The 57,671-nt window shown below is 44.8% G+C and carries 52 protein-coding genes, 1 rRNA gene and 1 riboswitch (1 of these 54 running past the window's edge); of the genes, 24 read left to right on the top strand and 29 right to left on the bottom strand.

Going from position 1 to position 57,671, the window contains the following annotated elements:
- Positions 1 to 15 precede the first annotated feature (15 nt).
- Positions 16 to 127 (top strand): 5S ribosomal RNA (gene rrf, locus A37S_RS0115480).
- Positions 128 to 392: 265 nt separating this feature from the next.
- Here rrf and A37S_RS24915 read toward each other — a convergent pair.
- From A37S_RS24915 to A37S_RS0115505, 4 genes are all read right to left on the bottom strand, one after another.
- Positions 393 to 3,623: a glycoside hydrolase family 2 TIM barrel-domain containing protein gene (locus A37S_RS24915; RefSeq protein ID WP_051293224.1), complete on the bottom strand. Its 3,231-nt coding sequence runs from the start codon at positions 3,621 to 3,623 to the stop codon at positions 393 to 395.
- Positions 3,624 to 3,718: 95 nt separating this feature from the next.
- Positions 3,719 to 4,564 (bottom strand): aminotransferase class IV, encoded by an 846-nt coding sequence (locus A37S_RS0115495; protein WP_036602768.1) that lies wholly within the window; start codon positions 4,562 to 4,564, stop codon positions 3,719 to 3,721.
- A gap of 4 nt (positions 4,565 to 4,568) precedes the next feature.
- Positions 4,569 to 5,717 (bottom strand): DmpA family aminopeptidase, encoded by a 1,149-nt coding sequence (locus A37S_RS0115500; protein ID WP_036602793.1) that lies wholly within the window; start codon positions 5,715 to 5,717, stop codon positions 4,569 to 4,571.
- A gap of 74 nt (positions 5,718 to 5,791) precedes the next feature.
- The gene (locus tag A37S_RS0115505; RefSeq protein WP_245586405.1) at positions 5,792 to 6,493 is read right to left on the bottom strand and encodes a 3-keto-disaccharide hydrolase; all 702 of its coding nucleotides are present in this window, start codon (positions 6,491 to 6,493) and stop codon (positions 5,792 to 5,794) included.
- Between the two features lie 390 nt (positions 6,494 to 6,883).
- On the opposite strand from A37S_RS0115505, the gene A37S_RS27530 reads away from it, so the two are divergent.
- Both A37S_RS27530 and A37S_RS0115515 read left to right on the top strand, forming a co-directional pair.
- A complete protein-coding gene (locus A37S_RS27530; protein ID WP_028297780.1) occupies positions 6,884 to 7,252 on the top strand; it encodes a dihydroneopterin aldolase in 369 nt (122 codons plus the stop codon).
- A gap of 49 nt (positions 7,253 to 7,301) precedes the next feature.
- The gene (locus A37S_RS0115515) at positions 7,302 to 8,741 is read left to right on the top strand and encodes an FAD-binding oxidoreductase (protein WP_084163932.1); all 1,440 of its coding nucleotides are present in this window, start codon (positions 7,302 to 7,304) and stop codon (positions 8,739 to 8,741) included.
- Here the strand turns inward: A37S_RS0115515 and A37S_RS0115520 are convergent.
- Positions 8,738 to 9,172 (bottom strand): hypothetical protein, encoded by a 435-nt coding sequence (locus A37S_RS0115520; RefSeq protein WP_157278713.1) that lies wholly within the window; start codon positions 9,170 to 9,172, stop codon positions 8,738 to 8,740. The genes A37S_RS0115515 and A37S_RS0115520 overlap by 4 nt on opposite strands.
- A gap of 9 nt (positions 9,173 to 9,181) precedes the next feature.
- The gene (gene rfbA / locus A37S_RS0115525; protein ID WP_028297783.1) at positions 9,182 to 10,060 is read right to left on the bottom strand and encodes a glucose-1-phosphate thymidylyltransferase RfbA; all 879 of its coding nucleotides are present in this window, start codon (positions 10,058 to 10,060) and stop codon (positions 9,182 to 9,184) included.
- 310 nt (positions 10,061 to 10,370) lie between these two features.
- On the opposite strand from rfbA, the gene A37S_RS0115530 reads away from it, so the two are divergent.
- The 3 genes from A37S_RS0115530 to A37S_RS24925 are packed head-to-tail and all read left to right on the top strand — an operon-like array spanning position 10,371 to position 11,561.
- Positions 10,371 to 10,937: an RNA polymerase sigma factor gene (locus A37S_RS0115530; protein WP_028297784.1), complete on the top strand. Its 567-nt coding sequence runs from the start codon at positions 10,371 to 10,373 to the stop codon at positions 10,935 to 10,937.
- A 12-nt stretch (positions 10,938 to 10,949) separates the two neighbouring features.
- On the top strand, positions 10,950 to 11,303 hold the full coding sequence (locus A37S_RS24920) for a hypothetical protein (protein ID WP_051293226.1): 354 nt from the start codon (positions 10,950 to 10,952) through the stop codon (positions 11,301 to 11,303).
- A 30-nt stretch (positions 11,304 to 11,333) separates the two neighbouring features.
- Entirely contained in the window at positions 11,334 to 11,561 is a 228-nt protein-coding gene (locus tag A37S_RS24925) for a hypothetical protein (protein WP_036602772.1), read from the top strand.
- 66 nt (positions 11,562 to 11,627) lie between these two features.
- Here A37S_RS24925 and A37S_RS0115545 read toward each other — a convergent pair whose 3' ends face one another.
- Positions 11,628 to 12,209 carry a DJ-1/PfpI family protein gene (locus A37S_RS0115545; protein WP_028297785.1) on the bottom strand — a complete coding sequence of 194 codons (582 nt, stop codon included), beginning with the start codon at positions 12,207 to 12,209 and terminating at the stop codon, positions 11,628 to 11,630.
- 98 nt (positions 12,210 to 12,307) lie between these two features.
- Positions 12,308 to 13,186, bottom strand: a complete 879-nt coding sequence (gene lipA, locus A37S_RS0115550) for a lipoyl synthase (RefSeq protein ID WP_028297786.1) — start codon at positions 13,184 to 13,186, stop codon at positions 12,308 to 12,310.
- 107 nt (positions 13,187 to 13,293) lie between these two features.
- On the opposite strand from lipA, the gene A37S_RS0115555 reads away from it, so the two are divergent.
- Positions 13,294 to 13,701, top strand: coding sequence for an OsmC family protein (locus tag A37S_RS0115555; protein WP_028297787.1), 408 nt, complete (start codon positions 13,294 to 13,296; stop codon positions 13,699 to 13,701).
- Positions 13,702 to 13,740: 39 nt separating this feature from the next.
- Here the strand turns inward: A37S_RS0115555 and ytxJ are convergent, their stop codons facing one another.
- From ytxJ to A37S_RS0115575, 4 genes are all read right to left on the bottom strand, one after another.
- On the bottom strand, positions 13,741 to 14,070 hold the full coding sequence (ytxJ, locus tag A37S_RS0115560) for a bacillithiol system redox-active protein YtxJ (protein WP_028297788.1): 330 nt from the start codon (positions 14,068 to 14,070) through the stop codon (positions 13,741 to 13,743).
- Between the two features lie 75 nt (positions 14,071 to 14,145).
- Entirely contained in the window at positions 14,146 to 14,886 is a 741-nt protein-coding gene (locus A37S_RS0115565; protein ID WP_028297789.1) for a hypothetical protein, read from the bottom strand.
- Between the two features lie 200 nt (positions 14,887 to 15,086).
- Entirely contained in the window at positions 15,087 to 15,575 is a 489-nt protein-coding gene (gene ribH / locus A37S_RS0115570; RefSeq protein ID WP_028297790.1) for a 6,7-dimethyl-8-ribityllumazine synthase, read from the bottom strand.
- Between the two features lie 23 nt (positions 15,576 to 15,598).
- Positions 15,599 to 16,258 carry a tetratricopeptide repeat protein gene (locus A37S_RS0115575; protein ID WP_028297791.1) on the bottom strand — a complete coding sequence of 220 codons (660 nt, stop codon included), beginning with the start codon at positions 16,256 to 16,258 and terminating at the stop codon, positions 15,599 to 15,601.
- 230 nt (positions 16,259 to 16,488) lie between these two features.
- Here A37S_RS0115575 and recF point away from each other — a divergent pair, with 230 nt between their 5' ends.
- Both recF and A37S_RS0115585 read left to right on the top strand, forming a co-directional pair.
- A complete protein-coding gene (recF, locus tag A37S_RS0115580; protein ID WP_028297792.1) occupies positions 16,489 to 17,604 on the top strand; it encodes a DNA replication/repair protein RecF in 1,116 nt (371 codons plus the stop codon).
- Complete coding sequence (locus tag A37S_RS0115585) at positions 17,585 to 17,875, top strand: DciA family protein (protein WP_028297793.1); 291 nt, start codon at positions 17,585 to 17,587, stop codon at positions 17,873 to 17,875. The genes recF and A37S_RS0115585 overlap by 20 nt, the downstream gene beginning before the upstream one ends.
- Here the strand turns inward: A37S_RS0115585 and A37S_RS0115590 are convergent.
- From A37S_RS0115590 to A37S_RS0115600, 3 genes are read right to left on the bottom strand one after another with little or no spacing between them, the layout of a single operon-like run.
- Positions 17,865 to 18,398, bottom strand: coding sequence for a shikimate kinase (locus tag A37S_RS0115590; protein ID WP_028297794.1), 534 nt, complete (start codon positions 18,396 to 18,398; stop codon positions 17,865 to 17,867). The genes A37S_RS0115585 and A37S_RS0115590 overlap by 11 nt on opposite strands.
- Positions 18,399 to 18,404: 6 nt before the next feature.
- The gene (locus A37S_RS0115595; protein WP_036602775.1) at positions 18,405 to 19,595 is read right to left on the bottom strand and encodes a BT_3928 family protein; all 1,191 of its coding nucleotides are present in this window, start codon (positions 19,593 to 19,595) and stop codon (positions 18,405 to 18,407) included.
- Positions 19,596 to 19,621: 26 nt separating this feature from the next.
- Positions 19,622 to 20,197, bottom strand: a complete 576-nt coding sequence (locus A37S_RS0115600) for a DUF1599 domain-containing protein (protein ID WP_084163933.1) — start codon at positions 20,195 to 20,197, stop codon at positions 19,622 to 19,624.
- A gap of 483 nt (positions 20,198 to 20,680) precedes the next feature.
- On the opposite strand from A37S_RS0115600, the gene folP reads away from it, so the two are divergent.
- From folP to A37S_RS0115635, 7 genes are all read left to right on the top strand, one after another.
- Positions 20,681 to 21,550 carry a dihydropteroate synthase gene (gene folP, locus A37S_RS24930; protein WP_051293227.1) on the top strand — a complete coding sequence of 290 codons (870 nt, stop codon included), beginning with the start codon at positions 20,681 to 20,683 and terminating at the stop codon, positions 21,548 to 21,550.
- Positions 21,551 to 21,617: 67 nt separating this feature from the next.
- Entirely contained in the window at positions 21,618 to 22,643 is a 1,026-nt protein-coding gene (locus A37S_RS0115610; protein ID WP_028297797.1) for a YCF48-related protein, read from the top strand.
- Positions 22,644 to 22,730: 87 nt separating this feature from the next.
- Positions 22,731 to 24,218, top strand: coding sequence for a TPM domain-containing protein (locus A37S_RS0115615; RefSeq protein ID WP_169719513.1), 1,488 nt, complete (start codon positions 22,731 to 22,733; stop codon positions 24,216 to 24,218).
- A gap of 7 nt (positions 24,219 to 24,225) precedes the next feature.
- A complete protein-coding gene (locus A37S_RS0115620; RefSeq protein ID WP_028297799.1) occupies positions 24,226 to 26,409 on the top strand; it encodes a hypothetical protein in 2,184 nt (727 codons plus the stop codon).
- Between the two features lie 36 nt (positions 26,410 to 26,445).
- On the top strand, positions 26,446 to 27,150 hold the full coding sequence (locus tag A37S_RS0115625) for a hypothetical protein (protein ID WP_028297800.1): 705 nt from the start codon (positions 26,446 to 26,448) through the stop codon (positions 27,148 to 27,150).
- Positions 27,150 to 29,393 (top strand): ATP-binding protein, encoded by a 2,244-nt coding sequence (locus A37S_RS0115630; RefSeq protein WP_051293229.1) that lies wholly within the window; start codon positions 27,150 to 27,152, stop codon positions 29,391 to 29,393. Before A37S_RS0115625 ends, A37S_RS0115630 begins: the two co-directional genes overlap by 1 nt.
- Positions 29,390 to 30,016 carry a response regulator gene (locus A37S_RS0115635; protein ID WP_028297802.1) on the top strand — a complete coding sequence of 209 codons (627 nt, stop codon included), beginning with the start codon at positions 29,390 to 29,392 and terminating at the stop codon, positions 30,014 to 30,016. The genes A37S_RS0115630 and A37S_RS0115635 overlap by 4 nt, the downstream gene beginning before the upstream one ends.
- A 150-nt stretch (positions 30,017 to 30,166) precedes the next feature.
- On the opposite strand, the gene A37S_RS0115640 is transcribed toward A37S_RS0115635, so the two are convergent.
- On the bottom strand, positions 30,167 to 30,832 hold the full coding sequence (locus tag A37S_RS0115640) for an ABC transporter ATP-binding protein (RefSeq protein WP_028297803.1): 666 nt from the start codon (positions 30,830 to 30,832) through the stop codon (positions 30,167 to 30,169).
- A gap of 153 nt (positions 30,833 to 30,985) precedes the next feature.
- Positions 30,986 to 32,062: an aminotransferase class V-fold PLP-dependent enzyme gene (locus A37S_RS0115645; RefSeq protein WP_028297804.1), complete on the bottom strand. Its 1,077-nt coding sequence runs from the start codon at positions 32,060 to 32,062 to the stop codon at positions 30,986 to 30,988.
- A gap of 54 nt (positions 32,063 to 32,116) precedes the next feature.
- On the opposite strand from A37S_RS0115645, the gene A37S_RS0115650 reads away from it, so the two are divergent.
- Complete coding sequence (locus tag A37S_RS0115650) at positions 32,117 to 32,338, top strand: VF530 family protein (protein ID WP_028297805.1); 222 nt, start codon at positions 32,117 to 32,119, stop codon at positions 32,336 to 32,338.
- A 41-nt stretch (positions 32,339 to 32,379) separates the two neighbouring features.
- Here A37S_RS0115650 and A37S_RS0115655 read toward each other — a convergent pair whose 3' ends face one another.
- From A37S_RS0115655 to A37S_RS0115665, 3 genes are all read right to left on the bottom strand, one after another.
- Positions 32,380 to 33,651, bottom strand: a complete 1,272-nt coding sequence (locus A37S_RS0115655; protein WP_051293230.1) for a BamA/TamA family outer membrane protein — start codon at positions 33,649 to 33,651, stop codon at positions 32,380 to 32,382.
- A 139-nt stretch (positions 33,652 to 33,790) separates the two neighbouring features.
- The gene (locus tag A37S_RS0115660; RefSeq protein WP_036602780.1) at positions 33,791 to 35,371 is read right to left on the bottom strand and encodes a peptide chain release factor 3; all 1,581 of its coding nucleotides are present in this window, start codon (positions 35,369 to 35,371) and stop codon (positions 33,791 to 33,793) included.
- A 182-nt stretch (positions 35,372 to 35,553) separates the two neighbouring features.
- Positions 35,554 to 37,410, bottom strand: coding sequence for an SLC13 family permease (locus A37S_RS0115665; protein ID WP_028297808.1), 1,857 nt, complete (start codon positions 37,408 to 37,410; stop codon positions 35,554 to 35,556).
- A gap of 281 nt (positions 37,411 to 37,691) precedes the next feature.
- Between A37S_RS0115665 and A37S_RS0115670 the strand changes: the two genes are divergently transcribed.
- Together A37S_RS0115670 and A37S_RS24935 are read left to right on the top strand one after the other, a co-directional pair.
- Positions 37,692 to 38,096, top strand: coding sequence for a hypothetical protein (locus tag A37S_RS0115670; RefSeq protein WP_028297809.1), 405 nt, complete (start codon positions 37,692 to 37,694; stop codon positions 38,094 to 38,096).
- 280 nt (positions 38,097 to 38,376) lie between these two features.
- Positions 38,377 to 39,087 carry a carbohydrate-binding family 9-like protein gene (locus tag A37S_RS24935; RefSeq protein WP_036602784.1) on the top strand — a complete coding sequence of 237 codons (711 nt, stop codon included), beginning with the start codon at positions 38,377 to 38,379 and terminating at the stop codon, positions 39,085 to 39,087.
- 53 nt (positions 39,088 to 39,140) lie between these two features.
- Here A37S_RS24935 and A37S_RS0115680 read toward each other — a convergent pair whose 3' ends face one another.
- The 4 genes from A37S_RS0115680 to dnaB form a co-directional block, all read right to left on the bottom strand.
- A complete protein-coding gene (locus tag A37S_RS0115680) occupies positions 39,141 to 40,790 on the bottom strand; it encodes an AMP-binding protein (protein WP_028297810.1) in 1,650 nt (549 codons plus the stop codon).
- Positions 40,791 to 40,905: 115 nt separating this feature from the next.
- Positions 40,906 to 42,087 carry a homoserine dehydrogenase gene (locus tag A37S_RS0115685; RefSeq protein WP_028297811.1) on the bottom strand — a complete coding sequence of 394 codons (1,182 nt, stop codon included), beginning with the start codon at positions 42,085 to 42,087 and terminating at the stop codon, positions 40,906 to 40,908.
- 32 nt (positions 42,088 to 42,119) lie between these two features.
- Positions 42,120 to 43,178: a homoserine O-acetyltransferase family protein gene (locus A37S_RS0115690; protein ID WP_028297812.1), complete on the bottom strand. Its 1,059-nt coding sequence runs from the start codon at positions 43,176 to 43,178 to the stop codon at positions 42,120 to 42,122.
- A 139-nt stretch (positions 43,179 to 43,317) separates the two neighbouring features.
- Positions 43,318 to 43,428: riboswitch (SAM riboswitch) on the bottom strand.
- A 117-nt stretch (positions 43,429 to 43,545) separates the two neighbouring features.
- Positions 43,546 to 45,135: a replicative DNA helicase gene (gene dnaB, locus A37S_RS0115695; RefSeq protein WP_028297813.1), complete on the bottom strand. Its 1,590-nt coding sequence runs from the start codon at positions 45,133 to 45,135 to the stop codon at positions 43,546 to 43,548.
- A 379-nt stretch (positions 45,136 to 45,514) separates the two neighbouring features.
- On the opposite strand from dnaB, the gene rlmB reads away from it, so the two are divergent.
- A complete protein-coding gene (rlmB, locus tag A37S_RS0115705; protein WP_028297815.1) occupies positions 45,515 to 46,288 on the top strand; it encodes a 23S rRNA (guanosine(2251)-2'-O)-methyltransferase RlmB in 774 nt (257 codons plus the stop codon).
- Positions 46,289 to 46,297: 9 nt separating this feature from the next.
- Here rlmB and A37S_RS0115710 read toward each other — a convergent pair whose 3' ends face one another.
- The 4 genes from A37S_RS0115710 to A37S_RS0115725 all read right to left on the bottom strand — a co-directional run bounded on the left by A37S_RS0115710 (position 46,298) and on the right by A37S_RS0115725 (position 50,102).
- Positions 46,298 to 47,563, bottom strand: a complete 1,266-nt coding sequence (locus tag A37S_RS0115710; RefSeq protein ID WP_028297816.1) for a nucleoside permease — start codon at positions 47,561 to 47,563, stop codon at positions 46,298 to 46,300.
- 38 nt (positions 47,564 to 47,601) lie between these two features.
- Entirely contained in the window at positions 47,602 to 48,207 is a 606-nt protein-coding gene (locus A37S_RS0115715) for a bifunctional nuclease family protein (RefSeq protein WP_028297817.1), read from the bottom strand.
- 73 nt (positions 48,208 to 48,280) lie between these two features.
- The gene (locus A37S_RS0115720) at positions 48,281 to 49,252 is read right to left on the bottom strand and encodes an electron transfer flavoprotein subunit alpha/FixB family protein (RefSeq protein ID WP_028297818.1); all 972 of its coding nucleotides are present in this window, start codon (positions 49,250 to 49,252) and stop codon (positions 48,281 to 48,283) included.
- Between the two features lie 112 nt (positions 49,253 to 49,364).
- Complete coding sequence (locus tag A37S_RS0115725; protein ID WP_028297819.1) at positions 49,365 to 50,102, bottom strand: electron transfer flavoprotein subunit beta/FixA family protein; 738 nt, start codon at positions 50,100 to 50,102, stop codon at positions 49,365 to 49,367.
- Between the two features lie 252 nt (positions 50,103 to 50,354).
- On the opposite strand from A37S_RS0115725, the gene A37S_RS0115730 reads away from it, so the two are divergent.
- Complete coding sequence (locus A37S_RS0115730) at positions 50,355 to 50,702, top strand: tetratricopeptide repeat protein (protein WP_028297820.1); 348 nt, start codon at positions 50,355 to 50,357, stop codon at positions 50,700 to 50,702.
- Positions 50,703 to 50,733: 31 nt separating this feature from the next.
- Entirely contained in the window at positions 50,734 to 53,343 is a 2,610-nt protein-coding gene (mutS, locus tag A37S_RS0115735; protein WP_028297821.1) for a DNA mismatch repair protein MutS, read from the top strand.
- 135 nt (positions 53,344 to 53,478) lie between these two features.
- Here the strand turns inward: mutS and A37S_RS0115740 are convergent, their stop codons facing one another.
- Positions 53,479 to 55,515 (bottom strand): M13 family metallopeptidase, encoded by a 2,037-nt coding sequence (locus A37S_RS0115740; RefSeq protein ID WP_028297822.1) that lies wholly within the window; start codon positions 55,513 to 55,515, stop codon positions 53,479 to 53,481.
- Between the two features lie 244 nt (positions 55,516 to 55,759).
- Between A37S_RS0115740 and A37S_RS0115745 the strand changes: the two genes are divergently transcribed.
- Both A37S_RS0115745 and A37S_RS0115750 read left to right on the top strand, forming a co-directional pair.
- Complete coding sequence (locus A37S_RS0115745) at positions 55,760 to 56,410, top strand: TetR/AcrR family transcriptional regulator (RefSeq protein ID WP_028297823.1); 651 nt, start codon at positions 55,760 to 55,762, stop codon at positions 56,408 to 56,410.
- 33 nt (positions 56,411 to 56,443) lie between these two features.
- Positions 56,444 to 57,671, top strand: partial view of a TolC family protein gene (locus tag A37S_RS0115750; RefSeq protein ID WP_036602787.1) — the 5' portion only. 131 nt of this gene lie beyond the right edge of the window; the window shows 1,228 of its 1,359 coding nt (coding positions 1–1,228); it begins with the start codon at positions 56,444 to 56,446; its stop codon lies beyond the right edge, outside the window.

A 57,671-nucleotide genomic window follows, 5' to 3' on the forward strand; every position in this document is an offset into this window, starting at 1 on the left:
CCGTCAAACCCTATTTCAGGTGCCTATATCGGCGGGGTCCACCTCTTCCCATCCCGAACAGAGAAGTTAAGCCCGCCAGAGCCGATGGTACTGCAGTAACATGTGGGAGAGTAGGTCGGCGCCAAACCTTATTGTAATAAATTGGAGAAAGTCCAGATGCGATGCGTCTGGGCTTTCCTTGTTTTGGATCATTCCTATCCGATAAATCTGTAAGTAGTTTAGAATAAGGAATAGCTATTGCTTTTTGCTCGAATATGTGTGCTGCCTGTTTTAAAAATGAACGGACAATTGAGCTTTATTCCAATCCTCCTAGGAGAACTATGGGGAGCTACCTGCCAGAAATTGGGTGAAATAAACTTAGAGCAATATAGTATCTCTGTTTTCTCCGTGGGCTAGTCCAGCTCTTCCATATTTCTTATAGGCCTGATACTAAAGCTGAATACCGTGCTTTTTTTGTCCACGTTATATGAGGGTAATATAGTAGGACCACAGCTCGCATTTCCAACCCCTCTTTGCTCCACATCGATATATAAGTAATTGGCACCACTCTCTGATAGTTGGTGGTTGTGCTGTGCTTTATGGAGTGCTTCTTCGGAATATTTGCTCAATGTGAATGAAAAATAATCGTCTCCATCTATTAGTAAGCCAAGACTCTGGTCATAACCAATGTAAAGCCAACGGTTGTCTTCCCTATTTCCATTACTTTGTGGAAACAGATAAGTCTCCGAAAGATTTTTGATATCACTTTTATATCTTCCAATAAAAGCGCTTTCTTTTCTATCATTATAGTTCTCGTGAGGGCCTCTTCCAAACCACTCTACATCCTCCAGTTCGTCATTTAATACCCATTTAAGGCCCAATCGAGCTAGGGGGATGCCGGACGTATCTGGAACCCATTTATTTGAGATATGAATGGCACCGCTGCCATCTATGGTATAGATGGTATTGCATTTTACAACGTAATTGGATTTTGTCTTCGCCAAAATCTGTACGTCAACTTGACTGTGTTGGCCGTCAATGTTATTTACAGACATGTTCTCAACGGTATAAGTCAAAGAATCGTATCCTTCTTCATGCCAAGGAATTGGATTCCCCCAATCTTTTAGCCTGTCATTGTCCAATAGTGCTCTGTATATATTCACTCTGGGACCGTTTTCGGCGCCATCTATTATCGATTTATTGTCATAGGCAAGGGAGGAAATCGTTCCGGTATTTTTATTAAAACTTACATGGAACTGTTCTCCAATGAACGTGAGGTCTTGATCGTTCTCCATGTTGATCAACTGCGGGGCCGCGTTTTCGTCCAATGCTTGGACATGATAATGTTTTTTTGCGAGTTCAATTTGTTCTTTGGCTATCTCGAATCCTTGCGGCGACCATAGTGTTGCCTCTTTTAGTTGAAAAGAAGTGTTTAAGTGATAGTCCTTATCAGTGGCATAATCAAAGTCTTTCAATTCGGCTATTTGTATAACGGTGCTGTCATTTGCTTGCGCCAAAGGTGAACTGATATTCCCTTCTAATACCTTTTTCCCATCTTCAAGTAGCTGCCAATGCAAATCGAAATTACTCGTGGGTATGAAATTATAGCCATTGGTGATCTGGAAAGTCGCTTCGGCTATATTTAAAGCATTAAAGTCTATATACTGGTATACTTTTTTGACTTCTTGTAGTTTAGCCGTGGTAGAACGATTGGCCTTAATCAGGCCGTCCACTGAAAAATGGCCGTCATTTGGTTTATCTCCAAAATCGCCTCCATAGCCGTATATGATTGCTCCGTTTTTATCCTTTCCAATTGGGATAGCATGGTCCGCCCATTCCCAGATGCAACCACCTATCAATCTTTTGTGGGCCTTGATGATATTCCAATACTCACGCAGGTTACCTACTGCATTGCCCATCGCATGGGCATATTCGCACATAATAAAGGGTTTTGTCGACTGATTTTGCCCAGCTTTTCGTAACGATTCAGTAGATGGATACATAGTTGATTCGATATCTGCCACTTCGTTATAACTTTCAAAATGTATGGGACGAGTGTGATCTATATTCAGAATGGCTTGCCTACAGGCCTTGAAATTCTCCTCTCCCCAAGATTCGTTTCCAAGAGACCAGATGATGACCGAAGGGTGGTTCTTATCGCGCTGCACCATGCTTTCCTGCCGAGCCACATAGGCAGCTTGCCAATGCAGGCTGTTGCCAAGTTCTTTTTTAGCACCATGGGTTTCTAGATCGGCCTCATCAATAACATACAGCCCATATTGGTCGCACAGCTTATACCACCTAGGATCGTTGGGATAATGGGATGTTCTGACGGTATTGATGTTATTCTGCTTCATTAATTTAATATCCTCTATCATGCTTTCTAGAGGAACGGCTTTCCCATATTGGGGGTGCATTTCGTGCCTATTTACCCCTTTTAGGATCACTGGGATACCATTAATGAGTAATTGGCTGTCTTTTATTTCTACCTTTCTGAATCCAATTTGACTGCTTTGTGTCTCGATAATACGGCCATCTGCATCTTGCAGCTCGAGTACAAGTGTATAAAGATTTGGTGTTTCTGCTGTCCATAATTTCGGCAGGTTGACCGTAGTTTCAACCTGCACTGGTATTTCTTCTTCTTTGTCCGAGCGATTGGTTAACTTATTAAGAAATCTGCTAAACCAAGATGAGTTTTTATCCTTTTGAAAGGGCTTTAGGGAACTAATTCTAGCTGTAGCATTTTCGTCTAAGGTTATCTCTTCCTTCTTGTCATCAAATAGTCGTATATTGATGGAAGCATTGGTGATTTTATGTGAGTTGTAGTTGGAGAGATAGGTATTTACCTGTAATGTGCTTGATGATAGGTCTTTTGAGAGTACGGTTTCTACTTTGTAGTCGCGGATATGAAGCTGTGGCGTAGCATACAAGTATACAGAGCGATGGATGCCTCCTAATCTGAACATATCTTGATCCTCCAGGTAGCTTCCGTCACTCCATTTGTAAACTTCGACAGCAAGCGTGTTCTTGCCTTGTTGTAAATAAGGACTTATGCGAAAAGTGGCACCGCTCATGCTTCCTTCACTATATCCCACTTTCTCGCCATTGACCCAAAGATAAAAGGCACTTTGTACTCCTTCAAAACGAATGAAGACTTCCTTGGCTGTCCAGTCAAGTGGCAGGTCGATCTCTTTTTTGTAAGAACCTACCGGATTGGGCTCTTTCGCTTTTGTCCAACTTGAATCGACGGGTTTCATGATTTTTGGCGGATCGTAAGTAAAAGGATACCTGATATTGGTATACATGGGCGTTCCATAGCCATTTATCTCCCAATTGGAAGGCACGTTGAGCTCGTCCCAGCCAGCGTCGTTGAAATCCAATTTGTAAAAGTCCTTTGGCCTCTCGTTTGGTGACTTGGACCACTTGAATTTCCATGTTCCGTCCAAACTAAGGAAATAAGGAGATTGCTCATATTGATGCGTTAACGCTTGCTCGTTGGAGGCAAAGGGAACAGTATTGACTGCTGGAGTTTCTCGATTTATCTCGAATATCTTCTCGTTTTCCCAATCATGTATTATTTGTGCCGATACCTGGGTGGGTATAATAGCGATTATGAATAGTAAGTAACAGAAATTGATTTTCATTATTTTTAATAATCAATGGTGTCGATGCCATTGCATTAGTCCGATGGCTAATTATTTTCTAGAATAAGAACGAAATAATTATACAATACGTATCCCTATTCGGTGTGACTAGGTGTTTGATGTTTTATATGTTCTTGCAGTAGTGTAAAAAGCATATCCGTTACTGATCCACACTGCCCGTTGCCGATTACTTTATCATCAATGTGGCTGATAGGCATAATGTTCTTTGTGGTACTGCTTATAAAAGCTTCTTCGGCTTCATACACCTCCTGAATCGAAATAGGACCAATTTCTACAGGCATTAGCGGTTTGGCCAATTGGATGATATGCTTACGTGTGATTCCGGATAAAATTTGATCTTTGGCGGTTTTTAATACCTTGTCTTTTGTTACTATGAAAAAATTAGCCCTGGGACACTCGGTGATACTGTGTTCATTATAATAGAGGATATCATCCACATCTTTGTATTCACCTGAAGACAACGTCTTGATAGCCATGAGGTAATCAATCGTTTTGACCTGAGGTAATTGCCTCTGGTGGGCAAAAGTTTTTATTTTAAGACCCGTTTTATCAATCGTATCTTGAAGCTTCAATGCTTGCTGAATGATGATGAAGTTGGGTTCGCTAATCGTATAGGCGTCTTTTGAATAACCTCCTGTGAGTTCAAAACGCATACCGGAATAAGGCAGATCATTCTTTTCAATGATCCCATAAATAATGTGCTTTAATTCATCTCGCTCATATTTTACGGGAATGAATAGCTCTTTTGCTGAACGGTAGAAACGATCAAGATAGTCGTCCAAAAAGACCGGCTGATTTTCTATGATCTTAAAATAATCGAAAATACCGTATCCTCGCTGAATGGCAAGGTCCGAGACATGAATTTTCGCTTCATCACTGGGGATGAACTCGCCGTTTATCCAGCTATATTTGGTAGTCATGATGTTATTGTTGTATTTTTTGTTGATGTTGATTTGCTATTTTGATGACCTGGTCTATGGGTATGGCTTTTATTTCATGTCCATTGAAGCCAGTCATGTCCTGCGCCATAAAAAGCGAATTGATAATCGCCTCTTCCGTGGCTTCGATAGCCGCCATAAATAGGGGAGAGGTATAGTCATTATGCAATAGCTCTAGCGGCAGTGTTTTTTGTTCCGTGTTGTGTGGTATTCTGAGATTTGGAGCAGTGGAGAAGGCAATTACATAATCTCCGCTGCCATTGCTGGCGATGCCACCAGTCTTCGCCAGGCCCATAAAAGCTCGCTTTGCCAATCGCTCTAGGTTTCGGGCATCGAGCGGGGCATCGGTTGCCACAATAATCATGCATGAACCGTCTACATTGTTGAGTAAATTGTTGCTAAAAGAGAATTTCTCAAGCTCCTTCCCAACTGGATGTCCATCTACTTGAAGTACACCTCCGAAATTACTTTGCACCAGTACTCCTACCGTATATGCCCCTAGGCTTGTTGGTAATTTCCTGGATGAGGTACCTATTCCTCCTTTGAAGCCAAAGCATACCGTTCCAGTGCCTGCACCAACATTTCCTTCGGGAACAGGGCCGTCGTGCGCTTGGTCAATGGCATTGAGCACGTCATTAATGCCGACATGCTGACCTCTAATGTCATTGAGATAGCCATCGTTTGTTTCGCCTACTACGGCATTGACCGATTGAACGCTTTCATTGCCCTTTTGGGATAAGGTGTATTTTACTACGGCATCTATCGCAGTGCCAACATTAAGCGTATTGGTTAGTATGATAGGACTTTCTATATTGCCCAATTCCATTACCTGCGTGCTGCCAGCGAGCTTTCCAAATCCGTTTCCGATAAAAATAGCGGCAGGAATTTTCTGTTGGAACAGGTTGCCTTGATGTGGAAGTATAGCCGTGACGCCAGAACGTATAGATGTTCCATCCACGAGGGTGGTATGTCCAACCCTCACTCCAGTTATGTCTGTGATGGCATTGAGTGGACCAGGTTGCATGACCCCAAATGTGAAACCGTAAGCTCTGGCACGTTTTCTTTCTTGTGCGTTGGATATGACACTGAAATGCAGGAGCGTGATAGTTAAGCACAAGAAGTTTAAGTATTTCATGGCTTGAATGAGCATAGTGAACAGGTAAAAATAGAAAAAGCTATTCAAAAGGAATAGCTTTTTCTACATTACTTTTACTTATTCAGCTCTCGAACCCATATATTGCGGAAGCTGATGGGCTTGCTGGGATCACCATGTGACTGTAGTTTAATGGGAGAGGGGCCATGGGCCTTATATACCGGATGGCCAATGTAGAACGTTTCACCCTTCAATTCCACATTATTGTGTACTAAGACATTGTTTATAAAAGCGGTAATCTTTGCAGGAGAGATCAATGAGCCATCTGTGCCAAATTTCGGCGCCGTCCATACCAGATCAATGCTTTGCCACTCTCCAGGTTTTCTGGCTGGATTGGCAAGAGGGATGAATTGTTTGTAAATGGAACCCAATTGTCCATTGCTATAGGTCCTGTTCTCGTACGAATCTAGTATTTGGAACTCATAACCTTCGTCGTTTGGTCCTGTTGAAGCCAAAAATAAGCCGCTATTTCCCCTGCCTTGCTCTTCACCATCAATATCCTTCGGGATATAGTATTCCAAGTGCAGTTGGTAGTCTTCAAATCGCTGCTTTGTTTGTATGTTTCCAGCGGGTTTATTGACCGTAAATGTTCCCCCGCCTACAATCCACTCGGCTTTTTCGCCAGGTCTCTTGGCTGGTTCCCAAGCATCTAAGTTGGTGCCGTCAAACAAAACAATGGCATCCGAAGGTGCTTGATCTTTGGGTGTAGCAACTACTGGAGGAACAGGCTCCCATACTTCTGTGTCTTTTGGTGTCATCTTTTCGTTCTTTTGCTGTGAAAATACAGGGGCAATAGAAGCCATTAAAAATACAGGTAAAATGAAATGTTTATAAGTCATATGTGCATATTTATTCATTATGTTTGGTTTTTAAGGGCATTCATGAGATACCTCGTTTGACTATCTGTTTGTTTACCAATGGGGTCTAATATCCGACCTCACTCTCATTGGTACTTGCCCCTTCGGCACTCATGGATGTTTCCCGTCATTAATTGGTTTATAAAGCTATTAATATACATTAATAAAGGCAAACATATAAAAATAGCTGTAAATATCGAATCAAAAAATGCAGTTCATATGTCGGTCTATGGAAGAATGGTTATTAAGGGTGCCTTTTTTGTGGACAGGAAAATGTGTAGGTTTGCGATTATGGAATCTTACAAGCAAGTGATTGCTTTACAAAATCTTAGGTTTTATTCCTTTCACGGCTTTTATCCCGAAGAGCAGATTTTGGGCAATGAGTTTTTTGTTGATGTTTATTGTTATGTAAATAAGGTGCTTGGCGGTGGAGATGAGTTGAAAGAAACCGTAAATTACGAAACATTGTATGCCATTGTGCGTGAGGAGATGAACATGAGCAGAAAGCTATTGGAGACAGTAGTTGATGCTATAGTGAGAAGAGTGAAGGAGCGGTACTCGTTCTTGGAATATATAAAGGTTAGTATCAGGAAAATGAATCCTCCATTTGGTGCCGATACTGCCGAAGCTTTGGTTTCTCTTGAGTGGGTGAAAAATTGAGAAAAAGCTAATATATTTGAAATGACCAATTAGTATTAAACCAAATAGTATGATAGAAGATGAATTGATATCACCCGCTGAAGAGGGCCATTTGGGATATTCCAAAATAGATGTAGACCTATTAAATGAAATTCAAGAGATTATCCCGGCAGGCAGGTTATTATATAAACGGGAAGATATAGAGCGATATAGCCATGACGAGACGGAAGATCTGAGGTTTTATCCAGAATTGGTGGTGCTTCCCGAAAGCGTAGAGGAGATATCCAGGCTGCTCAGCTTCTGCACGCAATACCATATTCCTGTCACGGCTAGGGGCGCAGGTACTGGTTTGGCTGGCGGTGCCCTGCCTGTTTTTGGAGGAATAGTATTGTCTTTGGAGCGGCTAGATAGGGTGTTGGAAATAGATGAACGCAATTTGCAAGCCACCGTAGAATCGGGGATAATTACGCAAAAGCTAATGGATGCCGCTGCAGAAAAGGGCTTGCTTTATCCCATTGATCCTGCTAGCAAAGGTTCCTGTTTTATTGGGGGCAATATCGCCAATGGCAGTGGCGGGCCACGTGTTGTCAAATACGGCACTATTCGCGACTATGTACTCAACCTGGAAGTTGTATTGCCTTCTGGGGAAGTGATATGGACAGGTGCAAACACCTTAAAGAACTCGTCTGGCTATAGTCTTACGCAGCTTTTTATAGGCTCGGAAGGTATGCTGGGTATCGTGACGAAGGCGGTTTTGAAGCTAGTTCCCAAACCAAAACACGACATGCTCATGATGGCTTCCTTTCCATCCAATGAATTGGCATGCGAAGCTGTGGGGCATGTTTTTAGAAACGGAATAGTCCCATCTGCACTCGAATTTATGGAAAGAACGGGAATAGAATGGGTGATGCGCTATGATGATGTGCATTTTGATTTAAAGGAGGGGGCCCAGGCATTTCTACTTATCGAGTTGGACGGTAATAATACAGAGATATTGATGGAGGAGGCCGAGGCGATTTTTAAAGTATTGGACGCTCACCAGGCAATGGACGTACTTTTGGCAGATACCGTAGCCCAAAAAGAAGCGCTTTGGAATATGAGAAGAAGAATGGGCGTATCGGTCAAATCCAATTCGGTTTATAAAGAGGAAGATACGGTAGTGCCGAGAGCTGAACTGCCCAAGTTGATTTCCGGGGTAAAGGTATTGGGTAAAAAATATGGTTTTGGATCGATATGTTATGGGCATGCCGGTGATGGCAATTTGCATATCAATATCATTAAGGGAGCAATGAGTGATGCAGATTGGGCGACAAAATTGAAGGAAGGTATTAAGGAATTGTTCGAGCTTACGGTAGCTCTCGGAGGAACGATTTCCGGAGAGCATGGAATTGGCTTGGTGCAACGACAGTACATGCCCATAAAGTACAGTCATATACATCTGGCACTACTCAAAGGGATAAAGCAACTATTTGACCCCAAGAATATATTGAACCCGGGAAAAATATATTAACTTTTATTGATAGCCATCGCTATCAATCTGTCTATTAAAGTAGGCAAGTCCTTTGCGTCGATGTCCTTTAGCTCATTGGTTTTCCCGATGATTTGCTTTTGTAAGTTGTCGGTGCGAATGACAGTTTGACCAAATCTGATCGTATCTGAATCAAGCCCAAATTCGTTTATCCGACTTTCATCCATATCTATGACAACCCCCTTTTCGTTACTCCCCTTTCCGCTATAGGCTATTTCTATTCCTAGTTCGACAAAAATAGATCTTATAGCTTCCCTAGTGGTGGTTTGATCCATATTGATAGGCTGTATCTCTTTGTCGAGATCATCCACGATGAGGATTTGTTCATTTCCCCTGACTATTTTGACTACAGAGACAACAAGTCCATATAGTATGTGGATTGCCTCCTGATCATTTTCATCTAGTAGTTCCACCACTGCATGTTAGTCTTCCAGGTCCTCTTTCAGTACCGATTTGATGAGGTATTTGCCATATCCACTTTTTATGAGTGGTTCGGCTATCTTTCTCAGCTGATCGGCATTGATAAAGCCCATACGATACGCTACTTCTTCAATACATCCCACCTTGAGCCCTTGCCGTTCCTCGATGACCTGCACAAATTGGCCAGCTTGCATCAGCGATTTAATGGTCCCTGTGTCGAGCCACGCCGTTCCTCTGCTGAAGACACCTACTTTCAGTTTTCCTTGTTTCAGGTATTCTTTGTTGACATCGGTTATTTCATATTCGCCCCTGGCAGATGGCTTGATCGTTTTCGCTATTTCGACCACACTATTGTCATAGAAATAAATACCTGGAACAGCATAGTTTGATTTGGGTTTTGCAGGTTTTTCTTCTATGGAGAGCACGTTGTTGTTTTCGTCAAATTCTACTACACCATAACGCTCGGGGTCGGACACAGGATAGGCAAAGACCACACCGCCTTCGGGATCGGCACTCGATTGCAAGAGCTTCGATAATCCCTCGCTGTAGAATATATTATCTCCCAATATCAGGGCCACCTTGTCCTTCCCGATAAAGTCCTCTCCCAATACGAATGCCTGCGCCAGTCCATTTGGCTCTTCTTGTACCTTATAGCTGAAACGGCAACCGATGGCAGACCCATCTCCAAGCAGTTTCTCGAAATTGGGCAGGTCGTGTGGGGTAGATATGATGAGTATGTCCCTTATCCCTGCCAACATCAATGTGGACAAGGGATAGTAGACCATCGGTTTGTCGTATACGGGCATCAGTTGCTTGCTCACCGCCAGGGTAATGGGGTGTAAGCGTGTTCCAGAACCTCCAGCTAAGATTATTCCTTTCATCTGTTTATGATATGTTTTTTAGTGGTCAGATGGAGCCCTTGATGATTAATCCGCCAAAGGCGGAGCCCTGTGGGTAATTAATGATTATTTTAATCATGTCGGGTTCATAGTTTCAATTATTGAGGTAAAAATATAAAAAAAATGACGAAGTAGTTAGTTGTAATGGGATTTTAGTTGCCTTATTGGATAGTTGGACTGCTATTCAACTACATTAGTTCGACGAATAAGTAGTACATCAAAAAAGATAAAAAAAAATGAAATGTTTCGGTTGGTTGTTCGTCTACGTTATTAATAGGTAATAATAGGGGGCATGTCTGATTTGTACGTCATGGTAGAAGAGCAGCGAAGTAAAGTAACCAAGTCCATACAACATTATGGAAAAGAGTTGCTGGGCTTCATACGTAAGCGGGTAAGGAGCGATGCGGATGCAGAGGACATTTTACAGGATGTATGGTATCAATTGAGTGCGGTGGTCAATGCGCAACCAGTAGAACAAATGGGCGCATGGCTCTATAAAGTAGCTAGAAACAAGATTATTGATAAACACCGCAAAAAAACGGAGACTGTTTGGGAACCTAAAAAGATGGGGTCGGAGGAAGACTTGGAAATAGAAGATCTGTATTTAATATCCAATAATACGCCTGAGACAGCCTACGAGAGCAATGAAGTGTGGAAGCAGTTGTTCCTCGCTTTGGAAGAGTTGCCACCGAAACAGCGAGATGTTTTTGTCTGGCACGAGCTGGACCAAATACCCTTTGCGCAGATTGCAGACATTACGGGTGAGCCTGTGGGCAAGCTAATCTCTAGGAAGAGATACGCCGTCCTTCACCTGAGAAAGCGGCTGAAATTATTGTATAGTGAAATTGTAAGTAAATAAACATTAGAGCATATGAAAAGATTGTTTAAAAGTAGGGTGCGGTTTGTCGCTATCCCCTTGTTGGCACTGGCCTGTGTCGGTTTGGTAAGTTTTGTCGTAATGCAATTATGGAATTATGTGGTTCCGTCTATTTCTGGCCTTAGCAGCATTACATTTTGGCAGGCAATGGCTTTATTCCTCCTGTGCAAGCTATTATTCGGTTTTGGAGGTGGCAAGAAAGGTGGTGGACCTTGGACACGGAGAGCAGGGTGGAAGCGATTTGACCAAATGAACGAAAAAGAGCAGGAAGGCTTCAAAGCATCGATGCGCTATCGTATGTGTCACTGGGACAAAGAGACACCTATCCAAAATGAAGATAAGGCGTAACAAAGAACTCCTGATTTAATCTAAGATGTAATGGAACAAGTATTTATCTTTAAAACTAGTGTAGACACCAGAAGAAAGGTAAAGAAGGTGTCGACGTTGTTGGAGTCAATGAGGTCTGTTCAGCAATGGAATTTCAATTTGGATGACTGCGACAAGATAATGAGAGTGGTCACCGATGAAGATGTGAAACCGCAGATGATAGAAGAAATGTTGAGGATGGAGAATATTTTTTGTGAGAATTTGGAATATGAGTTATAAATAAAAACACGTCATGGTGGCTATCTTGGTGACACCATGACGTGTTGAGAAATACTTCATAAAACCTTAGGAAAACGAGATTTCCACTCCCAGCAATTTGTAAAATCCCTTTAATATCGCTGCGTTTCCAGGCCATGCAGGGGAAGTGGTCAAATTGCCATCGGTGATGGCCTGATCTGCCGGTATCTCCTTGAAATTGCCACCCGCGAGCGTCACTTCAGGACCCACGGCGACATAAGCAGTCAAGGTACGCCCTTTGACCACGCCTGCCGCAGTTAGTATTTGAATGCCGTGGCAGATAGCGGCAACGGGTTTATTCGTTTCAAAAAAATGGCGGGTATACTCCAATACTTTTTCGTTCAGGCGGATATATTCCGGTGCACGACCTCCTGTAACATATAGGCCATCATATTCTGCAGGATTTACTTTGTCAAAATCTTTATTGAGCACAAAATTGTGCCCCCTTAATTCCAGGTATGTCTGAAATTCGGTAAAATCATGTATGGCTGTGGCCACCTTATCACCTGCTTTTTTATCTGGACAAATGACATCTACGTCAAAACCCACGGACAATAAGGCCTGATAGGGAACCATAATTTCATAGTCTTCTACAAAATCGCCTGCAAGCATTAATATTTTCTTTCCCATAATAGCTAAATCAATTGTTCGGTTAAAGTTACAAATAGCTATGGGTTTTGCAAAATACCTACCTTAAATAGAATTGAAAAGATGCTTTGGGCTCCCGATTACATATCGAATAAATGCTTTTCTGCATGATAGGAAGAGCGGACAAGTGGGCCGCTTTCCACGTACTTGAACCCCATTTGGATACCTATTTCTCGGTATCTGTCAAATTGTTGGGGAGTAACCCATTCTATGACGGGGTGATGGGCTTTTGTGGGTTGTAAGTATTGGCCCAACGTGAGTATATGTACGCCAGCGTCATATAGATCCTGCATGGCCTCTATCACATCCTCTTCCGACTCTCCAAAGCCGAGCATAATGCCCGATTTGGTACGAAGTCCGGCAGCAGATATCCTGCGAAGACATTCCAAACTACGGTCGTATTTGGCTTGAATACGCACCTCTCTAGTAAGCCTTCGCACAGTTTCCAAATTGTGCGACACGACTTCAGGACGCACGGCCAGTACACGATCCAGGTTTTCCCAATTACCTTTGAAATCGGGAATAAGGGTTTCCAACGTGGTTTCGGGACTTTCCCTGCGAATAGCGAGAACAGTTTCTGCCCAAATGGTGGAACCGCCGTCCTTTAGATCGTCTCGATCTACTGAGGTTATAACACAATGCTTTACCTGCATTAATTTTACCGACGTAGCCACACGTTGTGGTTCATCCAGTTCAACCGCTTTTGGTCTGCCGGTGGCTACCGCGCAAAAGGAGCAAGAACGGGTACATATATTACCCAAAATCATGAAGGTGGCTGTACCTGCTCCCCAGCATTCCCCCATGTTCGGGCAATTGCCGCTTTCGCATATCGTGTGCAGCTTGTGTTCGTCCACCAGACCGCGCACATGCTTGTATTCTTTGCCCACAGGTAACTTTACGCGAAGCCAGTCGGGTTTACGTTGGGTTTGAGATACGGGGATAACAGGTAGTTCTATCATAGTACAAAAATAGAGATAATAATTGTATTTTTAGCGCTCAAAAATAGTGTATGCATATGTTCTTTCTATAGAACATGTGTGATTATTACATCTTTATTATATTTGGAATGGCAACTATAGAAACTGTTTATTTGGGTGAATTGCGGACCTCTGCCAAGCATGTTCAATCTGGAAAGGAACTTATTACCGATGCCCCGGTGGATAATCAAGGAAAAGGGGAGGCGTTTTCACCCACCGACCTTTTGTCTGCTGCATTGACCAGCTGTATGCTCACTATCATGGGAATTGCAGCTCGTACGCATGGCATTGCGTTGGAAGGGACTCGGGTAGAAACAACCAAGATTATGCAGGCAAATCCTCGTAAGGTAGCGGAAATTGTCGTAGATTTTCACTTTCCGGCCAGTTTACAACTTGAGGAAAAACAGCGAAAACTATTGAGTAAGGCGGCAGAGACATGCCCTGTTTATTTGAGTTTGGACCCTGCCATAAAGAAGACTATCCATTACAACTGGTAATCTATATTAGGCTGCCAGTTTCGGCAGCCTATCCTATGTTTATTGAAGTTGCTTGCGCGTTTCTTGCGCGTCTATTCCGCTGTGTGATTCATTGTACACACATTTGTTGCCATAAATAAGTAGCAACTGTGGAGATTCATGCTGGACATCCCATTTTTGGGCAACGGCATTAGAAATATCTCTGTGTGCAATCAAATCCAAAAAGTAGCAGGGAAGATCTGCGGGCAGTAGGTCTCTTTCCATTTCAAACTGCCTTTTGGCCATGCTGCTGACAGGACACCGGGTACTATGCTTGAAAATCAAGCTATATCCCTCTTGTTGTCCGATTTCTTCCAATTGTTTTAAATCATTGAGCTTTATCCATTCCATGGTATTATTTACGATTTACGATTTTTAGATTGGCACAATTCCATATGCCAAATGTCTTATGTCTGATGTCCAACATTATGGACTGGAGAATTTTTGTGGTTCTACGTTGACGAGCGCCGATACTATTGGATAGCTGATGCTTTGGTTTCTTTCAGGATCGTTCAGAAAGGTGGCCAATTGGATGCCCCCGCCAATATCCTTGTAGCGCATGCATAGAAACCTGTTTTCCAGTACGCCGCTGCTATTATACGATTCCCATTGGAATATCTGCCCATTGTTTACGTCGATATATAGCTTGCTTGTGACGGTCGTTTGTATCTCTAGGGTGAAATATTTTTTGTTGCCTATCAATTCTTGATCACTTACCTCAATATGTTGGCTGCCTTCCAAAAGTAATGGAGGGAAGAGCCAATATGCGTCATTTTGGAAAGAATTAAGTGCATAACTGAGCCACTCGCGTGCTTCTTTTTTCTCTGTCAGCCTTTTGTTGTTGACGTAGACCTGCCCGCTTTTGTTTTTACTGTTGAATAAAACTACAAGTTTTTCGTTTTTTTCGGGCAATATCCCTTCAAAACGGCAACGACCACTTTTGCTGTCCCAGATATAAGTGTGGCTACCCTTGGTGAGGTTTTTGGTCGATGGATTGCAGGTAAACATAAAAAAGTGCGCTTCATCCCATGCTTCTTTTCCTCCAAGTCCAGTCCATATTAGGTTGAGTACGGTTTCCTTAGTTTGAGAAATGGCCTTGTTAAAACATAAGAACAACAAAAAGCATATGCTCGTCAACTGCTTTATATTATATGAATTAATCTTCATTTCTATATTTTTAAAAGCAAGTAGGTAACAATATACTACCCTTATAGTTTGATATTTTTTAATCTAAAGCCGTTATCACAAGTCGATATTCGGGGTTGATAATATAGAAGTCTAACTAAAGGGAGAGCAATCAATATTCTAACCCTTTAGTTAGTATTAAACTGCTTTTATCTGAAAATATTGCTTAAAGACGTATATATTTAGAAACTACGGCTCAATTGGGCCATCTGTATAGCTGTGACGGCCGCTTCCTCCCCTTTATTTCCGTGCTTGCCGCCTGCTCGTTCCAAAGCTTGTTCTAAGGTATTGGTAGTGAGCACTCCGAAAATGACTGGTTTTCCATGCTTGATAGATACATCGGCAAGTCCGTTGGCCACTGCATTACATATAAAGGTGAAGTGTGGGGTGTCTCCTTGTATAACGCAACCTAAGCAAATTACCGCGTTGATATCCGCATTGCGCAACAATATATCAGCACCACTTATTAATTCGTAGCTTCCCGGAACTTGCACCACGGTAATGTCTTGCCCTTTAGCTCCTTGTTTTATCAAGAGTTGGTACGCACCGTCAAAAAGCGCTCCAGTGACCTGTGCATTCCATTGAGCAACAACGATAGCAATCTTGAGATCACTAGCGCTCGCTACATCTATATGGGAGAAATCAGAGAGGTTTTTGAGTGTGGTAGCCATATCTTGAATTAATTACAGCATAACTACTGTTGCTTTGCCTCACTTCTTGCTATATAGCTGTCAACGATAGAGGCCTCATAGCTTTCAGGATAGTCGGACTTTATCTTCTTATATGCAGCAAGAGCGTTTTTGTAATCGTTTTGAGCTTCATTCACCAATCCCAGTTTCTTTAGAAATAGAGGTGTGGTAAAGTTGTTGTCGCTTTTCTCAGCCGCTTCTTTATAATTCTGAGCTGCTTTTTTATAGTCTTTTAACTCCGAGTAGGCATCACCCAATAAACCGACTACTAGTGGGTCTATAATGGGGCTTCCGCTATCGCTATATTTTTCGAGTGCGTTTGCTGCTTCTTGATACTTTCCTTGACGTAAGTATAGACCTCCCAGATAAGCATTGGCAATATTGGCCGACTTGGTATTGGAATATTCATCCGCTATTTCCTTAAATCCTAGATAGGAGCCATCACCATCTATTGCTTTATTATGCAAAGAATCAATCAAAGCATACTGTTCAGCACGAAACATTTCATTGGAAGCTTTTTCGGCTCTAGGTGCTAAATAGAAATATTGGTAACCAAAAAATAATATAACCAATACGACGACACCTATTGCAATGAAAGCAAGGCTTTTTTGGTTGTCACGGACAAAACTACCCGTTCCGTTGTTTTTAGTGTTATTGACGCTCACTGTTATTTGTTAATGTTTGCTTCTATTAATGAATTTTAAAGATTGCAAAAATACATTTTTAGTAGGTACTTACAAGTTTATTTGTGCTTAAAATTTTTGTCAATTGAAGGGATGCGAATTGTCCTTTGCCGTGCCTGTGCCTATCTTTTATTTCACGTTCGGCGTTTTGCATCCCATATCTCATTTCTCCGCTTATTGCGTCTTGTCTCTATTTGCCTATCTTTGTGCCCATGTGGTTGCAAACTTTGTCCCTCCTTCACTTCAAAAATTATGACGAGGCCAACCTGAGTTTTTTACCTGGCGTAAATGCCTTTACAGGAGCAAATGGAGCTGGGAAGACCAATCTTTTGGATGCCATACATTATCTTTCTCTTTGTAAGAGCTATTTCAATCCCGTCGATTCTCAGCAGATTAAGAAGGGAGCGGATTTCTTTATGGTGCAGGGTACTTTTGAGAAAGACGGATTGCAGGATGTCATCGCCTGCAGCCTCAAAAAAAATCAAAAGAAGCAATTCAAGCGCAATAAAAAGGATTACCAACGTTTGGCAGATCACATAGGTTTGTATCCTTTGGTGATGGTCACGCCAAACGATTCGGTCATCATCACCGAGGGGAGTGAGGAGAGACGCAGGTTTGTGGACAACGTTATTTCCCAAACCGACTCCCGTTACCTCGACGACTTGATTACATATAACAAGTATTTGCAAAATAGGAATAGCCTACTAAAGCAACAAGTACGCGATGAACGCTTGGTGAGAGTATATGACGAGCTGCTGGCGGGCGTGGGAAATAAGATATTTGCCAAGAGGCGTGCCTTTATGGAAGTGTTCGTGCCAATGTTCGACAAGCATTATCATTTCATTTCCGATGGGATCGAAAATGTACAGCTCAGCTATGAGTCGCAGTTATTGGATTTGCCTTTTGATCAACTGCTGCAGGAAGCCTGGCCAAAAGATGTAGCCATGGAGCGCACTACGGTGGGTGTTCACAAAGACGACTTGTCGTTTTTGATAGAAGGGATGTCCATGAAGAAATTCGGCTCGCAGGGGCAGCAAAAATCTTTTCTCATCGCGCTGAAGCTGGCACAATATAGCTTTCTTCAGCAGAGCAAAGGCTACAAGCCACTCTTACTATTGGATGATATATTTGACAAGTTAGATGATATGCGCACGAGAAAGTTGATGCAGATGGTTTCGAACGATGATTTTGGCCAAATATTCCTTACTGATACCAGCGCAAAACGTGTGGAAAACACGTTTGACGGAATTGATACCGAAGTACGTATCTTTGACGTGAACAAAGGACAGGTAACACAGCTATCGCAACATGAAAAGAACGAACGATAAGACATTGAAGGAAGCGATCATGCAGTACCTGGACGTACGGAAGATGCGCCGCAAATTTGACGAGACGGCACTCATAGCCGCTTGGCCCGAGCTGATGGGGCAAGCCATCGCCAACAGGACTACTAAGCTTTATATTCGCGACAAGCGCTTGTACATAGGGGTAGAATCGGCCGTCATCAAGCAGGAATTGATGATGATGCGCCAGCAGATCATCGGCAAGCTCAACGAGCACGTGGGAGCCGTGGTGGTAGAAGCCTTGGTTATTCTTTAAGACCTAAATTTTTCGCCAATTCTTCCAAATCCAGATCTAACGCTGGGATGTGATGCTGCGCCTGGCTGTAGAATGGTTCGCGCTGTTGCATCCGTTCTTCTATGAGCTGGAGTATTTCCTCCTCGCTCAAATCCTTTATCAAGGGTCTTTTGTGGCGCTTGCTGTTGGCCAGCCGATTGGCCAGCGCCGTATGAGGCATGGTGAGGTAGATAGTAGTACCTTGTTGGTTCATCCAATCCATATTGTCAAAATAGCAAGGTGCTCCGCCGCCCGTGGAGATTACGCTGGTAGGTCTATTAACAACTGCTCGCAGGATTTCCCTTTCTTTTTCCCTGAATGCGGCCTCGCCGTGCAGGGCGAAGAAATCGCTGATGGGCATCCCTTCCTGCTCCACAAAGACCTCATCGAGATCCACAAACGGATAGTTCAACAGGGCTGCCAGCTTTTTGCCATTCGTTGTTTTGCCCACTCCCATAAAGCCTATGAGAAAAAGGTGCCGTGTATTGCCTAAGCTTGCGTTCATGACGGATTAATTTTCCTTGGAAAAATAGTCTTTTGCCAAATTTTCAAATTGTGGGAAAGTGTGGTAGTGCCATTTTTTGACAACTGTTCCGTCTTTCATCAGCAGCACGCCGGGGTTGCTTCTTACCGTGCTCTTCAAAGGAATGGCGTCGGCATAGAAAGGCTCCATAAACAGCTTGAGGTGTTTGTCCAATTCATCTACCTGTGTGGCGGAACTGGCCGTTAATAAAACGGTACGTACATTATACTGCTCGGAAGCGTTGAGCGCAGTTGCATTGATCTTTGCGAGGGCATCGAGGTTTGTCTCGGTAAGGTCGTAAGCTACCACCAGCAGGTTATAGTAGGGGTTGGCCAATATTTCATCATTGAAATCAGTTTCGCCACCGGCATCGGTGATGCGTAGATCTTGGATGGGAGCACTGAATCCTTTTTTGATGAGCTTGCTTTCGGGTTCTCCAATGATTTCCCACTGGTCGTCTTCCCAGATCTTTTCGTCCATATAGACCTTGTCCGTTACTGTCTTCTCTTCACCGCTTTGCTTGTGCTTCAGGTCGTACTGTATTTGGTATTCGTCTGCAGGAGCCCCTTCGGGCACGTGCATTTGCTCGGGCAGGTTGTTTCCTTCTTTGTAAGGTAAGAAATCAATGACCGGAAGATAGTTGTAGGTATATATACCCGCGCCAAAAGAAACGATAACGATCAGGGAACCCAATACCATTTGGACAGCCAAACTGTTTGTGATGGGCTTTATCTGTTTCCTGTAAATAAAAATAACCAATATAAGGATGAATAGGAAAACATCTTTCCCAAACGACTGCCACGGGGTGAGGGGAATGGCATCGCCAAAGCATCCGCAGGATTTTACCACCTCAAAATAGGCCGAATAAAAGGTGAGGAAGGAGAAAAAGAATATGAGCAGCAATAGCCCCCAGGCAACCAATCTGCCGGCAAAGCCCAAGAGCAGGAATGCCCCAAGGATAATTTCCAAGGCGCATAGGAGGATAGCAATGGCCACGGCATAGTCGCTGAATACGGTCAAGTGAAACACCTCGAAATATTCTTCCAGCTTGTAGCCGAAACCGACGGGGTCATTGGCCTTGATGAGGCCGGAAAATATGAACAGTAGGCCTACCAGTAGTCGGCAAACAAGCAGTGGGTAATTGGGACGTCGAGCGGTAGCGTATGTATGTGCGTTCATAGTAAGAGCGAAAAGATAAAACTTTTTTATACCAAGGTGCCTGTGCTAGCCTCTTTGGCAAAGTCTAAGCGAATCAATGCAAAAACGGCATAGTTAAGCATATCCTGATAGTTGGCCTTGATGCCTTCGGAAGCCAGGGTTTGACCCTCGTTGTCCTCGATTTGCTTCACGCGGAATATCTTCATCAAGATGAGGTCGGTGAGCGAGCTGATGCGCATATCGCGCCAGGCTTCTCCATAGTCATGGTTCTTGGCAGACATCAGCTGCTTGGTCTCGGTGACGGCCTGTTGGTACAAGCGGCTTACTTCTTCCAAAGGTAGCTTTTCCGGTGCATCGGCATCCAGTTGCAACTGGATGATGCCAATGATGCAGTAATTGACAATGGCCACATACTCGTTGGGAATATCTTCACCCACCTTGGAGACCTTCTTTTCCTCCAAGGTGCGGATACGCTGTGCCTTGATGAAGATCTGATCGGTAATGGAAGGCAAGCGCATAATGCGCCAGGCGGTACCATAGTCTGCAGCCTTTTTCAGAAAAAGGTTTCTACAGTGACCTATAACGGCATCAAATTCGGTAGACGTGCTATTCGTAATCTCCATCTTGTTCGTTTCTCAGCGGTAAAATTTGAATAGTACAAACCTAAACAAAGCCTGTTTAAAAAGCCAATTTTAAGGGACTATTTTTTACAGATGCTAATGCGCATCGGAGTATGTTGCGGTGCAGTGGCAACCTAGACATTGCATTCGCATCGTTGTCTAAAAACGAGTAATTTTGGACTAAGGAAACAAAGCTTTGTCCGTTATCCCTAAGCTTGACAAAGGTTCACACTCGCAATACTTTAAAAATATTCATAAAAATTGTTAGAATCCGTCCAAGTCCCTTCAAATCCGTTGACTACTCGGTGTTCAGTCAGCTTTCCTTTAGCATTCATAGTACTGCTACCTTATTATTAGCGATAGGCAAGGGAGCCGGTAGGGATGGAATGTTAACTATGAGAAGCCAAATTTATTTGGCTTTGTTGTGACATTGTTACAACTTTGTGCTATGGAAAGCAAAAAGGTAGTACGTAACACATAGTACTTATGTTAGAAGAACAAACGCTGATACGTACGGGGAAGAACCTGATGGACCTATCGAGGCCCAGGGTAATGGGCATACTCAACCTCACGCCCGATTCCTTCTATGACGGTGGACAGTATCTGGATACCGGGCATGCCCTGGAGCATGCAGAACAGCTGTTGGCAGCAGGTGCAGACATACTGGATCTGGGTGGCTATTCCTCCAGGCCGGGTGCCGCCGATGTATCGGAGGGAGAGGAGATAGATCGTTTACTGCCTATGGTGGAGCTATTGGTTAAAAAGTACCCGCAAGCTGTCCTGTCCATTGATACCTTTCGGGCAAGCGTAGCTGAGGCCTGCCTTCGTGCCGGTGCGCATATGATTAACGACATTGGTGGCGGCAATCTGGACGATAACCTATTTGATACGGTAGCCAAGTACCGCGTGCCCTATGTCTTGATGCACAGCCGGGGAACGCCAAACACGATGCAACGACTCACCCAATACGATGATCTGGTCATCGACATGATCCGTGAACTGCTGCCCAAGATAGCGCGTCTACGCGAGCTGGGCTTGCGTGATATCATCGTCGATCCGGGCTTTGGCTTCGCCAAGACCTTGGATCAGAATTACGAGTTATTGGCCAGAATGGACGAATTAAAGGTGCTGGGGTTGCCTATTCTCGGGGCCTTGTCGAGAAAATCGATGGTTTATAAATTACTGAACAATACTGCGGCGGAGGCATTAACGGGGACTACGGTACTCCATACCTTGTTGTTGGAAAAAGGGGTCAACATAATCCGTGTACATGACGTGAAGGAGGCCGTGGAGGCGATTAAGGTATGGGAGAAATATAAGTCTAAAGCTCAAAGACTAGAGACTAAAGCATCCTAGCAAACTGACAATCAGCCTTGATACTTATGTCTTGATACTTGATACTTAAATCTTGATACTATTAAAAATGAAAAGAACACATAATTTATTCACGGCCCTGCTCATGCAGGTGATTTGCGTTGCTGGTCTCCATGCACAGCAACTGGAAAAGCTGCACGAAGGAAACCAGGTCAGCATCAGGGGTATGGCGCTGCCAAATGATTCGGTCGCCTGGGTGAGCGGAAGCAAAGGCAGCGTAGCCTTGAGCGTCGACAGTGGCAAGACATGGCAATGGCAGACGATTGAGGGGGACGAAAAATTGGATTTCAGGTCTATAGCTGCCTTCTCTGACAGCGTGGCCGTGGTAGTGAGTGCGGGAAGTCCGGCGGTGATACTCCGCACTGTTGACAGGGGAGCGAGCTGGACAAAGGTGTACGAAGACGATCGTGATTCCATTTTCTTTGACGGCATATCTTTCTGGGATGATAGCACGGGCTTGGCATTTGGCGATCCCATTGGTGGTTTGATGCAGCTGCTGACCACATCGGATGGCGGCCAAACTTGGAGCAACATCAGTGAAGAGGCGGCCGTGAAACTGCTGAAAGGAGAGGCTGGATTTGCCGCTAGCGGCACGGGTATCAGAACACTGGGAGATGGTTCGGTATGGATCGGTACGGGTGGGAGCAAGGCGCGGCTTTGGTACAGCTATAATTACGGACGATCTTGGACACCTTATAATGTACCTATTGAGCAGGGGGGCAATAGTCAGGGGATTTTTTCCATAGCCGTTACTACCGATAAAAAAGTCATTGCGGTAGGCGGAGATTATGTCAACGACAGAAACAATAACAATGTAATTCAGCTTTCTGCCAATGGTTCTGTTTGGAAAGCCCCACGAAGCAGGCTTTCTGGCTACAAATCTGGCGTGGAAGTGATTGGCGAGACGCAACAAGTAATTGCTACTGGCACTTCAGGTACAGATTTTTCGACAGATGATGGCGAGACCTGGAAAAATATTTCCGATATCAGCCTTAATGTGGTGCGTTCTTCTCCCAGTGGAAATTTGGTGTTGCTCGCTGGAGGAGATGGAAAGGTATATCGTTTAATCTTTTAATTCCCTGTTTTCAGCTATAGGGGCTATTTCATATTTTTTTCAATTTTGCAAGGTTACATAGGGGAAGTGTCTATAAAATCGTTGCATGTGAGGAAATTTGCGTTCATTCTTTTGCTTTGTTGTTGCCGGTACGGCGCCGTATTTTCTCAATACAGTGTGCGTACCGTGCCCAATCCCAAGCAATATGGTCAATCGCAATATGTAAGCAATCCCGATAGGGTATTATCCAGTTGGGCTGTCGATTCGCTCAACCGCTTGGCCCGGGAAGTGGAGGAAAAGAGCGGGGTGGAAATCGCGGTGGTTGCCGTAGACGATTACGTGGGTTCGGACGACTTCGAGTTTGCCTTGGAGCTGTATAACTATTGGGGCATTGGCCGTATGGAAAACAATGCGGGCTTGCTGCTTTTCATTGCCAGGGATAAGCGGGCCTATCGCTTCATTACGGGCTATGGGCTGGAATCCGTTTTGCCAGATGCGTTGCTGAAACAACTGGGCGAGCAGGGCTTGGTACCCCATTTTCGGAAAGGCAAATATGATGAAGGCACAGTAGCGGTCATGAAGGCCGTTCAACACGCCTTGACCAGCGAGAGCGGACGGGCAGAACTGCATGGGGATTTGTCCAGAAAGGAAAGCCTATGGCACCGATATGGTGACCCGCTATTGAACAGCGCTTTTTGGTTGCTTTTGTACATCATGGCGTGGAGACGGGCCGACAGTGCCATAGACAAAGCGATGTACCGCAAGAAGAAGAGAAAGTCGAGAAAGCGAGGGATTGACTATTATCCGCTCATGGTAGCTGGCATGCTCTTGTTGGTTATGCTTTTCCTTTCTATGTTTGTCATGCTGCTGTTTTCCCAGCATCCATTGACGCTCTTTCGCCTAGATTATTTTCCATATTACATCATCGTATTGGGTACCATAGCCTTGAATGTCAAGTATGGGGACGGTGTGCGGGTCATCGAACAGCTGTATAAGGATGAGGAAAATAAAAAACGGGAATTATCGGCATTTAATAAAAGTATGCTATTCTCCATTGTGTTATCGCCATTGGTACTCATAAAGGTACTGAAGCAATGGAAGTATTGGAAAAAGCAAAGGGTCAGATTTATTGCTCCCGATGCGCAGGGAACGTGGAAACGCTTGAACAGGGACGAGCTAACCAAACTCTCGCTGTATCTGGACAAAGGGCAACAGGAGGAGGAACGACTGGGATCCAAGAGTTACGAACTATGGCGAGATACCGATTCGGAAAACACAAAAGCGGTGGCTTGGACAGGAAGCAAAGCCCACCTGTTCAGCACTTGTCCTGCATGCCATTACGAAACCTTAAGTGCGCCGCATGTCAAAACCCTGAAAGCAGCTACTTTCAAAAACACGGGAAAGGGGCAGGAGTTGCAAAAGTGCGCATTCTGCAAGCATGAAGTGCTATTGGGAATGGTTGTTTTGCCCGTGAAAGTACGGGATTCCGGTTCCGCATCTGGAGGCGGTTATTCTGGAAGTAGCAGTAGCGGTTCAAGCGGTGGCAGTTGGGGCGGTGGCAGCAGCGGTGGTGGCGGTGCGGGGGGAAACTGGTAATAGCACTATGGAAAGACGTCCTATTCAACTGGAATTGAAATCGCTGAAAGCGAGATTATGGGCCTTTTATTGGGCACTTACCCTTTTTATGGCCTTGCCTTGGCTGCTGATCTGCTGGTTGTTGTCATGGCCTTGGTCTATCTGTTTGTGGGCATGGGGCATTTTTGCGCTGAGGGCATTCGTAAGGCATAGATGGGCCCTGTACAGGTTGCGGAAAGATTTTCGGTATGGCGTTTCCATGCGGCAACGGGCACGCATAGTGCGCGCAGATCTCGTACAGCAACGACGGTGGTGGGGCAGGCGAGTGAAACAGGTAGCGGTCTTTTTGGAGAAAACTTTGGACGGTTCCAAGGACGAGAGAGACCACTTTGTCTTATGGGAAAACAGGGATAAGCCTTTTCCAAAGCAGGATAAGTCGCTGCGATACCGTTACCGCGAGCTGGTCAGTACCGTTTTGGAGATAGACTACCTGCCGCATAGCGGTATCATCATATCGTATCGCATCTTGGATGAAAAAGACAATGAACTGGAGTACATGGGAGACCTGAAGCTATATGTGAGGCAAAGGGACATTACGCTTTTTAAGGCAGAGGCAAGGAGCATGATCTTACCGACGGAAAAGATAGACTTTATTACCTTTGAAAGAAAGCGCAAGGGTGCCCATTATACATTGACCTTAAGCTCGGAAAGTGTGCCGGATATCTTGCCCGTTCCGTCCCTGATACCTCGATTTCATGAGCTGGAGCAATGGATGAAAGACTTGTCCGCCTTTGACTGGCATGCCTATGAACTGGCCAAGGAGGATGAAGACATCCGTGAGCCCTTTATCCTTTGGGAGCGCGAGTTTAAGGTGGGAATACCGATTGGGTCGCCTTTTTCGGGTATGCGCGTCACGCATTCGGGTGGACGGTTTGTGGTGACCTGTTCCAATGGATATAGCGAGTCCATTGATGAAAGCGCCATAGAGATGGTTACCATAAAGAGTTATTCGACAGTGAAACCCAATACGGACTTCGATATTAATCTGGCTGGATTTGCTCGCTCCAGCGTAAACGTAAAATCGCATGCCGAAGGTTTTTCCGATGTACTGAACTGGCTCTGTGCATTGCCCCGTTTTGATAGGATAGGATTTGAGCGCCTGACCCGTGAGGTAGGGGAGCAGCCAGCGATTGTCTGGAAAAAAGAACCCACAGCAGAGGCTGCCATAATCCCCCAGACCGAAGAGAACGGCATGGACATGGGGCAACTGGAAAAGGGGATCTTACTGGAGGATAGCAATCTGTTTATCGCCTGGTCAAACTTTTCTTACCTGGAAAAGATAAAACAAGTGAGGCGTGAGCAGGTAAACCTACCCAATACCAACTACAGGCAGTACAGGTACACCATCAAAGCTCCAGTGGTGTTGAATGGCATTCAATTAAAGGAACTGACTTTTCTCTCCCCCGCTTGGCAGATAGGCAAAGGGTTTAATAGGGCCTGGCCCATGGTCAATGCCAGTGCGAACATTTCTTTGGGCAATGGCGGCGAGCGGGATTATCGGCTATTGAAACAGCACTTGACAGCGGGCCTTGGTGCTCCGAAGACAAATGAAAGCCAAGACTTTTTGGAATCCCAATGGAGTGGCAGGACAAGCTTGTCCATACGTGCCTGGAAACCTAATAATATCGCTCAATTTTATGACTATTGTGGCCTTTACCTGGACTATGATCCGGATGTTTCTGCTTTTTTCAGGGATAGCTATGTGGATTCGTTCATTCTGGACGACGCCATCAGCTATCAGGTTTTCTCGGGCTCATTGCAAGTGAAAGCCGATTACCTGACCAATATCGCCACTAGGCTGATGCCGGAAGCTTTGTCCGCCCTGTTGTCGGATGATGGACAGTTCCTCGTCTGGTTGGACAGTGAGCATAGCTTAATAGGTATCGGCAATCGTCACTTTGCGCATATCATGCCCCTGTCGCGCATTGGCGAGTGGGTTTTTGTGGGATATTATTGGCGGGATGCACCAAGAGACCTGAGCCTGTATTTTCAAAAAGGAAGTGACACACAGCCGACGATCTCTACCGGACAGGACAATTTTATTGGAGATTTTAAAATGGCGGATGAAGGGAGATGGGCCAGTTTGTTGGAAGAAATAGAGAACTTTGTTTCTTTTCCCTGCCGATTTATAGAAGATAGGCAGTATTATTAAAACAGGTTTGCAACAACAAATAGAAATTAAGCTAAAATGAAAATAGGGGGTCAAAGGAAACTTTTCAGTGTTTTGATGCTCATCAGTGGGTGTCTATTTATCAAAGGACCCGCCATGGCGCAAGATTCCTTGGAAGTTTGGAAAGTGGATTTTAAATATATCGAAAAGGACAGCGTTTCGGGTTCCGATTTCGCTTATGCTGTATTTGCGGATTATGGACTAGTAAGCTTATACTACCGCGACGGAGCCTTTAAATGGGTATATACGGATTCGCTCTATGAGCTAGGCAATGCAAAGGGAAAAATACATTACATGGTTAATGGTACGCGTGCAGAAGAGCTTTTATGGCCTAGCGGCGTGATGCCGGACAACTGGATGATGCAGGATAGCTTTTTCTATCTGTGGCCCAAGGACTATAAAGGCCAGTGGCTGAACAAATCGGGCGAGGTAGCCGGACTGACCATTTATCCCAAGATTTTCTCTTCCAGCCATTTGGTGGATGAGCAGGTTTTGGTTTATTTTACGGATGATTTGCCGGAAGCGGCATGGAAACCCTATTCTTTTTTACATCACGAAGGACACGGTATACTGGGTATATTTCTTACCGATGGGCAAGGGGAAATACGGAAGGGTATTGAGGCCACTGGGGTTTCCAAGGTAAAAGTTGGTGCCGATTTTTTTCTATTGCCAGAGTCGCTCCATATAGTGGAAATAATAAAGCCGCCCAAATTGAATGAATAATGATAGAAAGATATAGGAATTTATTGTTAGTATGCGTATTATACAGCCTGTTTGTGCTGTTGCCATTCTTGGCGTCGGCACAGGGAAGTTTAGACTCCTTGGCTCATCTATATGCATCAAAGAACATAACAAAGGAAGAGAAATGGTTGTTGGCTGGAAAGTATAGCACAGCACTGTTCTTCAACCAGCAGGAAGGTGAGGGGATGCAGCTGCTGGCACAAAATATAGCCCTGTGCAGGAAGGCCAAAGACGGCCGCTATGCCGCATACCTATATGCTATTCAAGCGATGAACTACAAGATTCTGGATGAGGATGACTTGTCACAAAACGCGCTTGATAGTGCCTTATACTACAAGCAATACACGACAGACAACCGAATACGCGGTTATGTGAGTTATTGTGAAGGTTGGCTTAAGTATAGGGATAATAAGCCTGTGGAGGCCGTTAATAGTTTTGTGGAAGCACTGAAAACGCTGGACCTGGCAAAAACTAACGACTATAAATCGGCCATATACAAAGAACTCTATAGCATATATGCCGAATGGGGCGACTATGGCCTACAGAAAAAATATGCGGAGCTTACCTTGGATCTGGCTCAATCCATCAAGGATATTTCCCTCGCTTTTGATGCCAACCGGATGTTGGGAGGGGTATATGAAAACCTATATCGGGAAAAAGAGGGAGAAGTAGCTCTTCGCGACTCGGCACATTACTACTACCAAAGGGCTATATCCATTTATGAGGCTAACGAGGGGAGAATGCTCGTGCCATCCAATTTGCCACATGTGGCACTCAATCTCGCCAATTTATTCATGGAATTTTATCCGGAAAGCTCCAAGCCAGAGGCCATAAAATATGCCCATATGGCTATAGAATTGGGAAAAAAGACACATCAGTATACTTTTGTGGCTTCCGCATATGGCATCCTCTCCGAATATGAAATGCAAGATGGCAATATTGAAGGGACAAAACGCTATTTATTGCAAGCTATGAACGAGATTATGCAGGACTCTATGGCAGATAGGATTATCCTTTCACGTATTTATCAAGGTTTGGCCAATGTCTATGAACAGGAAGGCGACACTGAACAGTCCCTGCATTACTACAAGCAGTACCAGCAAATATACAAAGACATATATGATGCTGATAAGATGGAGATTGGCCGGAGGTTGGAAGCCCAGTTTGAGAAAGAGAAGCAAATGCAGCAGCTAGCTTACCTGAAATTGGAGGACGAGAAAAAAGAGCAACAATTGGCTTTGATGCGTTCGGTAGCAAAGCAGAGCGAACAGCAATTGGCAAATATGGCCTTGAAAGAAGAAAACCAACGACAAGAGATTGTTATGTTCAAGCTTCAGTCCGAAAAAAATGAGCAGGCACTTTCGCTCGCACGACTGCGATCGGAACAACACGGACAGGAAAAGGCCTTGATGCGGCAAGAGATTGAAAGCAATAAAAAGCTCAATCGCGTCTATTTTTTGTTGATGCTGGTGTTTTTGCTCATTCTCGTGTTGGTATATTATGTGTACAAGCAGCGATCGACCAGCCTTAAACAGCAGGCCGAAGTACACTTGCTGGCCCTGCAAAAAGTGAAACAGGAGCAGGAGATTTCCAATTTGACGGCTATGCTGGAAGGTCAGGAGAAGGAGCGTGCGCGCTTGGCAAGGGATCTGCATGACGGGTTGGGAGGGCTTCTATCCGGAACTAAAATAGAGCTTTCGGAACTAGGATTGGCAAAAGAAGTTGCACCTTTTAAGTCCTTGCTGAATAGGTCGCTGGGGCATATCGACGCTGCGGTGGATGAGCTGAGAAGAGTAGCCCATAATCTCATGCCAGAATTGGTGCTGAAATATGGCTTGAAGGAGGCTATCAAGGAGTTTTGCTCTAGGGTGAGCAAGAAAGTGAGGGTAGAAGCTCAAATCATCAATTATAAACAGCAGCTGAATGCGCATGATGAGGTCATGGTGTACCGAATTATTCAGGAACTGGTGAATAATGGATTGAAACATGGCCGTGCAACCCATATTTTGGTACAGTACCAAGTGAGTGGCGACCGCGCTTTCCTTACGGTGGAGGACGATGGGATTGGATTTGACCAGAATGGGCAGCAGCAAAAAGGAATGGGAGCCGGATTGCTCAATATACATTCAAGATTACAGTATTTGCAAGGCGAGATGCATGTCGATTCACGCTTAGGTCAAGGTACAACGATAGAAATTGAATTTCCAATAAGTAAGAATATATGATTAATATTGCCATAGCTGACGACCATCCTATCGTACTGGATGGATTGAAGAATCTGTTGGATAAGCAGGAAGGGTTTTACGTACAGGACGTATTTTCGAATGGTGAAACGCTGCTTGATAGCTTGAAGGGAAATCGTCCTGACGTCTTATTGCTGGACATCAATCTGCCAGACATGAGCGGTTTGGACCTAGCGCCTAAAATCAAGACGCGGTATACGGATATGAAGGTTATCATCCTCAGCGTTCATAATGAATTTGCGGTTATAAACAGCATGCTCATCAAGGGGGCGGACGGCTACATTCAAAAAAATGTGGTTAGTACGGAGATTGTAGATGGCATTCGCACGGTGATGGCAGGCAAGAGGTTTTTGTGCTCGCAGACGAAGCAGATCGTAACAAAAAAAGAGAACGAAGGCTTGCAAGTGGTGCCCAAGATCACGCGTAGGGAGAGGGAGATATTGCAATGCGTAGCCGAAGGACTCACGACCGTTCAAATAGGAGATAAGCTTTTCATCAGCCCACATACCGTGGAGAGTCATAGAAAGAACCTCATGGAGAAATTCGATGTAAAGAACCTTTCATCGGTCATTAAGTTGGCTACCGAGTATGGGCTGTTGCATTAGAGTGAGATTATGCGCTTCTACTTGCGTAAGCGCACCTTGGCTGTTATGGCGTAGATATAAATTACTGCCAAAGGGGAGAATTAAAGCCAAAAAGCCATTTCTAATGCTAGAAATGGCTTTTTGGCTTTAATGATTTGTGGCTTGGAGAAACTACTTAACCACCTGTCCATCCAGAAGTTCAATAATCCTAGAGCCATATTCGGCATTTTTTTCCGAGTGTGTTACCTGAATAATGGTGACGCCGTCTTCGTCGTTCAATTGCTTGAACAATTGCATAATCTCATCCCCTTGCTTGGAGTTGAGGTTCCCCGTAGGCTCATCGGCCAAAAGCAACTTGGGTTTGGTAGCCAATGCCCTGGCAATACCTACGAGTTGCTGCTGTCCACCGGAAAGCTGGGTAGGGAAAAGGTCTTTTTTGCCCACGATGCCAAACCTGTCCAGGAGATCGGCCACAATGGCTTTACGTTCGCTTCCTTTTAAGTTTTTGTAGATCAAGGGGGTTTCGATGTTTTCATAAACTGTCAGCTCGTCTATGAGGTGGTATGCTTGGAATACAAAACCTACATGTTCCTTATATATAGTTGATCGTTGCTTTTCTTTCAGTCGCAGTACATCTTCTCCAAGGAAGTGGTAGCTGCCTTCATCCGGCTCGTCCAAGAGGCCCAAAATATGCAGAAGGGTAGATTTGCCAGAGCCCGAAGGCCCCATGATGGAGACAAATTCACCTTCATTGATGGTGAGGTTAATGTCTTTCAATACAAAATTGCGAATGCCCCCCGTATTGTACCATTTAAAGATATGCTCTAGTTCTATCATTTTTATATTTGTATAATTGACGTTCTCTTTCCAAGACCACAAACCCGACCAAAAAAATAACTACTTGATAGTTATTTGGTTAATGGGATATGTGTCATGATCCGTTGTTCGTTATCGGACACCTCTTGCCCATTTGCGTACAGTAGGTTCGAGCTAAGTGTCCAACACTTCCAAGAGATGATCAAGATCATCTGCTGTATTATATATGTGAAAGGCTACCCGTATACCCTCTCCACGAGGTAGGCAGACTATTTTTGCCATTTGTAGCTGCTGGTACTTTTCCGTTGAAATATGTAAGCTAAATATATTGGAGTGTGCATATCTCCGTTGCGCTACCTTTTCGCTGAGAAGGCCTCGCTGGATAAAACCCTCTTTGGCTTTCTCCGCCAACTGCTGCAATTGCTGGGTCAATAATGGGAAGTCAAATTGCTCGAAGAGCTGTAGGCTGTGCTGCAAAGTGCCATAGGACAACGTATCCTGATGTCCTGGTTCGAAGAAGAAGGACAGATGGTCCTTGTCTTGCAAAAATGGTTCTTGAGGTTTTCTCATTTCTTTGGTAACGGCAAATAGCTGCTCGGCAGCATCTTCCTTTAGGCAGACAAAGCCATTGCCATAGCCGGCCAATAGCCATTTGTAGCCACTGCAGATAAGTATATCTATTGCCGATTTTTCGAAATCAAATGGCCTCGCGCCACAATATTGGGTAGCGTCGGCAACTAGCAGCAAGTGTGAATAGCGTTGCTTTAGGTCTTTCAGAAAATCAAGGTCTATTTGTAGGCCATCCAAATATTGCGTCATGCTAAAGGCAAAAACCGTTGGCCCATGCTCTTGTACGGCCTGCAGGATATCCTCTTCCATGTTTTTCCCCAAGGGAATACTTATGGACTCTATGGCATGTTTTTGGACGGCGTAATTGATGGAAGGGTAGTCGTTCTCCAGTAGCAAGATACGCTGTTTGGGTGCCAAGCCGTTGAGTACGGTATTGAAACCGAAGGAAAAATTGGGTATTAGGTAAGTTCGGCTCGGATTTGCGTGGATAAAGCGAGCTATACTTGCCTTTACCTCGCACAAAAAATCAGCCTGATGGATGCGGAAATAACTTCCCTGTTCTAGATAGGCAGTGTCGTGCTGGCGACGCCACTGGTAGTGAGAAGAAGACAGCAATCCCGTACTTGCCGTATTGAGATAGGTACAGGAAGAAAGTATAGGGAAAAGCTCTCTGATATACATGGCAACGAATATAATGATATTTTTTATCTTCGTTGCGTTAGAAAAAACTGGAATATGGAAAACAATACACAGCCCAATAATCCTTTGCACGGGGTGAAGCTGGAAACGATAGTGACGAAATTGCAGGAGCATTACGGATGGGATGAGCTGGCCCGATTGGTGCGTATCAACTGTTTTGCGAATAATCCGACTGTTAAGTCCAGCCTTCATTTTCTAAGAAGAACGCCTTGGGCAAGGAAGAAAGTGGAAGATCTTTATTTAGATACCTTTCATTAGTGTTAAGTAAAAACTAAAAAGGCAAAAGTAAAAAAGGCAATTCAAAATACTTCATCCAGACCGATCTGAAATCCGCTGAAGTCTTTGCTTTTCCCAAAATCTATGGCGATGTTGGTTCCGGCTCCTTTGTTGAATTTTATTCTTAGGCCCGTGCCTATAGCCGCGTGCCAGTCTCGCATCAATCTACTTTTTGGTCCACTTACGGTATTGGTGTTGGCAAAAACTACAAAGCCCAACAATCCGTTTGCCGTGATATCCTTTCTGTATTCGGATTCGAAGTATAGGAGATGGCGCCCGCGATGCCGGTTTTGGTCAAAGCCCCTCCCTGAGCGGTTATATACGTCCCAGCCAATGCTGGGAAGATCCAGATAGGGTACGGCAGTATCCAATACCCCCCAATAGTACATCCATAAACCCAGCATATTTTGCTTGTTGACGTCTTGGGTGAACCGAAAGTACTTCCTTAGGTCCAAATAAGTAGAGCGCCACAAGTGATCGCTCCCCAATAATGTTGGATTGACCCGATATTGAAAATAGGCATAACAGCCATCCAAAGGGTTAATGGAGTTGGTTCGCGTATCATACAACAGATTGAGGCTTACTCCCGATGACAGGCTATTAGAGCCATCTCCCGTGCCATAGTCATAGTTTACGTATTCGGCAAAATTGCCGTTTTCGGCATCGGCCCTGATATTCATTCGGCTGTCCATGTTATAGCCTAGCCCGACATAGAAATGGTTGCTGAGCCGCCGCAGGGCATGTTGGTAAAATCTAATATAGGTGTAGTTGATCAAAAATTTGTCTTCTTCGCCATATTGATTGCCCAGGCCCCATGTGTATTGCGGATAACGCAAGAAACGTGTGTCGCCCATGATCACCCATTCGTTGTTTTTGAACCATACATAAGATCGAATGGGCAAACCGAAGCGTTTACCGAAATTCCAGTAAGGCGTGAACGTAATCCTGGACATGTTGGTGGTATTTCTGTCACCTTTATAAAAACCGGCAGTGGTACTGGTAATCAAGGCTGTTCCACCACCTGGCACCTCGGAAGAGAATGGAAGAAAGGAAAAATAAAATTGCTTGCCTTCTGTGCTGTCTGGGCCTTTAGGCGGTGAGATTTTCAATAGATTTTTAGCGATGTCGATAAGGTCCACTTGGCGTGTCGTATCGGCATGTGAGCGTGAGGGCTCCAGTTCGTTTCCTGGTCTTTGTGCGTAGGCTGTCGAAACCAAGGTCAACAATAAACCGATACATCGAGCGGCCGCTTTGAGATAAAAATGTTGAGCGTATTTTTTTAATAGCTTCGGCATATGTTCCATTCGTCCAAACATCAAACTCAACTTCATGTCAAATTTAGTTCTTTTCCTTTGTGAGGACAAATAATTTGAGCGGTAATTATTTAAAAAGGTCAAGCTGTTGTGGTATAGATCATTCCACGCTAGCTTTCTGCTACCACTCGGAGGTTTCATGGAAAACCACATCGGGAAAATTGCGCTTCTCCGTGTCGATATCCCATTGCGAATGCGAGAAATAGACAGGCTTCCCTTCCTTATCGGCGCCAACACGGCTGGCATTTGAACGCAAGAACTGCTGTAAACTCTGATCGTTATCGCTGCTTACCCAACTGGCTTTTTGGAAACCGATGGAACGGAAGTTACAGGAAGCACCGTATTCGTGCAGCATCCTGAATTTGATGACCTCAAATTGCAGTTCACCCACAGTGCCTACAAATTTTCGGCTTTTTTGGTTTTGATAGAAAAGCTGTGCCACTCCTTCATCGACCAGCTGGCTGATGCCTTTTTCAAATTGCTTGCTTTTCATTGGATCGGCATTCTCCACTTCCCGGAATATTTCGGGGGAGAAGCTGGGTATACCCATGAATTTCAGATCCTCGCCTTCCGTCAGGGTGTCGCCAATCTTGAAATTACCGGCATCATAAAGGCCCACTACGTCGCCCGGCCAGGCCTCTTCCACCAAGCTCTTGGCATCGGCCATGAAACTGGTGGGGGAGGCAAATTTCAGTTTTTTGCCCAGTCGCGTATGCGTATAGAACTTATTGCGTTCGAACTTGCCGGAGCATATGCGGCAGAATGCGATTCGGTCGCGGTGATTGGGGTCTAGATTGGCATGTATCTTAAAGATAAATCCCGTGAACTTGTTTTCGTTGGGACTTATAGTCCGCACATTGGTTTCCCTCGCTTGTGGCGGCGGGGCTATTTCAATGAACGTATCGAGCAATTCCTCCACGCCAAAGTTATTAATGGCACTCCCGAAAAATACCGGTGCCAAGTATCCAGCGCGATAGAGCGATAGGTCGAAAGGTTCGTAGACGCCCTCTACCAGCTCCACTTCCTCGCGCAGGGTTTGTGCAGGCTTTTCGCCTATCTGTTTGTCCAGCTCGGGGTCCTCCAGGTTGTCGAGCTGCACCACGTCTTCGGCTCTTTGTTTTTTGATAAGGCCACTAAAAAGTTTCAGCTTCTTTTGGTAAAGCTGATATACACCCTTGAAGGTGCTTCCTATACCTATGGGCCAGCTGAGGGGCCGAGTGGAAATATTGAGTTCCTTTTCCAGTTCTTCCAATAGGTCAAAAGGAACCTTTCCCTCGCGGTCCATCTTGTTGATGAAGATGATAACGGGAATGTGGCGCATACGGCATACCTTCATCAGCTTGCGAGTCTGCTCTTCCACGCCTTTCACGCAGTCTACGACGAGAATGACCGAATCCACCGCGGTTAAGGTTCTGTATGTGTCCTCTGCAAAATCCTTGTGCCCGGGGGTATCCAAGATATTGATCTTGCAGCCTTTGTATTCAAAGCCCATCACGGAGGTGGCTACCGAGATGCCCCGTTGCTTTTCTATCTCCATGAAATCGGAAGTGGCTGCACGGTCGGCCTTATTGCTCTTGACAGCTCCAGCCTTTTGTATAGCACCGCCAAATAAAAGTAACTTTTCCGTCAAGGTAGTTTTTCCGGCATCGGGGTGACTGATGATACCGAAGATTCTCCTTTTGGCAATTTCTTTCTCTAGCATGATGAAAATGGCTTTGAATATAAGTGCGCAAACTTAGCCAAAATGCTTTGATATGCCAAGTTTGGGCCGTTGAATTTATATGGCTCACACAAACTTACCCGCCCAAAGCTAAGAACGTAAGGACGCAAAGAAAAGTTAGCGTCTTTGAGAGTGCGATTTGGACAACAAAAAGCCATCGTGCTTCAAAATGGAAAGAGCAATGGCAGTACAAAAGCCATCACGATAGCAAAAAGAAGCTGTAATGGTAGCCCTACCTTCACGTAGTCCATGAAGGTGTATCGCCCGGCAGACATGACCAAGGCATTTGGGGGAGTGGAAAAAGGACTGGCAAAGCACATGCTTGCTGCTACCGCCACGGCAAATAGGAAGGGCAGGGGATGAACTCCCAATTCAGTGGCCGACTGTATGGCGATGGGAGCGAATAACACCGCGGAAGCCGTATTGTTGATAAATAGGGTCAGAAACGAGGTAGCTAGGTAAATGCCCACAAGCATAAATAGGGGGCCGATATTACCTAAGCTATTTACCAAAAAATTGGATATAGCGGCAGAAGCACCTGTTTTTTCCAATGCTAGAGACATCGGCAACATAGCACCGATGAGCAATATGCTTTCCCAGTTGATGGTCTGATAGGCAGCTTCTATATTGCGCAGGCAACCGGTAAATATCATGGCCACGGCAGCCAACATTACCGCCGTTACGGCAGGTAAGAGGTCAAAAGCCAAAACCAGTACCATGGATAGCATGATCAGTGCTGCCAATGGTGCCTTATAATCGAGCGTTATCTTGGAAGCTTCAGACATGGGCTGGCCTACCACCACCCATTCAGTCGTGTCCTCCTCAAGTCGGGAGATATCCTTCCATTCACCTTGTACCAAGAGTGCATCACCTGCCAATATCTTTTCATTTTTCAGGTCTTGCAGTATATAACGGCTATTTCTATGGATACCCAATATGTTGATGTTGTATTTTTCCCGGAACCCTGAGTTCCGTACTTGCTGATTGACCAGGCGCGAGTTGGAAAGGATTACGACTTCTGCCAGACCTATGTCGTCAAAGGCAATGTTTCCCGGAAAAGTCCTAGGCTTAGTATCGTCGGCGTTATTGTCTGCCCATGCCAAATGGTTTTTTTCCACAAAAGCCTTTACGTCCTCGAATTGGCCTGCAACGTACAATTTGTCTTTAGGGGCGATGACGGTTGACCGAGTAGGGAACTTGCGATTGAAAGCTTTTGTAAATGGCTTTGCTTTCTCGATCTTTTTTGAGATGCCCAAGATGGTGATATTGTACTGCTCGGCAATGTTCATCTCGTGTACTTTCTTGTTGCAGAGCGGCGAAATGGGCCTCACATGTAGGCGGTAGAGATTGTTGGAAAGTTGATATTCTTGGGCCAAGTTCTCGAGGGATTTGCCCCTCGCTTGTTTTCTTTCCGGACTTCCTTTTTCCGAAAGGAACTTACGGCTCAAAGGCCAAAGTGCGGCAATGCCTACCGCCACAACAACAAGCCCAATGGGGCTAAAGGAAAAAAATGCCAGGGCAGGGTAACCTGCCTTTACCAGTTCGTTGCTGATGACCAGGTTGGGCGGGGTACCGATAAGTGTCAACATGCCTCCCATGCTGCTGGCAAAGGCCATGGGCATCAGCAAGCGGCTGGAACTGATGTTGGTAGAAGCGGCTAGGCTCACTACGATGGGCAGCATCAAGGCAACTGTTCCGGTATTGCTCACGAAGGCACCAATGGCGGAAGTGGTCAACATGACTAATAGGTAAACGAGAAAAGGCCTGGAACCAGCCAAAAGCATGATGCGATTACTGATTTTCTTGGCCAATCCCGTTTGTATGACCGCACCCCCCACCACGAAGAGGCCGACCATCATCACAACGATGGGATGCGAAAAGCCAGACAAGGCCTCTTCAGGGCTAAGGATATTGAACAACATGAGGGATACCAGCGCACAGACGGCTACCATGTCTGACCGTACTTTCCCGATGGCGAAAAACACAACGGATACCCCAAGCACTATCAATGTGATTAACATGAATGGTTTTTCTGATTTATCTTCTCTATGCGCTTATGCCTTAGTGCCATTTTCGCGGTTTATAAAAAAGAATGGGTAAACTTAGCCAAAATGCCTCGATATGCCAAGTTTTTTGGTGTTTTTGAGTTCAGACTTATGTAGGCGCTTCGTCAATAATATAATTTCTGGCCTATATCCATCTTGGTATAATAACCACCGTCATTTTTAATCATAGCCGGCGGCAGTTTTCACAGAGAGTTATTTGTTATCTTTGACCATATAAACCATTAAACTTGACTGCTATGGAACGACCTCATTCACTGTGGGTGAAATTTTATGAAAACCTGGCCCATCTATTTTATAGCATAGCCTCGTGCGACGACCGTATCGACGACAAAGAAGTGGCTTCTGTGAAGTACTTATTAAACAATGTATGGCTCGACTTAGAACCCTCTTTCGATGAATATGGGTACGATGCTGCTTATCAGATAGAAGCGGTATTCGATTGGCTTGTGGATACAAAGCCCAGCTCGGAAAAGGCATTTCAACGGTTTTGCAAATTTGTGCAGGAGCATCCAGGCTTTGTGGACAAGAAGCTCACAACGTTAATTATCGATTCTGCTAACAAGATTGCCTATGCTTTTCGAGGTAGGAATAAATCTGAACTGGGACTGATCTTCCGTTTGGAGCAAGAACTGACCAAATAGTATATTGGATACTTATCCTTATAGATAAGCACTTGTAAATATCGGTTCCGCTTTCGCGTTGCGTGACTTTGGGAATGGCTAATGTCTGAAAATTTTGTATTAGAGTCTTTATTGCTGTTGTTTTTTTGAATATCTTCGCAATCAAATGCTTCACAAATCAATCTTCCGTCGGTCAAAAAAGAATTTTCGAGTTATTTTGATGGTCTTCTGCATTATGTATTGCCATCAATTTTACACTGTCGCTCAGTCAATTGTTCCAAAGAAATACAACTGCTATCGTGTGCGTGATAAGGTAAAAATAGATGGCAAATTGGATGAGAAATCTTGGGAAAAGGCAGAGTGGACAGATTATTTTGTGGATATAGAAGGTGATAAACAAGCTAAACCAATACAATCTACACGTGCCAAAATGCTGTGGGACGACGAATATCTCTACATAGCTGCCTTGCTGGAGGAGGAACATATTTGGGCATACCAATCGGTGAAAGATCAGATCGTATTTCATGAAAATGATTTTGAAGTATTCATTGATCCGGATGGAGATACAAACAATTACTTTGAGCTAGAGATCAACGCGATCAATAATACATTTGATTTATTTATACCTACGCCGTATAGGCATGGTGGCCAACCGGATCATGACTGGAACGTGGAGGGATTGAAATCGGCTATTTCCATAGATGGGACGCTTAATGATGCGAGCGATAAGGATAAGCATTGGATAGTGGAGCTCGCTATTCCCTTTAAGGCGCTGAAATATGATGATCTGTTAACTCCTGTACCCAGAGAGGGCACGGAATGGCGATTGAATTTCTCTAGGGTCAATTGGAAAACAGAGATAGTGGAGGGAAAGTATCAAAGGAAAAAAGATCCCGACACGGGTAAGTTGCTGCCCGAATACAATTGGGTATGGAGTCCTCAAGGGATCATCGACATGCACTGGCCGGAATATTGGGGGTACCTCATCTTTAAAGGATCAAAAGTAAAGTGATAGAGGGAAAATGTGTAATCTCATAGACACTTAGCGGATTTTTGCACCCCTCTTCATCTTTCGTCAACATTTACTATATTAAACAATTCTGTTGTAGATATTTCCCTCATCTCTTTCTTTCTGATTTTGCCAGTTATGGTGGTAGGGAAGCTATCTACAAATTTCCAATACTTGGGTATCTTATAGTGTGCTATCTGGTCAATGCATTTGTCTCTAAGCTGTTGTTCATTGGCTTGGTGACCGTTTCGCAATTTCACCCATGCCATGATCTCTTCGCCATACTTCTCACTGGGTACACCTATAACTTGTACATCTTCTATTTCTTCCAATCCGTAAAGGAATTCTTCAATCTCCTTTGGAGATATGTTTTCACCGCCGCGGATAATGACGTCTTTTATTCTACCAGTGATACTGATGAAGCCTTCTTCGTCCATTGAACCTTCGTCGCCGGTATGCAGCCATCCATTCTTATCAAGAACGGTCTCCGTAGCAATAGGGTCGTTCCAGTAGCCCAGCATCACTGAATAACCTCGAGTACAGACTTCTCCTTTTACACCTCGTTTAACGATTTTACCAGTTTGAGTATCGATGATTTTTATCTCCAGGTGGTCGTGTACTGTGCCTACGGTGCTTACTTGTTTGACAAGTGCTACGCCTACTTCTGTCTGTGTAGAAACCGGGGAGGTCTCCGTCATGCCGTAGCATACCCCCACTTCGTTCATATGCATCTTCGTTTTTACCTGTTTCATGATTTCAGTAGGGCAAGGCGATCCGGCCATAATGCCCGTTCGCAAAGAGCTAAGATCGTAGCTGTCAAAATCAACTAGGTTCAATTCGGTAATAAACATGGTAGGTACGCCATAAAGTGACGTACACCGTTCGTCCTGCACCGTTTTCAGTGTACTGGCAGGTGAGAATGAGGCAGCGGGTATTATCATCGTTGCACCATGTGAGGTGCAGCATAGGTTGCCAATGACCATGCCGAAGCAATGATAAAAGGGAACAGGTATGCACACCCTGTCGGCGGCGGTATATTTCAAGCGTTTACCGATGAAATAGCCATTGTTCAAGATGTTGTGATGGCTTAGGGTTACACCTTTTGGGAAGCCAGTCGTTCCGGAGGTATATTGAATGTTTATCGGGTCGTCAAATTGCAGACCTTCTTCTATCGTATCGATTTCGTTATCCGATATGGGGGATCCGCTTTTACAGAAGCTATCCCAGTCTTTGTCCAAGTATATTACTTCGCGAAGTGAAGGGCACTGATGCCATATTTGAGCTATTAGCGAAGCATAGTCGCTGGTTTTGAAATGGAGTGCGGAGATCAACAGGCTTACTTCCGCCTTTTGCAGTACAAAGGCCAATTCCGTGGCCCTGTAGGCAGGGTTGATGTTGACAAGGATGGCTCCTATACGTGCGGTGGCATATTGTACCAACACCCATTCAAACCTATTGGGTGCCCAAATGCCCACACGGTCGCCCTGTTTTACGCCTGCAGCCACAAAAGCTTTGGCTACTTCTGTTACCTGTTCCCAAAATGAACGGTAGGTGGCTCTATATCCTTGTTCGGTGCATACCAATGCTTCATTGTCCGGGTACTGCTCAACAGTCGCCCTTAAGTTTTCGCCAATGGTTTGTCCCAATAGCGGATTAGCGGACGCACCGCTTACATAGGAGTCTCTACGATTTTGGTTAGTATTCATAGTCGTGGCATCTTATTTCAGATGCAAGTATAAATACTATTTTGTTATTTGGTATAAAAATATTGAATAAATTGTTTAAAATGTGCTTTTTTTGAAATATTGATGTGAAGATTGATCAATCTATTTCAGCAATGAAGACACCGTCTTGCGCGATCTTTCCCCTATGAGTTATTAATTGTTTCAAATTGATCTCGCCGATTACATACTTGTATCCGTTAGCATAATAACGTTCGTCAATGCGATTAAAATGCAATAATTCTATAATGGATTCATCTTCGTAGCGCAAATAGATGCGAAGGTTGTAGTCTGTGCTATAGACTGAATTGTTTGAGGTGAGGTGCTTTTTGTACTCGTACCTGTAATCGTAACGCAGGGCGGTAATATCGGAGAGCACGGCCGAACCCGTAGGGTGTCCACCCGCTCCCTTGCCGTAAAAAAACTGCTGGTCGGCAAAGGCTGCCTGTACCACTACACCATTATATTCGTTTTCTACGGTGTAGAGTATACTCGTGCTATCAACTAGTTTTGGGAGGACGTAAAGAACCACCTGATTATTTGCTATTTCCTTGGCCGTAGGCACGAGCTTTATTTTGAAGTTTTTTTCACGGGCATATTGTATGTCTCTATGAGATAGTTTGTCTATGCCAATATTAAGGATATCATCGGGGTTTTCGTATAGCCCATACGCATGTGAGGCAACAATAGTAAGCTTGTATTTGGCATCATAGCCGCCTACGTCCAGTGTAGGGTCTGTCTCTGCATAGCCCAGGTCTTGAGCCTGTTTCAATGCTTCATTATAGTCCATGTCTTCGTTGAAAATCTTGGACAAGATATAGTTTGACGAGCCATTGAAGATGCCAGTCACAGCATGCAGCAGTTCGTTATCGTAATATTCTTCCAGGTTGCGAATGATGGGAATGGAGCCACAAACGGCACCTTCGTATAATAGGCTTGTTCCGTATTGCTGTTGTATCTCCGTGAGCTCCCTAATATGAGTGGCGATCATTTTCTTATTGGCAGATACTACATTCTTGCCATTTTTCAGTGCGGTAGTTACGATATGGTAAGCAGCTTCTGCATCATCGATTAGCTCTACTACGGTGTTTATTTCGGGATCGTCCAATATGATGGAAGCATCCGTGTGGAACAATTCTGCTGGTAAGCTTCTTTTTTTGTTTGGGTTCTTTATGACAAAGTGTTTGATAGACAGGTTGAGATTTTTGGTTTTGATAATATCATAAAGCCCTTGCCCCACTACACCAAAACCAAAAATACCTATAGTCAATTTTTTACTCATATGTTCTGATCGTCTTGCGAAATTTAAATGTGTTAATGTTGTGTCTGCAGCGGTTGATGAATATATGCCGGTCTGTTTTTTTTCAGGAAATCGGCAATCTCTTTGCTGATTAGCTTGGTCTCTATCAAGAAGCCATCATGTCCATAAAATGAATCTATGGGCACAAATTTTGCCAATGGGATATGCTGGGCAAGGTATTGCTGTTCTTCCAATGGAAACAACAGGTCGGTAGTGATGCCAATGACGAGGGTTTTTGCATTGATTTTTGACAAGGCAATGGCGGTACTTTTTCTGTTACGCCCTACATGGTGCGAGTCCATCGCCTTGCTGAGGTACCAATAGCTGTATGCGTTGTAACGATTTACCAGCTTATCTCCTTGGTAGTTTTGATAAGAGGAAGCTTTATAATGATCTAATTTGTCATCATCGACTTCCATCTGTGTGGTGCCGTAGGTTACGTAAGTCCGGTAGGATAGGAGGGCTATGCTCCTTGCTGCTTTCAATCCCTTTTTGCCGCCATCGGGATGGTTGGCGTAAAAGGTTCTGTCACTGCTAATGGCCAGACGCTGGCTTTCGTTGAAGGCTATACCCCATGGCGAATGCTGGGCATTGGTAGCCATCAAGATAAGGTGCTTGATCCTTTGAGGTTCGTCAATAGCCCATTCCACGGCCTGCTGACCACCTAAAGAGCCGCCTATGAGTACTTCGATGTCTTTTATTCCCAGGTGACTTGCCAGCAGCTGATGTGCACTTACCATGTCCCTTATGGTGATTTGCGGAAAAGATAAGTAGTAGGACAGACCCGTTTTGGGGTTTTCGCTCAGTGGACTGGTTGTGCCGTAATGTGAACCTAGAATATTCGCGCAAACGATAAAGTAATCTTCGGGATTGAAAAAGTCGTGGTTGCCAAATAGGCCAGGCCACCAGTCCATCACATTGGAATTGGCCGTTAGTGCATGACAAACCCACACCACATTGTTTCTATTGGCATTGAGCTTGCCAAAAGTATGATATGCTATTTTCAGTTTTTCCAGTTTTTCCCCGTTTTTTAGGGTAAACGCTGCGTTATGTTGATATATATGAAGTCCCATGTTTTTTAATTGTGTTGTATTAAGCATTGATGTATGTGGCCAAAATGATAGTCGATTGCCTGTAAATGGCATTAGGACTATTGCATACACATGCACATGGGAATTCGATGGAATGTTGTTTTGTTCATGTCTTCTTCACTATTTATATTCCCCAGTTTGTCTGGGACAGGATTTGGCACCTTATCCATGTCTGCTTTGGATGGTTGCCAGTGGGTCATAGAGCCGGTCTCTCGCCACTTCTTTATAAATCAAGACTCCACAATAGAGATGTTGATCAGCAGTGTATACATATATTGTATACGGCTGCAAATATACATTTATTTTTTATTTTAGGAAATCAGGAGCATTTCTTTGGCCTTAGCCTAAATTAAAACGGCGCATCCTCATCCATGTCGTTCATGCGAGATGGGCGCGTGATGCTTCCACTATCTCCCATCATGCCGCCAAATTCGGATGAAGGCATGATGCTACTTCCAAACGGATTGGCATCGTTGGCATCGGCAGACCCACCAAATGGTGCGCCATAGTCTTCATCCAGGTCTTGAAACTTGACGAACTTGCCCACAAATTTTAGGGGGACAATTCCAGTCTCACCGTTTCTGTGTTTAGCGATAATAACTTCGCCTACGCCAGCCGTTGGACGACCTTCTTCATCTTCTGTTAATCCGTAATATTCGGGACGATATAGGAATAAAACCATATCGGCATCTTGCTCGATGGAACCCGACTCACGAAGGTCGGAAAGCATCGGCCTTTTTGAGGCTCCTGGGCGACTTTCTACCGCACGGCTCAGTTGCGATAGCGCAAGTACGGGAATATTCAGCTCTTTTGCTACCGATTTCAAGGCCCTGGAAATGCTACCTATCTCTTGTTCACGGTTTCCACCGCCTTTGCCTTCTGGTTTTCCATGCATCAACTGCAGGTAATCGACTATGACCATTTGGATATCGTATTGGGCTTTGAGTCTCCTGCATTTGGCCCGAAACTCGAATACATTTAGCGCTGGCGTATCGTCTATTAAGAGAGGTGCATCCGTTAGCTTGCCAATTCTGGAGTGAAGTTGTGTCCACTCATGATCGGCCAGGGTTCCTTTGCGGAGTTTTTCCTGTTCTATTTCTGTTTCGCCGGAGATTAAGCGGTTTACGAGTTGTACGGACGACATTTCCAGCGAAAAAACAGCTACGGGTTTATCGTGCAATACCGCCGCATTTCGGGCGCAGGTGAGTACAAATGCCGTCTTACCCATAGCTGGACGTGCCGCTATGATGACAAGGTCGGAAGGTTGCCACCCCGAGGTTACGCGGTCTAGTGCCGTAAAGCCCGAAGGCACTCCCGTGAGCGAATCCGTACGGTTTCGTAACAGCTCCAAGTTGGTGACGGCCTCGCGCATAATATCATCCATTTTGCGCGTATCTCGCCGAAGGTTGTTTTGTGCAATATCGAAAAGGCTTTTTTCTGCCGTATCTAGCAGATCAAATATATCAGTTGTTTCTTCGTATGCGTTATTGATGATTTCCGTCGATATTTTTATCAGCTCCCTTTGTATATACTTTTGGGAGATGATACGGGCATGGTACTCGATATTTGCGGCAGATACCACGCGATCTGTCAGTTGCGTGATATAATACGCTCCGCCAACCATCTCCAAGCTTCCCATTTGCCGTAGCTCTGCGGTGACCGTAAGCAAATCGATGGGGGAGGATTTCTGAAATAAGCTATAGATGGCCTGAAAGATCTGTTGATGGGCATCCTTATAGAAACTTTCGGGCTTGAGAATATCGATCACGGTAGAAAGGGCGTCTTTTTCGAGCATGAGCGCCCCCAAAACAGCTTCCTCCAGGTCTACTGCTTGCGGAGGTAGTTTGCCCAAACCGCTAACGAGATTGTTCAGTTTCGTCCTTCTTTCAGCAAATGTACCTTTGTTTTTATTGGAAAAGTCTTGGTTATCCGAATTCATAAATGCAAAGGTAGTCAAAAAAGCCTATCCCGTTTTCACAACTTCTTCACAGACCAAAATAGGAAAAGGGCGGAGAAGGAAACTAGCCAAATCGGCCGGGGGAAAGAAAGCTGCACCTCCAGAAGTCAAGCTGCTCAAAATCAATAAATCTAAAATAATTATTAATGGTTTCGAGCGATGATTTAGAGACAAAAGAATATTTCACTTTTTCCACTCCCGTCTGTTGGCAATATGTTGGTATGTTTCAATTGATATTGCTTTTCAGCTAGTTATATTGGTGTGGATAAGTGTTGCCCCTGTTGATAAGCTGATGGGCCAATTTGCTTAATAGGAAAAATTGATGGCAGATTATACGTAACTTGCGCCCGAATTATTTGATATGGAACACTACACAAAACAAGCACCCAGGGATTATAACAAAATGGTATTTGGCATTCGCCCAGTGCTAGAGGCAATAGAGAATGGCAATGAGCTCGAATCCTTGTTTATACAACGTGGATTGAGTGGCGAATTGATTTCCGAGCTCAAAAACGTATTGCGTGAAAGAGCTATACCTTACAGCCAAGTTCCAGTTGAAAAGCTGAATCGGATTACGCGGAAGAATCACCAAGGGGTGATAGGGGTGATTTCGCCTATAAGCTATTACAAGATTGAAGACGTGATCCCCATGGTATACGAAAAGGGGGAGACGCCTTTTGTCCTTATTTTGGATGGAATTACCGATGTGCGCAATATGGGGGCTATAGCACGTACTGCGGCTTGTGCTGGGGTCCATGCTATCGTAGTTCCTACCAAAGGATCGGCAGAGATCAATCCAGATGCCATTAAGACCTCTGCCGGGGCATTGTATACCATTCCCGTCTGTAGACATGAGAGCTTAAATCAGGTCATGCATTTCTTACAGGCATCGGGCCTGCAAGTGGTGGCCTGTACGGAGAAAACGGACAAACTGATATACGAGCCAGATTATACTTTGCCTACGGCTATTGTAATGGGGGCAGAGGACAAGGGTATATCCAATGATATCATTCGTTCAGCAGACCATCTTGCCAAGATCCCTATGTATGGCGAGATAGCATCTTTGAATGTGTCGGTGAGCGCCGGGGTCATTATCTATGAAGCCATCAGGCAGAGAAACACATCTGCCAGTTAAGGGCAGGTACTAACCCTTTGCTGTCGCTGGTTCGTCCGAGGTTGCCGGCTCATGTCTATGCTTGAATAGAAAAGAAAACAAAAACGCTATCACCAAGGCGTAGGCCGCAAAGCTGATCCATATTTCCTGCCACATCATGCGTCCGCTATCTTCGGTGAAATATCGTTCGATGAGAAAGCCGCTCATGAAGCTACCCAGTATAGCTCCGAACCCATTGGTCATCATCATGAACAGTCCCTGTGCAGACGAGCGGATACTCGGATGGGTGCTGGTCTCCACAAATAACGAGCCCGATATGTTGAAAAAATCAAAGGCCATGCCATATACGATGCAGGACAAAATAATCATCCAAACGCCGTCTATTGGGTTGGCATAGGCCAGAAGACCAAATCGCAGTACCCAGGCCAACATGCTGATCAGCATGACCTGCTTAATGCCAAAGCGTCGTAAAAAGAACGGTATAGCGAGGATGAAAACGGTTTCCGATATTTGGGAAATAGAAAGGATGATAGTAGAATGCCTTACCACAAAGGAATCGGCATATGCCGGGATATTGCCAAAATCGGAAAGGTAGGCATCGCCGTACATGTTAGTTAATTGAAGCGCTCCCCCAAGGAACATGGAGAATATGAAAAATAAGGCCATCTTCGGGATTCGGAACAAGCGGAAGGCGTTCAATCCCAAACGGCCACTTAGCGAAGCGTTTTCCGTATTCGACCTCAACGGAGGGCAGGCGGGAAGGGTAAAAGCATAAATCCCCAGCCCGATGGCTGCGACGGCCGAAATATAGAATTGACCTGTCAATGCCTTGTTGCCGGTTAAGTCTGTCACCCACATAGCAACAACGAAACCTACCGTTCCCCAAACACGGATAGGGGGGAAGTCTTTAATGACGTCATATCCTTTCTTTTTCAATAAAGAATAGGCTATTGAATTGGACAGGGCAATGGTAGGCATATAAAAGATCATTGCCAACAGGATAACCCAAAAAAACGTTTGCGGATCATCTACATAAGGTAGGTAGAGGAAAGTACAACCGAAAAGGATGTGCAGTATACCGTAAAGAAATTCAACGTTGATCCATTTATCGGCAATGATACCGGTCAACGCGGGCATAAACAAGGAGGAAATGCCCAGGGTGGAAAAGATGGCACCAAATTCACTGCCCGACCATTGCTTGTTTTGAAACCAATATACGCCAATGGTAATCATCCAGGCTCCCCAGACAAAAAACTGCAGGAAGCTCATGAGCGTCAATCTAATTTTTATAGACATATATGCGAAGGTATATTTGTTACATACTTCAGTGAAGATTAAGATGACTTTCTTCTTGATATTTCATCCCTTATTTGGGCTGCCTTCTCGTAAGCTTCGTCTTCTAGTGCCTTTTGGAGCATTTCCATTAAGGCGTCATCGGAAAGATCGGAGAAATCACGTTTACTAGCGGTTTGTTTAGTCTCGCTGGTGCTTGTAGAAGTCTGGATGTTTTCCAAAAATGCATAGTCATTGCTATCTATAACAATGCCTGCGGAGGCCAGAATGAATTCATAGGTATAGATGGGGCAGCCAAAACGTATAGCAAGGGCGATGGCATCTGAAGAACGGGCATCTATCTCCACTTTGCGATTTCCGTTGGAACAAAGCAATTTAGCATAGAATACGCCGTCTACCAAGTTGTATATGATTACCTCAGTGATAGCAATTTGAAAGGTATTGGCAAATGTTTTGAACAGATCATGGGTGAGGGGTCGACTTAAAGGTACTTTCTCCATCTCCACGGCGATGGCTTGTGCTTCGCTGCCCCCTATAATGATGGGCAGCCTCCTTTGGCCACCTACTTCACCGAGTACCAAGGCATAAGCACCAGATTGAGTTTGGCTGAACGATAGGCCAACGATATCTAACTTGATCTTATTCATTAAGGCAAATATGCAAAAATGCTTTCAAAGCACTACAATCAATTTGAAGATAGTAGTGCTTTGAAAGCATAATCTAGCCTTTGTATGCCTTAATGGCTTGCGTGATTTTTGGTACTACTTCAAAGGCATCACCCACGATACCGTAGTCAGCCACTTTAAAAAACGGCGCTTCGGGGTCCTTGTTGATGACCACAATAGTCTTCGACGAGCTTACACCTGCCAAATGCTGTATAGCACCGGAAATGCCAATGGCAACGTATAAATTGGGGCTAATGACGATGCCCGTTTGCCCCACGTGCTCCGAATGGGGGCGCCATCCGGCGTCCGAAACGGGCTTGGAGCAAGCGGTGGCAGCACCTAGAACCTCTGCCAGATCCTCTATTATGCCCCAGTTTTCGGGACCTTTTAACCCCCTTCCTGCCGAAACTACGATTTCAGCATCAGGCAAGGTGATTTTGTCACTTGCACGCACAATTTCCTTAATTATTGTGTCGAAATCGTGTTCTTCGTTTTCTGGAGCGAAATCTTCTATCGAGCTATCTGTGGGATTTTCCTTTACGTCATAAGAGTTGGGCGTTAAGGCAATAACTTTGATGGCAGAGGTCAGCTCGGTAATGGCATAGGCCTTTCCTGAAAAGGCTGTTTTTCTTATGCTGAGGGTATTTCCATCGATGGTTGGCAGATCAATAGCCCCATCGGCCAAGCCTGCGCCCAGCTTTGCCGCAACTCGCGGAGCCAGCCCCTTGCCACTAAAGGAATTGGATATGACAACGGTATTGGCATTTGTGTGTTTTGCGGCCGAAGCAATGACGGAAGCATAGGCCTGATTGACAAAGGACTTAAATTGTTCTGAATCTACCCGGAGTATCTTGGAAACACCGTACCGGCCAAGACTTTTGAGCTCGTCATCAGCTACATGCCCTATGGAAAGAGCCGTTAGCTGGCTGCCATACAAATCAGCGATAGACTTGGCATAACTTATCAGCTCATAGACTGTTTTTTTGAACTTTCCTTCCGTATTTTCTACATATACTAACACTGACATCTCTTTTTGAATTTAAAACTTAGAACTTAAAACTTTATAACTCATCCCAAAACCAGTTCGGGACCTCCTGCGTGCGGCAGGCATTTCGTTCAGCAACTCATGATTTAGTAGCTTAGATTACTTTTGCCTTGCTGTGCAACAATTCCACCAGCTTTTCGGGCTCCGACGCATCGACGAACGTAATGGCTCCTCTGGGTGCTGGCGTTTCGTAGCGCACAATATGCGCCAGCTCTTCTACCGCTATCGGTTCCACTACGGTGAGAGGCTTCGTTCTGGCAGACATGATGCCTCGCATGTTTGGAATTCGTGGTTCGGCCACTCCTTCCGATGTGCCAAGTACCGCTGGAAGTGGGAGAGAAAGCAACTCTTTGCCACCTTCGATCTCGCGCTCTACAACGACGCGTTCGCCCTCAATATCGAGTTTCTTTACGGCAGAAACCGAAGGTATTCCCAGTAGTTCGCCAAGCATACCGGCTACTTGAGACCCGTTATAGTCGATGGATTCGCGGCCCAGTAAGATCAGGTCGTATGATTTGTCCTTTGCGTAGTGGGCTATCTGATTGGCTACAAACCAGGCACTGTGGGGCACAGCATTTATCCTCACAGCTTCATCGGCTCCCGTAGCCAGCGCCTTGCGAATAGTAGGGTCGGCACTTGGCTCGCCCACATGAATTACGGTTATACTTCCCTTGCCCGCTTCGGTGAGGGCAATGGCTTTCGATAGGGCTATTTCATCATAGGGATTGACGATAAACTGTACTCCACTTGCGTTGAACTCCGTGTTGTCGTTCGTGAAGGTTATCTTCGTGGTGGTGTCTGGCACATTACTGATACACACTAAAACTTTCATAAAGTAACAGATTGATATAAATTAATAGTTCAATAAATGGTCAAAAGCAAAGGGGGCAAGCAATACAACGCTCTTACCTCAATTCCATGCTCACACAAAGATAGGAAAATTATTATGCTTGCATAGTATTTTTTGTAAAAAATATTTTGTTTGTCCACCAGTTGAGATACCTGGTGGCAATATGCCTATTTCTTTGCACATGGTTTGCGTGGATGTCGTCATTATGCCAAAATATCTTTAAGTTTGCGCATCATGAGCAGGACGCGATTAGCACAATTATTGACATTTAAGCAACAGCAGCCCGACGACCCATTTATTCTATATGCGCTGGCATCCGAGTATTTGAAGCTCAATGAGGTGGAGCCTGCTTTGTTTTATTATAATGAATTGTTGATAGGCCATCCGGACTATGTGGGCACATATTATCATTTAGCCAAGCTTTATGAAGCGCTGGACAGGAAAGAGGAAGCCATAGCAGTTTATGAAAAAGGCTTAGCCGTGGCTCAACGTGCGGGTGACGGGCACGCTTATTCTGAGCTACTGGCGGCTTATAAAGGAGCCAAGGGGGAGTCTATAGTCGATGAAGACGAAGATGAATGATTTAAGGTAAAACCGAAACTAGAAGAATATTTTGGCAAAAGCGGCTAAAAAAGAAACGCCATTGATGCACCAATACAATGCTATCAAGGTTAAATATCCAGGGGCCTTACTGTTGTTCAGGGTGGGCGATTTCTATGAGACCTTTGGTTCTGATGCGGTAAAGGCAGCGGAGATATTAGGCATCGTACTGACAAAACGGGGCAGTGGCAGTGCCTCCGAAACGGAATTGGCAGGTTTTCCACACCATTCGCTGGAAACCTATTTGCCTAAGTTGGTGCGTGCTGGGCAAAGAGTGGCCATATGCGACCAGTTGGAAGACCCCAAAACGACGAAGACCATTGTGAAACGTGGTGTTACAGAGTTGGTGACGCCGGGGGTATCTTACAATGATAATATTGTGCAACAAAAGTCCAATAATTATTTGGCATCGCTTTACTTTGAAAAGAATCAATTAGGTATATCCCTATTGGATATTTCTACCGGCGAGTTTTTGGTCGCGCAGGGAGGAGCAGCCTATATCGACAAGCTTTTGCAGGGATTTAAACCCAGTGAAGTTATCTTCAGCCGCAAGAACAAAAAGGAGTTTCTAGAGTGTTTTGGAGATCGGTTTTATACTTATCAGTTGGAAGATTGGGTGTATTCGGGAGACTATGCGAAGGAAACGCTGCTGAAACATTTCGAGGTACAGTCGCTGAAAGGTTTCGGCATTGAACGCATGGGGCTGGCCATTGTGGCTGCTGGCGTTGCCTTGCACTATCTTAATGAAACAGAGCATCGCCACCTACAGCATATCTCCAATATTTCCCGCATAGAGGAAGACGGTTATATGTGGCTGGACCGTTTTACCATCCGTAACCTGGAGTTGATCGGTTCGTCAAACGAAAATGCTAAGACCTTGTCTGACGTGTTGGACCATACTTCGTCTCCCATGGGAGCACGTCTACTCAAGCGCTGGATGGTAATGCCTTTAAAGGAAATAAAGCCTATCCAAGAGCGACTGGATGTGGTGGAATACCTGCTTAATGACCCTTCTCTCAGTAGTGCCCTTATCAAGGAAATAAAGCAGGTTGGGGACATGGAGCGGCTCATCAGCAAAATAGGTCTTTTGAAGGCCCAACCTCGAGAGGTGGTGCAATTGAAAAGAGCCTTGTACGCCGTACAACAGCTAAAGGAATGGACATCACAGTCAGAGGTGGCTGCCCTGCAAGTCATCTCCGAACAGCTCAATCCCTGTTTGTTCATTCGCGATAAAATAGAAAAGGAGGTTCAGTCCGACCCGCCGGTGCTACTGGCCAAGGGCAATGTGATTGCCGACGGTGTAGACGCTGAGTTGGACAGACTGCGCAAGATCGCATTCGGTGGAAAGGATTTCCTATTGGAGATACAGAAACGCGAGGCCGAGGCTACGGGTATCCCTTCCTTGAAAATATCCTTCAACAACGTATTTGGTTATTATCTGGAAGTCACAAATGCGCACAAGGATAAAGTGCCTGCCGATTGGGTACGCAAGCAAACTTTGGTCAATGCCGAGCGCTATATCACGAGCGAGCTAAAGGAGTACGAGGAGCAAATCTTGGGAGCGGAGGAGAAAATTCAGCAGATTGAGAATAGGTTGTTCGCAGAGTTGCTGTCTATATTGAGTGAGTACATTAAACCTATTCAGCTCAATGCACAGCTTATTGCCAAACTGGACGTATTGTTGAACTTTGCGGATATCGCCAAGAAGAATTACTACGTAAAACCAATGATGTCCGACAGCAAGGTCATCGATATCAAAGGTGGACGGCATCCTGTAATAGAAAAGACATTGCCGATAGGTGAAAGTTATATTACAAATGACGTGTATCTGGACAGTGACTCTCAGCAGATCATCATCATCACGGGGCCAAATATGGCGGGTAAATCAGCTTTGCTCCGGCAAACGGGACTCATCGTGTTGATGGCGCAAATGGGCTGTTATGTTCCTGCCAAGGATGCCCACATAGGTTTAGTGGATAAGATATTCACGCGTGTGGGAGCATCGGATAACCTTTCCTCGGGCGAGTCGACCTTTATGGTGGAAATGAATGAAACGGCCAGCATCCTCAACAACCTATCTGATCGCAGCCTCGTTTTGTTAGATGAAATAGGAAGGGGAACAAGTACTTACGATGGCATTTCCATTGCTTGGGCCATTGCCGAATTTATTCACAACCATCCCACCGCTAGGGCGAAGACACTCTTTGCTACGCACTATCATGAATTGAATGAATTGAGCAATTCGTTTAACCGGATCAAGAATTTTAACGTTTCGGTAAAGGAGGTCGGAAACAAAGTGATTTTCCTGAGAAAGCTGGTGCCCGGAGGGAGTGAGCATAGTTTTGGGATACATGTTGCCAAGATGGCCGGTATGCCTGTCAAACTGATTGCCAGGGCTGGAGAGATACTGAAGCGCTTGGAACAAGAGCGTACCGGGGGCGAGCATATCAAGGATAGCATGAAGAAAATACAGAAGCAAGCTTACCAGTTGCAGATGTTTTCAATTGACGATCCGGTATTGGTAAAGATCAGAGATGTACTTAACAACCTGGACGTAAATACGCTTACACCTGTTGAGGCACTGATGAAATTGGACGAAATACAGCGTTTGCTGAAGACTTAATACAAAGATCGTCTTTTTGAAGGTATAGTAGCCATGGTAATATAAAGGGGGCTAAAAAATATCAACTATGCTCTGGCATGCAGAGCATAGTTGATATTTTTTAGCCCCCCAAAGAAATTAAAGGGAATCAACCTTTTACCAGATCCTAATCCGCTCGCTTTCCGGCTTGTAAAGCTTATCGCCCGGTTTGATGTCAAAAGCCTGGTACCAAGCGTCCATGTTGACCAGTGGGCCCAATGTCCTTGCCGTAGAAGGTGCATGCGGATCTGTCAATATGAGTTGTGCTGCAGTTTCGGGCAAGGTGTTCATGCGCCAAACCTGTGCCCAGGACAAGAAGAAGCGCTGGTCGGGTGTAAAACCGTCAATCAGCTCGTTCGACTGGCCCTGAGGTGTTTTCTTGAATGCAGCGTAGGCCATGGCCAGCCCACCCAGATCTGCGAGGTTCTCGCCCAAGGTAAGCTTACCATTCACATGTACCGTATCCAATACGGTATAGGCGTTATATTGTTCCACTACCTTGTCTGCCAAAGCCTTAAATTTGTCGGCATCTTCCTTGGTCCACCAGTCTTTCAGGTTTCCATCTGCACCATATTGCCTGCCTTGGTCGTCGAAACCGTGTGTCATTTCATGGCCTATGACCGCTCCGATTCCGCCATAGTTGACTGCATCATCTGCATCGAAATCGAAGAAAGGAAATTGTAAGATGCCTGCAGGGAACGCGATCTCATTGTTCACCGGACTATAATAGGCATTTACGGTAGGTGGGGTCATTCCCCAACGCGTCTTGTCTACGGGCTTGCCCAGTTGGGCTATCATGTATTGGTAAGACCATTGGCTAGCTCTTCTCAGATTGCCGAAATAGTCGTTTCTGTTGATGACCAAGCCCTCATAATCTTTCCATTTGTCGGGATAGCCAATTTTTGGAGTGAAGGCATGCAGTTTTTCCAATGCCCGTTGCTTGGTCTCATCACTCATCCAATCCAATGTCTTTATGCGCTCTTCGAACGTATCGGATAGGTTTTTTACCAATTGTACCATCCGCTCTTTCGCCTCGGGCTTGAAATATTTGGCTACATACAACTGGCCTAGTAAATCGCCGATATTGCGATCTATCGTGGAGAAGGTACGTTGCCATCTCGGCGTCATCACCTTTTGGCCGGTCAATACCTGATTGAAGGCAAAACTGGCGTCAACAAACGGCGTACTTAGGCTGCCGGAGGCATTTTTCAATAGATTCCATTTCAGGTACACTTTCCAGTCTTGCAAGCTTTTGGTGCTCAACAGCTCGGAAGCGGCGGCCATAAAATCAGGATTATTGACCAATACGCTGTCTGGCGCATCAATGCCAAGATCTCCAAAGGTAGTAGCCCAATGGAGATTGGGCGTTTTTTTTTCTAGTTGGGCTAGGGAAAACTTATTGTATGTGCGGTATGGATCACGCATTTCTACCCTGCTCCATTGTGCCTTGGCCAAAATGGATTCCATCTCCCATACAATGCCGAAGTATGCTTTGGCCTGTGCAGGTTTGATGCCGGATAAAGTGAAAAGTGTTTCGACATACTTTTCATAGGCAGCCTTGATCTGCTCGTTTCGTTTATTGTCTACTAGGTAATAATCGCGATCGGGAAGCGTGGTGCCCCCTTGGCTTAGGTTCACCACATTTTCGGTGACGTTCTTGCGGTCTTGTCCTACAGAAAATCCGTATAGGGCACTAGCCAGTCCTTGCGTACGTAGGTAGGCCATTTCGCTCACAAGACCTTTTGTGTCCTTTATTTGATCAATACGTTTCAAATCGGCTTGGATAGGGGTACTGCCCAACTTCTCTATGGTAACGGTATCCATGGCGCTGGCAAAAAAATCGCCTACTCGTTGCTCGGCGCTTCCAGACTGTAGGCCCTTGCGTGAAGAGACATCTTCCAAGATGCTCTTAACGGCTTCCGCATTAAAATCGCGCAACTGATTGAAACTTCCCCAACGTGTTTCCTTTGCCGGAACGGGATTATTCTTGAGCCAATTGCCACTGGCATAATTATAAAAGTCGTCCCCAGGACTAAAGCTTTTGTCCATATTGGCAGGGTCGATGAATTTGTCTGGCCGGATACTTACTTTCTCTTGTGATAAGCCCGTCAATGACATTAGGCTTATTCCAATTGCTGGAATATAGTATTTCATTTATCGATGTGTTTTGGTTATAGGGTGCGAATTTAGTGTCCTTTTTTGTTTTCGAGCCAAATGTATGAAAGATATTACGTTTTGTTTCTGATGATCAGACGCAAGTATCAAGATATAAGGCATCAAGCAAGACCAGTTTGAGGTGAATATTTTACACTGTTTACCCCGTATCTGGCTAAAATAAAAAAATAAATTTGTAATATTAACAGTGTTAATTATATTTGTCCCGTAAAGTTTAACGTAAATGGGGATCAAGGAAAGAAAGAATAGGCACAAGGAAGATTTGCGGCAGCGCATTTTGGATGCGGCAAAGAAATTATTTTTGAAAGAAGGCTATGGAGCGACATCCATCCGTAAGATAGCTGCTGAGATAGAATTTAGTCCTACTACTATCTATTTGTATTATGATGATAAAGCGGCGATAGCCTATGCTTTACATCAAGAGGGATTTCGGCTGATGAGAGTAGGATTTGAAGCATTGCACAACGTGGATAATCCTTTTGAACGGCTTAAGGCAATGGGACGCGCCTACCTGAAGTTCTCTTTAGAAAATCCTGATTTTTATGAACTTATGTTTGTGATGAAAGAGCCGATGGATTTTATCGAAAACTTTACTGATGGAAAAGAGGATGGCGAATGGGAAGAGGGAATGGGGGTTTTTGATATGCTTGTGCAGACCGTGGAAGAATGTCAGCGTATTGGTTATTTCGTTGATCAGGAAACCCGGGTTTTCTCCTTTTTGATATGGTCTACTGTGCACGGCATCTGTACACTGAGCTTGCATGGGCATTTGGAACATGCTTGCATGCATAAAATGATAGGTAAAGGATCCAGCGAAATTATTGATGCTGCGCTTGAAAACTTTATTGCACTTTTAAATAGGATGAAGGATTAAATTTTTTTTGTTCGGATAATAACACTGTTAATAATGAGAACTACGTTATTTTTTGCTTTCTTGTTTGCTCTTGCCACTCACCAGGGATATGCGCAGACCAATGCATTAAACCAGTATATAGAAGAGGGGCTAAGGAATAATTTGGTGCTCAGGCAAAAAAATATTTCGCTGGACAAAGCTTTATTGGCCTTAAAAAGTGCCAAAAGTAACTATCTGCCTTCCGTCAACTTTCAAACTACCTATAGTACGGCTACCGGTGGGCGTAGCATCGAGTTGCCCTTGGGCGACCTGATGAATCCCGTGTATGCCACCTTGAATCAGCTGACCAACTCGCAGGCATTTCCTATGTTGGATAACGAGTCTATCAATTTCCTACCCCGCAATTATTACGATGCACGCATCAGGACAACCGTCCCTCTTATCAATACGGATATCGGCTATAACAAAAAAATCAATGAGCAGCAGGTGGTGCTTAGTGAGTTGGATCTCGATACCTACCAACGTGAGTTGGTCAAGGAAATCAAGTTAGCTTACTACCAATACTTAAGCGCTCAACAAGCCGTATCCGTTTATCGCTCTTCGCTGGAGCTTGCGGAAGAGTCGAACCGCGTGAACGAACGTCTGCTGGAAAGCGGCAAAGGCTTGCCGGCCTATGTGCTACGTTCGCAAAGCGAAATGGAGCAAGTAAAAGCACAGATCAGCCAAGCGGAGCAGCAGCAGCATAGCGCGCAGCTTTATTTCAATTCCTTGCTCAATAAGGGTGGGGATGACTTGATAGATACCGCCGTGGACATCGACGGTGAGCTCTTGAAATCTACTGCGTTGATAAATGAAAGGCTAGACACCGCCAAAAGGGAGGAAATCCAGTCTTTGAAACAATTGGTGGAAATCAACAATACCGTATTGCAGATGAACAAAGGTTTTTACATACCTAAGTTAAGCGGTTTTTTGGATATAGGAACTCAAGCTGAGCAAATGCGTTTTAATGGTCAGTCGCGCTATATGATGGTCGGTCTGCAATTTGATTTGCCCATTTACAATGGCAATCGAAATAGGCTAAAGATCAGGCAGGCGGCATTGGACGTGGACAATGCCTTGCTGCGCAAGGATGAGGTGGAGCAGCAGCTGTCCATGAGCCATAAGATAGCGAGAGATCACTTACAAACAAGTTGGCAAGTGTATCAATCGTCCTTGAAGCAATTGGAGGCGGCTTCTTCCTACCAACGGTTGATAGAGAGAGGTTATAAGGCAGGCAGCAATA

The sequence above is a fragment of the Olivibacter sitiensis DSM 17696 genome (genome assembly GCF_000427965.1).
GTDB lineage: Bacteria > Bacteroidota > Bacteroidia > Sphingobacteriales > Sphingobacteriaceae > Olivibacter > Olivibacter sitiensis.

Bases quoted from the DNA above. Each gene is read 5' to 3' on its own strand.
- A37S_RS0115565 (WP_028297789.1), bottom strand. From the start codon at position 14,886: ATGAAGATTAATTCATATAATATAAAGCAGTTGACGAGCATATGCTTT.
- A37S_RS0115625 (WP_028297800.1), top strand. From the start codon at position 26,446: ATGAAAATAGGGGGTCAAAGGAAACTTTTCAGTGTTTTGATGCTCATC.
- lipA (WP_028297786.1), bottom strand. From the start codon at position 13,186: ATGATAGAACTACCTGTTATCCCCGTATCTCAAACCCAACGTAAACCC.
- ytxJ (WP_028297788.1), bottom strand. From the start codon at position 14,070: ATGGAATGGATAAAGCTCAATGATTTAAAACAATTGGAAGAAATCGGA.
- A37S_RS0115630 (WP_051293229.1), top strand. From the start codon at position 27,150: ATGATAGAAAGATATAGGAATTTATTGTTAGTATGCGTATTATACAGC.
- A37S_RS0115500 (WP_036602793.1), bottom strand. From the start codon at position 5,717: ATGAAATACTTAAACTTCTTGTGCTTAACTATCACGCTCCTGCATTTC.
- A37S_RS0115725 (WP_028297819.1), bottom strand. From the start codon at position 50,102: ATGAAAGTTTTAGTGTGTATCAGTAATGTGCCAGACACCACCACGAAG.
- A37S_RS24915 (WP_051293224.1), bottom strand. From the start codon at position 3,623: ATGAAAATCAATTTCTGTTACTTACTATTCATAATCGCTATTATACCC.
- A37S_RS0115645 (WP_028297804.1), bottom strand. From the start codon at position 32,062: ATGTATATCAGAGAGCTTTTCCCTATACTTTCTTCCTGTACCTATCTC.
- A37S_RS0115660 (WP_036602780.1), bottom strand. From the start codon at position 35,371: ATGCTAGAGAAAGAAATTGCCAAAAGGAGAATCTTCGGTATCATCAGT.
- A37S_RS0115710 (WP_028297816.1), bottom strand. From the start codon at position 47,563: ATGTCTATAAAAATTAGATTGACGCTCATGAGCTTCCTGCAGTTTTTT.
- A37S_RS27530 (WP_028297780.1), top strand. From the start codon at position 6,884: ATGGAATCTTACAAGCAAGTGATTGCTTTACAAAATCTTAGGTTTTAT.
- A37S_RS0115635 (WP_028297802.1), top strand. From the start codon at position 29,390: ATGATTAATATTGCCATAGCTGACGACCATCCTATCGTACTGGATGGA.
- A37S_RS0115620 (WP_028297799.1), top strand. From the start codon at position 24,226: ATGGAAAGACGTCCTATTCAACTGGAATTGAAATCGCTGAAAGCGAGA.
- dnaB (WP_028297813.1), bottom strand. From the start codon at position 45,135: ATGAATTCGGATAACCAAGACTTTTCCAATAAAAACAAAGGTACATTT.
- A37S_RS0115555 (WP_028297787.1), top strand. From the start codon at position 13,294: ATGGCAACTATAGAAACTGTTTATTTGGGTGAATTGCGGACCTCTGCC.
- A37S_RS0115740 (WP_028297822.1), bottom strand. From the start codon at position 55,515: ATGAAATACTATATTCCAGCAATTGGAATAAGCCTAATGTCATTGACG.
- A37S_RS0115730 (WP_028297820.1), top strand. From the start codon at position 50,355: ATGAGCAGGACGCGATTAGCACAATTATTGACATTTAAGCAACAGCAG.
- A37S_RS24925 (WP_036602772.1), top strand. From the start codon at position 11,334: ATGGAACAAGTATTTATCTTTAAAACTAGTGTAGACACCAGAAGAAAG.
- A37S_RS0115745 (WP_028297823.1), top strand. From the start codon at position 55,760: ATGGGGATCAAGGAAAGAAAGAATAGGCACAAGGAAGATTTGCGGCAG.
- A37S_RS0115585 (WP_028297793.1), top strand. From the start codon at position 17,585: ATGAAAAGAACGAACGATAAGACATTGAAGGAAGCGATCATGCAGTAC.
- rlmB (WP_028297815.1), top strand. From the start codon at position 45,515: ATGGAACACTACACAAAACAAGCACCCAGGGATTATAACAAAATGGTA.
- A37S_RS0115610 (WP_028297797.1), top strand. From the start codon at position 21,618: ATGAAAAGAACACATAATTTATTCACGGCCCTGCTCATGCAGGTGATT.
- rfbA (WP_028297783.1), bottom strand. From the start codon at position 10,060: ATGAAAGGAATAATCTTAGCTGGAGGTTCTGGAACACGCTTACACCCC.
- A37S_RS0115690 (WP_028297812.1), bottom strand. From the start codon at position 43,178: ATGGGACTTCATATATATCAACATAACGCAGCGTTTACCCTAAAAAAC.
- A37S_RS0115715 (WP_028297817.1), bottom strand. From the start codon at position 48,207: ATGAATAAGATCAAGTTAGATATCGTTGGCCTATCGTTCAGCCAAACT.
- A37S_RS0115640 (WP_028297803.1), bottom strand. From the start codon at position 30,832: ATGATAGAACTAGAGCATATCTTTAAATGGTACAATACGGGGGGCATT.
- A37S_RS0115680 (WP_028297810.1), bottom strand. From the start codon at position 40,790: ATGAATACTAACCAAAATCGTAGAGACTCCTATGTAAGCGGTGCGTCC.
- A37S_RS0115655 (WP_051293230.1), bottom strand. From the start codon at position 33,651: ATGCCGAAGCTATTAAAAAAATACGCTCAACATTTTTATCTCAAAGCG.
- A37S_RS0115665 (WP_028297808.1), bottom strand. From the start codon at position 37,410: ATGTTAATCACATTGATAGTGCTTGGGGTATCCGTTGTGTTTTTCGCC.
- A37S_RS0115495 (WP_036602768.1), bottom strand. From the start codon at position 4,564: ATGACTACCAAATATAGCTGGATAAACGGCGAGTTCATCCCCAGTGAT.
- A37S_RS0115515 (WP_084163932.1), top strand. From the start codon at position 7,302: ATGATAGAAGATGAATTGATATCACCCGCTGAAGAGGGCCATTTGGGA.
- A37S_RS0115505 (WP_245586405.1), bottom strand. From the start codon at position 6,493: ATGACACCAAAAGACACAGAAGTATGGGAGCCTGTTCCTCCAGTAGTT.
- ribH (WP_028297790.1), bottom strand. From the start codon at position 15,575: ATGGCTACCACACTCAAAAACCTCTCTGATTTCTCCCATATAGATGTA.
- A37S_RS0115685 (WP_028297811.1), bottom strand. From the start codon at position 42,087: ATGAGTAAAAAATTGACTATAGGTATTTTTGGTTTTGGTGTAGTGGGG.
- A37S_RS24920 (WP_051293226.1), top strand. From the start codon at position 10,950: ATGAAAAGATTGTTTAAAAGTAGGGTGCGGTTTGTCGCTATCCCCTTG.
- folP (WP_051293227.1), top strand. From the start codon at position 20,681: ATGTTAGAAGAACAAACGCTGATACGTACGGGGAAGAACCTGATGGAC.
- A37S_RS0115530 (WP_028297784.1), top strand. From the start codon at position 10,371: ATGTCTGATTTGTACGTCATGGTAGAAGAGCAGCGAAGTAAAGTAACC.
- A37S_RS0115720 (WP_028297818.1), bottom strand. From the start codon at position 49,252: ATGTCAGTGTTAGTATATGTAGAAAATACGGAAGGAAAGTTCAAAAAA.
- A37S_RS0115670 (WP_028297809.1), top strand. From the start codon at position 37,692: ATGGAACGACCTCATTCACTGTGGGTGAAATTTTATGAAAACCTGGCC.
- A37S_RS0115590 (WP_028297794.1), bottom strand. From the start codon at position 18,398: ATGAACGCAAGCTTAGGCAATACACGGCACCTTTTTCTCATAGGCTTT.
- recF (WP_028297792.1), top strand. From the start codon at position 16,489: ATGTGGTTGCAAACTTTGTCCCTCCTTCACTTCAAAAATTATGACGAG.
- A37S_RS0115545 (WP_028297785.1), bottom strand. From the start codon at position 12,209: ATGGGAAAGAAAATATTAATGCTTGCAGGCGATTTTGTAGAAGACTAT.
- A37S_RS0115650 (WP_028297805.1), top strand. From the start codon at position 32,117: ATGGAAAACAATACACAGCCCAATAATCCTTTGCACGGGGTGAAGCTG.
- A37S_RS0115600 (WP_084163933.1), bottom strand. From the start codon at position 20,197: ATGGAGATTACGAATAGCACGTCTACCGAATTTGATGCCGTTATAGGT.
- A37S_RS0115595 (WP_036602775.1), bottom strand. From the start codon at position 19,595: ATGAACGCACATACATACGCTACCGCTCGACGTCCCAATTACCCACTG.